Genomic DNA, 42,630 nt, shown 5'->3' with positions numbered 1-42,630 from the left:
CTGAAATACAAAACGCCCGATGCGGTGCATCGGGCGTTTTGAGGTCTGGCGCTTGGCCTGAAAGGTGTAAACCTATTTCAGGACTAGACATGCCGTTTCGCTCAGAGCGCCTTCTGCAGGTTCTGGCGCAGGGCGACGAGCTCCTCCTTCAATGTGCCGAGGTCGCCCAGGGTCATCTCGCTGGCAGCGAGGATGCAGCCGGGGATGCGCTGGGCCTCACGGTGCAGGGCGCGGCCCTTGTCGGTCAGGCGCAGTTCGACCACGCGCTCGTCGGCGCTGCTGCGGGTGCGGGTGATCAGGCCTTCGGCCTCAAGGCGCTTGAGCAGCGGGGTGAGGGAGCCGGGGTCGGTGAGCAGGCGGGCGCTGATTTCGCCGACGGTGATGCCATCGCCCTCCCAGAGCACCAGCATGGCCAGGTACTGCGGGTAGGTGAGGCCCAGCTCCTGCAGCAGGGGCTTGTAGACCTTGGTCATCAGCAGCGAGGTGGAATACAGGGCGAAACACAGCTGGTTATCCAGCTTGAGGGCTTCGCAGGGCTCGATGGGTTCGCTCATGGCCACCTCCGGTTTGGGCAAGGGCGCAATTTAGCGCACAAGCCTTTCGCGGGCAAAACAGCGTGCGGGCGGTTTTCAGTCCGGCGGGAAGCAGCCACACTTGGCGCTTTCCCACGTTCGCCAAGGAGTGCGAGATGACCTACCCGCAGAACAATCCCTACCAGGCACCCCAGGCTCCGCTCACCCAGGAAACCGTCGGCGGGCTGCCGCTGGCGCCCCGTGGCACCCGCCTGGGCGCTGCTGTTATCGACTTCGTTGTTCTCGCTCTCGCGTGCCTGCCCATCATCTTCATGCTTCATATCTACAACAGCATTACGACAGGCATACCGCCCGGCTTTGGTCGAAGGGTACTGGGCGCCGTGCTGGGGATCGCTGCCTTCCTCGCGGTCAACGGGGTGTTCCTCAGTCGCTACGGCCAGACCGTGGGCAAGCGCCTGCTGAAGATCGCCATCGTCGACCAGGACGGCCACAAGCCGGAGTGGATCCCGATGTACCTCAAGCGCTACCTGCTCTGGGGCCTGGTGGCCTACATCCCGCTGCTGGGTGGGTTGGTGCTGCTGGTGAACTACCTGTTCATCTTCCGCGGCGACCGCCGCTGCCTGCATGACCTGACCGCCGGCACCCGCGTGGTCCAGTTGCCGGCCTGAGTCAGCCGCGACCGAGGCCGCCCCGCAGGGCCAGGTCCCAGGGCGGTTCCGGACCGAAACGGTCCTTGAGGAACTCCAGCAACAGCCGGCTCCGCGAGCTGGCTTCCCCTTCCAGACGTAACGCGTAGATGCCGCTGGGCTCCGGCGGCGGCAGGCCGTCGTCGCAGAACAGCGGCACCAGTTCGCCGCGCACCAGGTAGTCGCTGATCAGCCAGGTGGGCAGGTGGGCCACGCCGAGCCCGGCCACGGCGGCGAACAGCAGGGTCTCGGCATTGTTGGCGGTCATCCGCATGCGCTTGGGACGGACGATCTGCAGCCGGCCGTCCAGCTCGAAGCGCCAGGCGTAGGGCGGTGCCAGGGCGTCCCAGTCGAGGCCTTCGTGTTCTTCCAGTTCACGAACGCTGCGGGGCACGCCGCGCCGCTTCAGGTACTCCGGGCTGGCGCAGAGGATGCGCACCATGGGCGCCAGCGGGGTGGCCACCAGGCGGGTGTCGGCCAGCGGGCCGATGCGCAATATCAGGTCGACCTCACCCAGGTGGGTGCCGTGCATGTCGACGAAGCTGTCGATCAGGCGCAGCTGCACGTCCAGTCCGGGGTAGGTGACCAGGAACTCGGCGATGGCCGGGGCCAGGTGGCGGCGGCCGAACGGGGCGGGGGCGTCGATGCGGATCAGGCCTTCCGGGGCGCTGCTCAGGGACACGGCCTCGGCCCGGGCCAGGCGCAGCTCGGCGAGGATGCGCTTTGCCCGTTCGGCAAAGGCCAGGCCGGCGGGCGTGGCGCGCACCGCGTGGGTGCTGCGGATGAACAGGGTGCTGCCCAGGGCCTTCTCCAGCCCGTCGATGCGGCGGGCCACGGCCGAGGGCGTCAGGGGGTGGCGGCGCGAGGCGGCGGAGAAGCTGCCGGCGTCGAGTACATCGAGGAACAGCGCCAGCTGTTCGGTGAGGGCGTCGGGGTACATGGGGTTGCCTGTGCGAATTGCGCAAAGCCATTGTGCGCCGCTGTGCGTTTCCCCACCAGCCAGGGCTGCGTAGCATGCGCGCCAATTCGGATGGGAGGCTCCATGGATCTGTTGTCGATTGCGATGTATGTGGCGCTGGGGGCCTGCCTGGGTACGGTGGGCGGTGTGTTCGGCATCGGCGGTGGGCTGATCGCCATCCCCGCGCTGGGGGTGCTGTTCGGCCTGGACCAGCAACTGGCCCAGGGTACGGCGCTGGTGATGGTGGTGCCCAACGTGCTGCTGGCGCTGTGGCGCTACCACCAGCGCAACCGCATCGACCCGCGCCACGCACTGCTGCTGGCGGCCTCCAGCGTCGGTTTCGCCTGGCTGGCCTCGCTGGTGGCGGTGCAGCTGGACGCCCACAGCATGCGCCTGGCGTTCGTGGTGTTCCTGCTGGCCCTGACGGCCTACAACTTCGCCCGCATGTTCATGGCCAAGGCCACGCCCAGCGCCGAGCTGCGCCACCCCTGGCCGTGGCTCGGCGTGCTGGGCGGCGTGGCGGGTGCCATGGGCGGGATGTTCGGCGTGGGCGGCGCGGTGATCGCCACGCCGGTGCTGACCAGCGTGTTCGGCACCACCCAGGTGGTGGCCCAGGGCCTGTCGCTGACCCTGGCGGCGCCGAGCACCGCCGTGACCCTGCTCACCTACGGCCTCAATCACCACGTCGACTGGGCCATGGGCGTGCCCCTGGCTCTGGGCGGCCTGCTCAGCATCAGCTGGGGCGTGCGCCTGGCCCATGCCCTGCCCGAGCGGGTGCTGCGCACGGCGTTCTGCGTGTTCCTGCTGGTGTGTGCCGTGTTGCTGGTGATCAAGTGATCGGGCCTACAGGGCGTCTCTAAAAACGTAGGCGAGGCAGTCAGCGCAAGGCAAAAACAGGCGAAAAAGCGCAGTTTACGCGCGGTAAATGAGCATTTTGATCGGACTCGCGCACGAGCCTGTTTTTAACGCAGCGATGACAACGCAGGCAGTTTTTAGAGGTGCCCTACAGGCGGAACCCCTCGATGATGTGTTCGGCCAGCGTATCGGTCACCGGCGAGGTGCTGCGGGGGTTGCGCATCAGCACGATGCTGCAGCTGGGCAGCAGGGGCAGGCCTTCCGCTTCGCCGAGGATGCGCATGTCGGCGGTGATCAGGCTCTGCAGCTGGGCCGTGACCGCCAGGCCGGCGCTGACCACGGCCATGATCGCCGACAGGCTGGGGCTGGTGTACGCCACGCGGTAGGCCCGGCCCAGGGTGTCCAGGGCGTTGCAGGCCCAGGCCCGGCAGAAGCAGTCGGTGTTGAACATCGCCAGCGGCATCTGCGCCTGCTCGTGGGGGCTGTGGCCAACGGCCTCGGCCCAGACGAAGCGCTCCTGGCGCAACAGCTCGCCGATCTCGGTGCCCGGCGCGCGGGTGAGGATGGTCAGGTCCAGGTCCTGGCGCTGCATGAGCTGCGAGGACGAGTCGCAATGCACCTCCACCTGCACCAGCGGGTAGGCCTGGGCGAAACGCGAGAGGATGCCGGGCAGGAAGCGCATCACGTAGTCATCCGGCGTGCCGATGCGCACGGCACCGACCATGTGCGGCTCGCGCAGGGTGGTCATCACCTCGCCATGCAGCTTGAGGATGCGCCGGGCATAGCTGAGCAGGATCTGCCCTTCGGCCGTCAGCCGCACATTGCGCCCCTCCCGCTCGAACACCGTGCGCTCCAGCACGTCCTCCTCCAGCCGCTTCATCTGCATGCTCACCGCCGACTGGGTGCGGTTGACGGCTTCCGCCGCGCGGGTGAAGCCGCCGTGGTCGGCAATGGCGACGAAGGTACGCAGCAGTTCCGTGTCGATGGCGGGGTAGCTCATTCATCAATTCCCAAGATGCGATGCATAAGAAACATTCGTTGGATTGATGTTAGCTGCAGCCGGAAACTGGCGCCAACCCACAAGGAGGGCCTCGCGATGAAAAGTCCAACCCTGCAAGTCGCCGTTTCGCTGCCGCACTCACCGCGCCTGTCGATGACGGGGCGTACGCTGCTGGCTCGCCTCCAGCGCTGGGCCCAGCTGTACCAGCAGCGCCGCGACCTGGCCCGGGCCAGCGATGCGATGCTCAAGGACCTGGGGCTGTCCCGCGCCGATGTCATGCGCGAATCCGAACGGCCTTTCTGGGATGATCCCCTGGCCAAGTAACCCACCGACGCACACGACCACCGAACAAGGAAGCCCCATGCACGTAGAAGTCAGGATCGTCAACGCCTTCACCGATGGCACGGTGGGCGGCAACCCGGCCGGCGTGGTGCTGGACGCCGACGCGCTCAGCACCGCCCAGAAACAGGCCATCGCGGCCCGTGTCGGTCTGTCCGAGACGGCCTTCGTCTCCGCCTCCGAGGTGGCGCCGTTCAAGCTGGAGTTCTTCACCCCCAACCGCCAGGTGGCCCATTGCGGCCACGCCACGGTGGCCACTTTCTCGTTGCTGAGGGAGCTGGGGCGGGTCGCTCCCGGTGCTTCGGCGAAGGAGACCATCGACGGCCGGCGCTCGGTGTTCGTGGAGCGCGAGCAGGTCTTCATGGAGCAGGCCGCGCCGCGTTACCAACTGCTGGATAACGGCCAGCAGGCGCAGCTGCTGCAGGCCCTGGGCCTCGTGCCGGCACAGCTGGTCGATGGCCTCCCGATGGAGCGGGTGAGCACCGGGCTGGGCTTCGTGATCGTGCCGCTGCGCAGCGAAGTCGACGTGGCCGGTATCCGCATCGACACGCCAGCCCTGGAGCTGCTCAGCGAAGCGCTGGACCTGGTGGGCGTGTACGCCTTCTCGCAGCAGACCCGCCAGCCGGACCGGCACGCCGGGGCGCGGATGTTCGCGCCGCGCTACGGCATTGCCGAGGAGTCGGCTACCGGCATGGCGGCCGGGCCGCTGGCCTGCTACCTGCACGACCGCGCCGGGCTGAAGCAGTCGGTGCTGCGCATCGAGCAGGGCCACCTGATGCAGCCGCCGTCGCCGAGCCTGATCACCGTTGAGTTCGACCGGGAGCGCGACGCCATCCTGCGGCTGATGGCTGGTGGCGCTGCCCAGGTCATGCAGACCCTGACCCTGGACCTGTGAGGACCCGCCCGTGACGCATCACCTGGCACAACTGAACATCGCCCGCATGAAAGCCCCGCTGGATTCGCCGGTGATGGCGGATTTCGTCGCCAACCTGGCCCGCATCAACGGCCTCGCGGAAGCTTCCCCCGGCTACCTCTGGCGGCTGCAGGACGAGTCGGGCGATGCCACCGCGCTGCGTCCGTTCGGCGATGACGTGGTGGTGAACCTCTCGCTCTGGCGGGATCTGGATTCGTTGAAGACCTTCACCTACCAGGGCGTCCACACCGAGATGCTCAAGCGCCGGGGTGAATGGTTCGACCGCCTCGGCGAGGCCCACCAGGTGCTCTGGTGGGTGCCGGCGGGTCACCGGCCGGACGTGCACGAAGCCGCCCGGCGCCTGGCCCGGCTGCAGGAGGAGGGCGCAGGGCCGGAGGCCTTCACCTTCCGTCACGCCTACCCTGCGCCGGCTGCCGCGAGCCCCGTGGCATGAGTGGAGCGACGCTGGCGCTGAGCGCGAGCGAGGCACGGCGCCTGGTGCTCGCGGCCCAGGGGTTCACCCGGGCGCCCCGTGGCGCGGTGCGGCCCCCGCACCTGGCGTCGCTGGCCGAGCGGCTGGGCGTGGTGCAGATCGATTCGGTGAACGCCCTGGTGCGTTCCCATTACCTGCCGTTCTTTTCCCGCCTCGGCGGCTACGACGCCTCGGCGCTGGATGCGCTGGCCTGGAGCGGCGGGCGTCAGCGGCGCTTCTTCGAGTACTGGGGGCACGAGGCGTCGCTGTTGCCGCTGTCCTTCTACCCGCTGATGCGCTGGCGCATGGCGCGCTCGGCCGCTGGGCAGGGCATCTACGCCATGCTGGCGCGTTTCGGCCGCGAGCGGCAGGACGTGATCCAGCGGGTGCTGCAAGCCATCCGCACGGACGGCGCAAGCGGAGCCGGTGCACTCAGCACCCGCACCGAGCGGGCCGGCCCCTGGTGGGACTGGAGCGATGAGAAGAACGCGCTGGAATGGCTGTTCGCCGCTGGCGAAGTGACAGTGGCCGGCCGGCGCGGTTTCGAGCGCCTGTACGACCTGCCGGAGCGGGTGATTCCCGCGCAATGGCTGAACACCCCGGAGCCGACGCCCGATGCGGCGATGCGCGCGCTGCTGCTGCACGCCGCACGCGCCCTGGGCGTGGCGACGGAGAAGGACCTGCGTGATTACTTCCGCCTGGAAGTGGTCGATGCCCGACGGGCCCTGGCGGAGCTGGTGGAGGCCGGCGAACTGCTGCCGACCCAGGTACGCGGCTGGACCCAGCCGGCTTATTGCGCCGGTGAGCCGGTCATCCCCCGCCGGGTTCGCGCAGCGGCGTTGCTGTCGCCCTTCGATTCGCTGATCTGGGAACGCAGCCGCACCGAGCGGCTGTTCGGCTTCCACTACCGGCTGGAGCTCTACACCCCGGCTGATCGCCGGCGCTATGGCTACTACGTGCTGCCGTTCCTGCTGGGGGATCGCCTGGTGGCGCGGGTCGACCTGCGTGCTGACCGGCAGGGCGGCAGCCTGAAGGTGCTGGCGGTGCATGAGGAGGCCGGCGGCCTGCCGGAACCGGCGCTGGCCGAGCTGGGGCGCTGCCTGGTGGAGATGGCGAGCTGGCTGGGGCTGGACAGGGTGGACCTGGCCTGCGTGAGGCCGGTTTCGCAAGGGCTGGGGCGCTGGTTGCAGGCATAGCGGGGGCCGCGTCGCGGCCCCCGCCAGGTCTCAGCGGACCTTGAGCACCAGCTTGCCGAAGTTGCCGCCGTCGAACAGCTTGGACAGGGTCTCAGGGAAGGTCTCCAGGCCTTCCACCACGTCTTCCTTGCTCTTCAGTTGGCCGCTGGCCATCCAGCCGCCCATTTCGCGGGCGGCATCGGCGAACTTCGCCGCGTGGTCCATCACCACGAAGCCTTCCATGCGGGCGCGGTTGACCAGCAGCGACAGGTAGTTGGCCGGGCCCTTGACCGCTTCCTTGTTGTTGTACTGGCTGATGGCGCCGCAGATGACGATGCGGGCCCTGGGGGCGAGGCGGGTCAGCACGGCGTCGAGGATGTCGCCGCCGACGTTGTCGAAGTACACGTCCACGCCCTTGGGGCACTCGCGCTTGAGCGCTTCGGCGACGTTCTCAGCCTTGTAGTCGATGGCCGCGTCGAAGCCCAGTTCGTCCACCAGGAAGCGGCACTTGTCGGCGCCACCGGCAATGCCGACCACGCGGCAGCCCTTGATGCGGGCGATCTGCCCGGCGACGCTGCCCACCGCACCGGCGGCGCCGGAGAGCACCACGGTCTCGCCGGCCTTGGGCGCGCCGACGTCCAGCAGGGCGAAGTAGGCGGTCATGCCGGTCATGCCCAGGGCGGAGAGGTACAGCGGCAGCGGCGCCTTGCTCGGGTCGACCTTGTAGAAGCCGCGCGGCTCGCCGAGGAAGTAGTCCTGCACACCCAGGGCGCCGTTGACGTGGTCGCCCACGGCGAAGTCCGGGTGGTTGGAGGCGATCACCTTGCCCACGCCGAGGGCGCGCATCACCTCGCCGATGCCCACCGGGGGGATGTAGGACTTGGCGTCGTTCATCCAGCCACGCATGGCCGGGTCGAGGGACAGGTAGAGGTTTTCCACCAGCACCTGGCCGGGTCCGGGTTCGCCAACGGCCGTCTCGACGAAGTTGAACGTGTCGCGGGTGGCGGGCCCCACGGGGCGCTTGGCGAGCAGGAACTGTCGGTTGATCAGGGACATGGCAGGGGACTCCGAATGGGTGAGACCCACCGGTTTAGTCGGGCAGGCCGGCCAGGGCAAGGTTCGTTGTCGCGAGGAATGCCACGGCATGAATCTGGATGATCCACGGGGGTGGCCTTAATCATCCGTCTGGATGCTGCCCTCTCCAGCGGCCTGATGATGCTGACGCCGTTCCGGTGCGACTGGCTAGACTCCGGGCGATTTCCACAGCATCCGAGGTTGCATCGATGAGCACGAGATTCTCCGGCCAGGTCGCCCTGGTCACCGGCGCCGGCAATGGCATCGGCCGCGCTACTGCACAGGCCTTTGCCGCTGAGCGCATCAAGGTGGTGGTGTCCGACGTGGACGTGGCCGGCGGCGAGACCACCGTGCAGCTGATCCGCGAGGCGGGTGGCGAGGCCACCTTCATCCGCTGCGACGTGACCCGGGATGCCGAGGTGAAGGCGCTGGTGGAGGGCACCGTCGCGACCTACGGCCGCCTCGACTACGCGTTCAACAACGCCGGCATCGAGATCGAGAAGGGCAAGCTGGCCGACGGCAACGAGGACGAGTTCGACGCGATCATGGGCGTCAACGTCAAGGGCGTGTGGCTGTGCATGAAGCACCAGATCCCGCAGATGCTGGCCCAGGGCGGCGGCGCCATCGTCAACACCGCTTCGGTGGCGGGCATTGGCGCGGCACCGAAGATGAGCATCTACGCCGCCTCCAAGCACGCGGTCATCGGCCTGACCAAGTCGGCCGCCGTGGAGTACGCGAAGAAGAAGGTGCGGGTGAACGCGGTTTGCCCGGCGGTGATCGACACCGACATGTTCCGCCGTGCCTACGAGGCGGACCCGAAGAAGGGCGAGTACGCCGCCGCCATGCACCCGGTGGGCCGTATCGGCAAGGTGGAGGAGATCGCCGGTGCGGTGCTCTACCTGTGCAGCGACGTGGCGGGCTTCACCACCGGGCATTCGCTGGTGGTGGACGGTGGCGCGACGGTGGTCTGAGCCGTCGAGCGGTCACACGAAAAAGGCGCCCTTGGGCGCCTTTTTCGTTTCGGGGCAGGTCAGTCCCGCCCGGTCCTGACGTTGAGGATCAGAAGGGTCAGGACGCCGGCCACCAGGCCCCAGAAGGCCGAGCCGATGGACAGCAGCGTCATGCCGGAGGCGGTGACCATGAAGGTCACCAGTGCGGCCTCGCGCTCCTTGGGCTCCTGCATGGCCACGGTGAGGCCGTTGCTGATGGAGCCGAACAGCGCCAGGGCCGCCACCGAGAGCACCAGTTCCTTGGGGAAGGCGGCGAAAAGGGCGGCCAGGGTGGCGGCGAAGGTGCCGGCGATGCCGTAGAAGACCCCGCACCACATGGCGGCGGTGTAGCGCTTGCTGCGGTCCTCGTGGGCGTGGGGGCCGGTGCAGATGGCAGCGCTGATGGCCGCCAGGTTGATGCCGTGGGAGCCGAAGGGCGCCAGCAGCAGCGAGGCGAAGCCGGTGGCCGAGACCAGGGGCGAGGCCGGTACCTGGTAGCCGTCGGCACGCAGCACGGCGATGCCGGGGATGTTCTGCGAGGCCATCGCCACGATGAACAGCGGCAGGCCGATGCTGATGATGGCGGTGAAGGAGAAGGTCGGGGTGGTCCACACCGGTTGCGCCAGGTGGAAGTGGAAGCCGCTGAAGTCCAGCAGGCCTAGGGCGCCGGCGGTGACGCAGCCCACCAGCAGCGCGGCGAGCACCGCATAGCGCGGCTGCAGGCGCTTGAACAGCAGGTAGCTGAAGAACATCGCCAGGACCAGGGCGGTGCGGTGCTGGGCGGCGATGAAGATCTCGCTGCCGATCTTGAACAGGATGCCGGCCAGCAGCGCAGCGGCTAGGGAGCCCGGCAGGCGCCGCATCAGCCGCTCGAAGCCGCCGGTGAGCCCCACCAGGGTCAGCAGGATGGCGCAGACGACGAAGGCGCCGATGGCGTCGGAATAGGGCACGCCGGGCAGGCTGGTGATCAGCAGTGCCGCGCCCGGGGTGGACCAGGCCACGGTGATCGGCGTGCGGTAGCGCAGCGAGAGGCCGATGCTGCAGATGGCCATGCCGATGGACAGAGCCCAGATCCACGAGGCGATCTGCCCGCTGGAGAGGCCGGCGGCCTGGCCGGCCTGGAACATCAGCACCAGGGAGCTGGTGTAGCCGGTGAGCATGGCGATGAAACCGGCCACCACCGCCGAAGGCGAGGAGTCGGCCAGCGGGCGCAGGCGGGGCAGGGCGGTGCCGGTGTCGGAGGCACGGGTCATCAGAGCGTTCCCTTGAAGTCGACGAGGATGGGGTAGAGCGAGGCCACCAGCAGGACGGCCATGCCGATATTGAACGCGCGGAGCACCCGTGGCGAGGACAGCCAGTGGCGCAGCAGGCTGCCGGCAACGGTCCAGAGGCCGACGCTGGGGCAGTTGATCAGCGCGAACAGGGCGGCGATCAGCAGGGCGTTGGTGACGAAGTTCTCCTGCGGGGTGTAGGTGGTGATGGCGCCGATCGCCATCACCCAGGCCTTGGGGTTGACCCACTGGAAGGCCGCCGCCTGAAGGAAGGTGAAGGGACGCGCCTCGCCCTTGGCGTCGTCGGGGGCGCCAGAGCCGGCGATTTTCCAGGCCAGGTAGACCAGGTAGGCCGCGCCGCCATAGCGCAGCAGGCTGTACAGCAGGGGAACCTGTTCGAAGACCTGGTGCAGTCCCAGGCCCACCGCAGCGACCATCACCATGAAGCCGATGCTGATGCCGAGCATGTGCGGCAGGCTGCGGCGGATGCCGAAGTTCACTCCGGAGGCGAGCAGCATCATGTTGTTGGGGCCGGGGGTGATGGAGGTGACGAGGGCAAACAGCGCAAAGGCGAGCAACAGTTCCAGGCTCATGGCAGGTCTCTCTTCTTGGAGGGAGAAAGCCTACGGCGTGGCGCTTCGCCGCGCCCCGTACAGCGATGTGCGCAAAAAGCGATACAGTCGCGTGACGTCGCCCGTGTGCACCGTTACTGTGCCGGTCAGTTGAATCAGGAGCCCCGTCATGGACGAGAACCCCTACGCACCCCCTCAGGTCGAACTGCTCCAGCCGGAGGCACCGCGCCCGTTGCCGGAATGGAGCGCTGGCCAGCTCAGGCTGTTGGGCTGGCTGTCCCTGGTCGGCTTCCTGGGCAACCTGGTGCTGTTGCTGGGTGTGGTGTCGATCGGCTGGTTCGGAATCGAGCTGCCGGTGGCCTACACCGACTGGTCGGGCCTTTCCCTGGTGCTGCTGGGCAGCTATGTCTCCCTGCGCTTCAAGGTCTTCGCCGAAGCGCGTTTTGCTGCCATCGGCCTGACTTGGCCCACCTGGGTCGTGGTGGTCACCAGCGTGCTGCTGCAGGTGATGCTGATGACGGTGGGCGACCAGCTGGGGAGCCTGGGGTGGGAGATGGCCCTTTACGGCTCCGGTCTGGTGCTGTGCGGGGCGGGGTGCATCTGGCTCGGCGTGCGCCTGGTGAAGGTGCCGGACACCTATGCCTCTTTCCGGGTCGTGGCCGGCGCCATCCTGGTGACGGGTGTGATGCTGGTTTCGCTGCTGCTGGCGGCGTTCAGTTCGTTGCCGGCGCTGGTGTCGGTGGTGGCCACGGCGCTGGTGTTCTTCCGGGGTGCGCGGGAGCTGGAGGGCGGGCGCTGAGACGCCTCAGGTGCCTTCCGGCTCGTCCTGGCGGGCGCCGCCCAGGGTCTGGTTGACCTTCAGCCAGCCTTCCACCGCATCGGCCCCGGCCTCGCCGAAGGCCCGCTCCAGCAGGCGGGCCTGCTCCCGGCGCAGGCTCTTCTCCAGCTTCGAGCCTTCTGCCGTCAGCCCCAGCTGGCGCTTGCGCTTGTCGTCATCAGCGGTGCTGCTCTGCACCAGGTCCATCTCCATCAGCTGGCGCAGCGGCGTGTTCAGCGCCTGCTTGCTCACGCCGAGGTAGCCGAGCATTTCCTTCACACTCAGCCCCGGGTACTTGGCGATGAAGAACAGGATGCGGTGGTGCACCCGCGACAGCCCGCGACGGGCGAGCATTTCGTCGGGCTTGCTGGTGAAGGCCTGGTAGCCGAAGAAGAAGGCTTCCATGGCGGCGTGCTGGACGGCGGGGTTTTTCAGGTCAAGCATATTGACGTATCCATCCCGGGCATCGTAGTTTCGGTCAAGCAGTTTGACTCAATTCTCACGCCTTCGCACCCGGTGACATCCATGGCCTTCTCCGAACGCATCGCCCGCCTGAAAAGCTCCCTGATCCGTGAAATCCTCGCTGCGGCGCAGCGCCCGGAAGTGATGTCCTTCGCCGGTGGCCTGCCGGCCGAGCCGATGCTGCCGAAGGTGGAGTGGGCGGACATGCCGGCGAGCATGGGCCAGTACGGCATGAGCGAGGGCGAGCCGGCCCTGCGTGAGGCGGTGGCTGCCGAGGCGCGCGCCCTGGGTGTGCCCTGCGATGCCAGCCAGGTGCTGATCGTCAGCGGTTCCCAGCAGACCCTGGATCTGGCGTCCAAGCTGTTCATCGACCCGGGCACCGAGGTGCTGCTGGAGGCGCCGACCTACCTGGCCGCGCTGCAGGCGTTCCAGCTGTTCGGTGCCGACTGCATCGCCGTGGCCCAGGAGGCCGACGGCCCCGAGCTGGCCTCCCTGCGCCAGCGCCTGGAGCAGCACAAGCCGGCCTTCGCCTACCTGATCCCGACCTTCCAGAACCCCTCGGCGGTGCGCTACAGCGAGGCCAAGCGCGACGCCGTGGCGGCGCTGCTGGACGAGTTCGGCGTGACCCTGATCGAGGACGAGCCGTACCGCGAACTGGTGTTCGACGGCGGCAGCGCCACCCCCATCGTCAGCCGCCTGAAGAAGGCCAGCTGGATCTACACCGGCACCGTCTCCAAGACCCTGCTGCCGGGCCTGCGCGTAGGCTTCCTGATCGCCAGTCCGGACCTGTTCCCCTACCTGCTGCGCCTGAAACAATCCGCCGACCTGCACACCAACCGCATCGGCCAGTGGCAGGCCCTGCAGTGGCTCGGTAGCGAGCAGTACCGGGGCCACCTGGCCGAGCTGCGTGACTTCTACCGCGTGCGCCGCGATGCCATGCAGGCGGCGCTGGAAGAACACTTCGGCGACCTGGCCACCTGGGAAGTGCCCCAGGGCGGGCTGTTCTTCTGGCTGGCCCTCAAGCAGCCGCTGGATACCCGCACCCTGCTGAAGCCGGCGCTGGACCAGAACGTTGCCTTCATGCCGGGCGAGCCGTTCTTCATCGATCCGGACAACCACCCCGGCTACCTGCGCCTGAACTTCAGCCACGTGGCGCCGGAGCGCCTGGGCGAGGGGCTGCGCCGTCTGGCCAGCGTGGTACGGGAAGCCCAGGCCGCCCAGGCCGTCTGATCGAGGAGCAGGCGATGTACAAGGTTTACGGTGATGTGATTTCCGGCAACTGCTACAAGGTCAAGCTGATCCTCGAGCTGCTCGGGCAGCCCTATCAGTGGGTGCCGGTGGACATCCTCAAGGGCGAGACCCAGAGCGAGGCCTTCCTGGCGCTCAACCCCAACGGCAAGATCCCGGTCCTGGAGCTGGAGGACGGCACCACCCTGTGGGAGTCCAACGCCATCCTCAACTTCCTGGCCGAGGGCAGCGACCTGCTGCCCAGCGAGCCGCGCCTGCGCACCCAGGTGCTGCAGTGGCAGTTCTTCGAGCAGTACAGCCATGAGCCCTATGTGGCGGTGGCGCGTTTCATCAAGCGTTACCAGGGCATGCCGGCCGAGCGCGCCGAGGAGTACCAGGTGTGCCTGGTGCGCGGCTACAAGGCCCTGCGGGTGATGGAGCAGCAGCTCTCCCGCACGCCGTACCTGGTGGGTGATACCTATTCCATCGCGGACATCGCCCTGTACGCCTACACCCACGTGGCGGAAGAGGGCGGCTTCGACCTCTCCGGCTTCCCCGCCATCCAGGCCTGGATGGCACGGGTGGCGGCTCATCCGCGTCACGTCAGCATCGGCTGAGGCGGCACGTCGCTGCCATGGCGCGCACGGCAGCCCTGGTCTAACGTCCTCCGGGTCCATTCCGGGCCTGGAGGCGTGCAGATGAAATACCGGGGAGGCTGCCATTGTGGCCGTATCGCGTTCGAGGTCGATGGCAGCCCCATCACCGAGGTGATGGCCTGCAACTGCTCGCTGTGCAGCAAGCGTGGCTACCTGTTGTGGTTCGTCCCGCGCGCCCAGCTGGTGCTGGAGACGCCCGAGGTCGACCTGTCCACCTATCGCTTCAATCGCATGCAGATCGCCCATCACTTCTGCGGCACCTGTGGCTGCGCGCCGTTCGGCGAGGCTTCCGATCCCCAGGGCAACGCCATGGCGGCGGTGAACGTGCGCTGCCTGGAGGGCGTCGATCCGGATGCGCTGCAGCTGCGCAAGGTGGATGGGCGCAGCTTCTAGCGGGTCGTCTTCCGGGGCGCCAAATAAAAAAAACCGGCCCTGGGCCGGTTTTTTCGTGGGCGATCCCTCAGCGGATCAGGTTGAGGAACTCGCTGCGGGTCGCGGCGTTGTTGCGGAATTCGCCGAGCATCACCGATGTGATCATCGAGGAGTTCTGCTTCTCCACGCCGCGCATCATCATGCACATGTGCTGGGCCTCGATCACCACGGCCACGCCCAGGGCGCCGGTGACCTGCTCCACTGCTTCGGCGATCTGCCGGCTCAGGTTCTCCTGGATCTGCAGGCGGCGGGCGAACATGTCGACGATGCGCGCCACCTTGGACAGGCCCAGCACCTTGCCGTTGGGCAGGTAGGCCACGTGGGCCTTGCCGATGAAGGGCAGCAGGTGGTGCTCGCACAGGGAGTAGAGCTCGATGTCCTTGACCAGCACCATCTCGCTGTTGTCGGAGGTGAACAGGGCGCCGTTGATCACCTCGTCCAGGGTCTGCTCGTAGCCGCGGCAGAGGTACTGCATGGCCTTGGCAGCGCGCTTGGGGGTGTCCAGCAGGCCTTCGCGGTTCACGTCCTCGCCCAGTTGGCCGAGGATCGCGGTGTAGTGGCTTGCCAGTTTGTCGGGGCTAGAGTCCATGGTGCTTCCAGAATCGAGTGGATGTAGGCGGACCATTGGCATGCCCATCGGGCCCGGTCGTTGCCGGGGCAGCCCTTACGGCTGCATCGCACGCGGTGGGGGCGGGACGCTCTGACGGCGGCTTCCGCACGGCCACCCGGCACATGGTCGCGTTTCGTTCGGCGGCGATTGTACTGCGCCTGCCCGTGCTTGCCGAACTTCTTTGGCCTCCCCGCCGTCTGATGGCAGTCGGCTATCGCGGCGATAGCAAGCTTCGATTGCCCATCGCTTCAGCCAATCCCTAGGCTGCCGATACCTGTGTCGTCTTTCTTATCCTCATGCCGTTTTCGAGGTCCTGCCCGATGTTCCAGTCATCCCTCAAGCGCGAACTGGCCGAGTGCCAAGCCCAGCTCACGCAGGCCCTGGCGCGCCGTAGCGCCGTCGATCGCTCCATGGCGGTCATCGAATTCCTGCCGGATGGCACCATCGTGTCCGCCAACGAGAATTTCCTGTCTGCGGTCGGTTACCGCCTGGAGGAGGTGCAGGGACGGCACCACCGGATGTTCTGTGATCCGGCCTATGCCAATAGTGCCGAGTACCGCCGCTTCTGGGAGCGCCTGGCGGCGGGCGAGTTCATCCGCGACCGCTTCCGTCGCCAGGACAAGCAAGGGCGCGAATTGTGGCTCGAGGCCAGCTACAACCCGGTGCGTGACACGGCTGGGCGGGTGGTCGGGGTGCTCAAGCTGGCCACCGACATCACCGCCCAGGTGGTGCGTGAACAACAGCAGGAAAGCCTGATCAGCGCCATCGACCGTTCCATGGCGGTGATCGAGTTCAACCTCAAGGGCGAGGTGCTCACCGCCAACGAGAATTTCCTCAGCCTGATGGGGTATCGCCTGGACGAGATCCGCGGGCGCCATCACCGGCAGCTGTGTACCCGCGAGGATGGCGCTTCGCCCGAGTACGCACAGTTCTGGGAGCGCCTGAACCGCGGTGAGTTCTTCTCCGGCCGCTTCAAGCGGGTCAACAAGCGCGGGGATGTGGTCTGGCTGCGTGCCACCTACAACCCGGTGTTTGACGCCAATGGCACCCTCTACAAGGTGGTGAAACTGGCCTCGGACGTGACTGAGCAGGTGCTGCACCAGCAGGCCGAGTCCGAAGCGGCGCACCTGGCCTACGAGATATCCCTGCAGACCGACGGTGGTGCGCAGCGTGGTGCTGAAGTGGTCCAGCGCACGGTGGACGTGGTGCAGGGCATCGCTGGCGAATTGAACCGGGCGGCCAGCGGCATTTCGGCCGTGAGCCAGCAGTCCGACCAGATCAGCAGCATCGTCCAGACCATCCGCGGCATTGCCGACCAGACCAACCTGCTGGCGCTGAATGCTGCCATCGAGGCGGCACGCGCCGGCGAACAGGGGCGCGGGTTCGCCGTGGTAGCCGAGGAGGTGCGCAACCTGGCGGCGCGCACGGCCCAGGCGACGGTGGAGATCGTCGACGTGGTAAGGCGCAACCATGAGCTGTCCCAGGAGGCGGTGCAGAGCATGGAAAGCAGCCGCGAGAAGGTGGAGCAGGGGGTGCAGCTGGCCAGCCAGGCGGGCCAGGCGATCCTGGAGATCCAGGAAGGTGCCCAGCGGGTGGTGGAAGCCATCCGCCAGTTCAGTTCCACGCTGGAACGTTGAATCAAGTGGCCGCCCGGTGCCGGGCGGCCCTGGTCACGGTTACTCGTCGCGGCCTTCGAGCATGGTGCGGCGCAGCATCACGTAGAGGGCGCCGGTGCCGCCGTGGCGCGGCAGGCAGGAAGTGAAGCCGAGCACCTGGGGATGCTGGCGCAGCCAGGTGTTGACGTGGCTCTTGATCAGCGGGCGCTTGCCATCCAGGCGTGCGGCCTTGCCATGGGTGATGCGCACGCAGCGGATTTCCAGCTTGGCGGCTTCGGCGAGGAAGTCCCAGAGTGTCTCGCGGGCCTTTTCCACGGTCATGCCGTGCAGGTCGAGGCTGCCCTCGAAGGCGATCTGGCCCTGCTTGAGCTTGCGCATCTGGCCTTCCTGGACGCCGTCGCGGGCCCAGTTCAGTTCATCCTCGGCACCCACATCGATCACGAAGAGGTCCGACAGGCCGTCCACTTTGGTGCTGGTGCCCGCCTGGGTGGCGTTCTGCCGGCGGCTGACGACCTGCTGGCGGTCGGCGCGCGGCTTGCCGACATCCGCGCGGTCGTGCTGGATACGTTTGACGCCACGCATCTGCTGGCTGAACAGGGAAAAATCGTCGTCTTGCATGAGGGCCTCCACAGCGGCCGCCCAGTTTACCCGCGAGGCGGGGCGACGTCAGTGGCGTTTCTTCATCAACCGGGGCGACAGGTCCAGGTTGCTGCGCCGGCGGAAGCGCCGCCGTGCATGGCGCCAGAGCCCAACGCCGAAGGCCAGTAGCAACAGGCCGCTGACCAGCAGCGTCAGCGCGGCGCCGGTGCTGTCGTTGAGCGTGCCGAGCGCCGGCGGACGGCCGAGCAGGGTGGCCGAGCCGGCCATCGCCAGGAGGATGCCCAGGGTGGCGATCAGTGCCGCACAGCCGGCCAGCAGCCGCCACCCCAGGTGCCGGGGCGCATGAGGGCGAAGGCGGCGGGCGTCGAATCCATCGGGTTGTCTCATCCGGTCTTCCTCGTCTTGATCGGGCGTATGACCGGAACCAGGGGGGTGGGGTTCCTGCCATTCGCCCGATAGGAGAGGGCCGGCTTTGCGGTGAGGCGTTGCCTCAGGCGAGGGCGCGTGCGTTGGGTACGACGCTGGCGAAGTTGTCGGCGAGGGCGATGACCTCGACGCGGTGCATCTCGTCGGCGCTGATCACGCCGCCGTCAGGGGTGGGCAGGTCACGGGTGGCACAGGCGGCGGCGACCAGGGTGCAGCGGTAGCCGTAGTCCTTGGCGGCGCGCACGGTGGTGCTGACGCTGGAATGGGTCATGAAGCCGCAGACGATCAGGTCCAGGTGGCCGATTTCCTGCAGGCGGTCGTGCAGGTCGGTGCCGGCAAAGGCGTTGGGCAGGCGCTTCTCGACGACCACCTCGCCAGGCAGCGGGGCGGCTTCGGGCATCTGCTGGCCACGTTCGCCCTGGGGGTCCAGCAGGCCACCCGGAACGCCCAGGTGCTTGACGTGTACGACAGGAGTGCCGGCTGCGCGAGCGGCGGCCAGCAGGGTCGCGATCTCCTCCAGTGCCGCGTCGAGGCCGGGCAGGGCCAGGACGCCGCTGCGGTACTCCTCCTGGACGTCGATGATGACCAGCGTGGCGTTGCTCAGGGTGGTCGGCGGGTAGCCCCGGCCGCTGAGTTGGAACATGGATTTGGGAGCAGACATGCGAATCTCCGGTACGACGTAGGCCGCTATTGTCCGCCGTGTGACGCGATAAGTGAACCATGTCGCGCAATCCTCTTGCGGGAACCTTCCCGCCCGGCGCACCATCGAAGCCCTTCGGATGGAGTCGAAGTCGCCGTGTGCAAGGAGTTGCCGCATGAATGGCCTGTCTGATCTTCCCCCTTCTTTCTGGTTGCTGTTCGCCTGCGCCGTGGCCATCGCCGTGTTGCGCGAATTGCGTCGTGAGCGCCGGGAAGACCCCTAGGTGCGTCGCAAGCCCTGAGCGGTCGGGTGTAGAATCCGCATCCCGTTCCAAGAGGTAGAGCGTCGTGTCCGAATCCCGCCTGCGCACCCTGCGCGACCACATCCGCTGGGCCGTTAGCCGTTTCCATGGGGAGAACCTGTTCTTCGGCCATGGCACCGACAACGCCTGGGATGAAGCCCGCCAGCTCGTCCTCGGCGCCCTGCACCTGCCCTACGAGATCGCCGACAGCTACCTGGACTGCAGCCTGGAGGACGACGAGCGCGAGCACGTCCAGGCCCTGCTGAAGCGCCGCATCCATGAGCGCGTACCGGCCGCCTACCTGCTGGGCGAGGCCTGGTTCTGCGGCCTGCCGTTCGTGGTCGACGAGCGCGTGCTGGTCCCCCGTTCGCCCATCGGCGAGCTGATCGAGCAGGGCTTCGAGCCCTGGCTGCCGAACATGCCGGCGCGCATCCTCGACCTCTGCACCGGCTCCGGCTGCATCGGCATTGCCGCCGCCCACGCCTTCCCCGAGGCAGAGGTGGTGCTGGCTGACCTGTCCTTCGACGCGCTGGAGGTGGCCAACCAGAACATCGAGCGCCACGAACTGGAAGACCGCGTCTATACCGTCCAGGGCGACGGCTTCGACGGCCTGCCCGGCCAGCGCTTCGACCTGATCCTGTCCAATCCGCCCTATGTCGATGCGGAAGACTTCGCCGACATGCCCGAGGAGTACCACCACGAACCAGCCATGGGCCTGGCCTGTGGCGACGATGGGCTGGACCTGGTGCGGCGCATGCTGGCCGAAGCCGCCGACCACCTGACCGAGCAGGGCACCCTGATCGTCGAGGTGGGCAACAGCCAGGTGCATGTGGAGGCGCTGTATCCGGAAGTGGACTTCACCTGGCTGGAGTTCGCCCGGGGCGGGCATGGCGTGTTCCTGCTCAGTGCCCGCCAGTGCCGCGAACACCAGGACCTGTTCCGCACCCGCCTGGCGGGCTGAAGAGGACCTCCCCGGTCAGGGCACCTCTGAAAATCGGGGCGTGCCCGTCAGTGGGTGGCGATCCAGATCAGCAGCCCGGCCTGGAACACGGCAAAGACCACCAGGCAGGTGATGGTGAAGCGCAGGCCGCTGTCGTCGCGCTTGAGTTCGGCGACGCGGTCCTCCAGCTTGCGGATCTGGATTTCCTGCTGGTGCAGGTTGTGGTCGGCCTGCTGCAGCATGTTGGCCGCGTCTAGCAGGCCGATGACCTGCACCTTCTCCTTGTTCCAGTCATCCAGCAGCTCGCTGACGCGACCGGCGCCATAGTGGGCGTGCAGTTGCAGAGGGTCCTGGTAGGTGACTTCGAATCCCTGGGCCTTGAGTACGTGGTCGCGGCGCTGGCGAATGTCTTCCGAGACGGCCAGCGTGTTCGGCAGTGCGCCGCCTTCGACCCGGTAGTGCGCCCACTGGCGTCGCGCCCAGTGGATGCCTCGGGCCAGCAGGAAGCGCCCCAGGCCACGGTTCTGGGGCTCCAGCCGCAGGCCGTCGTCGGGGCCGAAGCGGACCTCCTTGCTGCGGTGGTCGGCCCAGACCTCCAGGCGGTTCTGTTCCTTGCGCATGAGTTGCCCCGGCAGGTGCAGGCTGAGCACCAGCAGGCTGTGGTCGGGGCTGTGCCGTTCCACCTCGCCCAGCTCGATGAAGCGCAGCGGCCTGGGCCCCGTGGCAGCGTCGGCGGGCAACGGCGCCAGCCTCAGCAGCAGGTGGTCCTCCGGCGCCAGGTCGGCCCAGGGATGCGGTGGCACCACCACGGGCGTGGGGTCCAGGGCCTCGGGGGGCTGGGTGTCGGTGTCGCTCATCGGGCTTTCCTGTTACGGGCGCGGTGTGATCCGGTTATCGGCCGCCAGGCGGCGGGCTGGAGGGCAGGGCGGCGATGAACGCCAGCAGGTGCTGGCCCAGCTCGCGAGCCAGGGGCAGCTCGGCGGCATTATAGGAGCCCAGCTGCTCCTGGATACCGGCCGGCGTGATGCGCAGGATGTGGTTCATGCCGCCGATGACCGCCAGCTCGGCATCGGGCTTCGCGGCCTTCAGGGTCTCGGCATCGGCGACGCCGACCTGGATGTCGTGGCTGCCCTGCAGGATCAGTGCGGGGACTTTCACCGCCGCGAAGGCCTCGACCGGGTCGTGGGCCAGCAGCGAGATCAGGTAGGGCTGCACGCTGGGTCGAAACAGCACCATCAGCGGCGGCGGCACCTCGTCCACGGTCTGGCCGTTGCGCAGGGCCGCGAGGATCGCGGCGCTCCGTGCCAGGAGCGGAGGCGGCAGGCGCTGGCGTAGCTGTTCCACCAGCAACTGGTCGAAGGGCCGGCCGCTGCCGGCGATCACCACCAGGGCGGCGGCCTCGGTACGTGGCGCGGCCAGGCTGGCGATCAGCGCCCCTTCGCTGTGTCCGATCAGGATCAGCCTGGAAAACCGGGGGTCGGCCCTGAGCTGGCGTGCCCAGGCGACGGCGTCGTCCACGTAGCCGTCCAGGCTCAGCTGGCGTTCGTCCGGCCCGGCGTCGTGGCTGGCGGCAATGCCACGCTTGTCGAAGCGCAGGCTGGCGATGCCGTTGCGGGCCAGCAGCTCGGCGAGCTTCTTCAGGCTGTCGTTGCGCCCGCCCATGGGGTTGTTGCCGTTGCGGTCGGTAGGGCCGGAGCCGGCCACCAGCAACGCGACGGGGGCCGGCCCCTCGCCACCGGGCAGCAGCAGGGTGCCGTGGAGCACGCCGGTGCCGGTGTCCAGGTCCATGGGGCGCTGCAACACGGTCTGGGCGGCGAAGCCGGTGGCGGGTGGGAGCAGGCTGCAGAGCAGCGGGGCGAGCAGGGTGTACAGCAGTCGGGGCATGGGGGAATCCGTGTGGGAGTGCCAGGCTTGGATGCCGGCACCGGCGCAAGGTTCGTGGGTGAACTGGTCGGGCGCCGCAGGTATACTCCTCGGCCTTTCTTCGAGGCCCATTTCAGCGGAGCACTGTGCATGTCCGGCAACACCTACGGCAAGCTGTTCACCGTCACCACGGCTGGCGAAAGCCACGGCCCGGCGCTGGTCGCCATCGTCGACGGCTGCCCGCCCGGGCTGGAGCTTTCCCTGGAGGACCTGCAGCGTGACCTTGACCGCCGCAAGCCGGGCACCAGCCGCCACACCACCCAGCGCCAGGAGGCCGACGAGGTGGAAATCCTCTCCGGCGTCTTCGAAGGCCGCACCACCGGCTGCTCCATCGGCCTGCTGATCCGCAACACCGACCAGAAGTCCAAGGACTACTCGGCGATCAAGGACCTGTTCCGCCCGGCCCACGCCGACTACACCTACCACCACAAGTACGGCGTCCGCGACTACCGCGGCGGCGGCCGTTCCTCGGCGCGCGAGACCGCCATGCGCGTCGCCGCCGGCGCCATCGCCAAGAAGTGGCTGGCCGGGCAGGGCATCCGCATCCGCGGCTACATGAGCCAGCTCGGCCCGATCGAGATCCCCTTCAAGACCTGGGACTCGGTGGAGCAGAACGCCTTCTTCAGCCCCGATCCGGACAAGGTGCCGGAGCTGGAGGCCTACATGGACCAGCTGCGCCGTGACCAGGATTCCGTCGGCGCCAAGATCACCGTCGTCGCCGAAGGCGTGCCGCCGGGCCTGGGCGAGCCGATCTTCGACCGCCTGGACGCGGAGCTCGCCCACGCGCTGATGAGCATCAATGCGGTGAAGGGCGTGGAAATCGGCGCCGGCTTCGCGTGCGTCGCCCAGCGCGGCACCGAGCACCGCGACGAGCTGACCCCGGAAGGCTTCCTCAGCAACAACGCCGGCGGCATCCTCGGCGGCCTTTCCTCGGGCCAGCCGATCGTCGCCCACCTGGCACTCAAGCCCACCTCCAGCATCACCACCCCGGGTCGCTCCATCGACGTCGACGGCAACCCGGTGGACGTGATCACCAAGGGCCGCCACGACCCCTGCGTCGGCATCCGCGCCACGCCCATCGCCGAAGCCATGATGGCCATCGTGCTGATGGACCACCTGCTGCGCCACCGCGGGCAGAACGCCGATGTGCGTGTCACCACTCCGGTGCTCGGCCAACTGTGACCGGCGGCGCGCTGCCGTACTGGCGGCTGTCCGGTTTCTACCTGTTCTACTTCGCCCTGCTGGGCGCCACGGCGCCCTTCCTCGGGCTCTACTTCGCCCACCTGGGCTTTTCCGCCGCGCGCATCGGCGAGCTGGTGGCCATCCCCATGCTGATGCGCTGCGTGGCGCCCAATCTCTGGGGCTGGCTGGGCGACCGCAGCGGTCGGCGCCTGGCCATCGTTCGGTTGGGCGCGTTCTGCACCCTGTGCACCTTCGCGCTGATCTTCGTCGACAAGAGCTACGCCTGGCTGGCGATGATCATGGCCCTGCACGCTTTCTTCTGGCACGCGGTGCTGCCGCAGTTCGAGGTGATCACCCTGGCCCATCTCAGGGAGCAGGCCGCGCGCTACAGCCAGATCCGCCTGTGGGGCTCCATCGGCTTCATCCTCACCGTGGTCGGCCTGGGCAAGGCGTTCGAGGTGTTCAGCCTGGACGTCTACCCGATGGCGCTGGTGGTCATCATGGCCGGCATCGTGCTCAGCAGCTGGTGGGTGCCCAATGCCACGCCGGTGGCCCGGGAGGGAGGCGCCCGCGGCGGCTTCCTCGACCAACTGCGGCAACCCGGCGTGCTGGCGTTCTACCTGTGCGTCGGGTTGATGCAGCTGTCCCACGGCCCGTACTACACCTTCCAGACCATCTACCTGCAAAGCCTCGGTTACCCGCGCGGCTTCATCGGCCAGCTGTGGGCGCTGGGCGTGGTGGCGGAGGTCTTGATGTTCCTGGTGATGGCGCGCATCCTCTCGCGCTTCCCGGTTCGCCAGGTGCTGGCCGCGAGCTTCCTGCTCGCGGCGTTGCGCTGGCTGCTGCTGGGGCATCTCGCCGACAACCTCGCGGTGCTGCTGTTCGCCCAGGTGCTCCATGCGGCGACCTTCGGCAGCTTCCATGCGGCGGCCATCCATTTCGTGCAACGCCGGTTCGGCCCGCAGCAGCAAGGCCAGGGCCAGGCGCTCTACGCAGCACTCGCCGGCACCGGCGGCGCGCTCGGGGCCCTGTACTCCGGTTACAGCTGGAACAGCCTGGGCGCTTCCTGGACCTTCGTCATCGCCAGCCTGGCCGCCATGGCTGCTGCCGTTATCATTGCCACTCAATTGAAAGAGGAGCGGGCATGAACCGCGAAACACTCACCCGTGAAATCATCGAGGCCGGCCGCTTCCTCTATGGTCGCGGCTGGTCCCCGGCCACCAGCAGCAACTACTCGGCGCGGCTGTCGGCCGACCAGGCGCTGCTGACCGTTTCCGGCAAGCACAAGGGCCAGCTCGGCGAGGACGACGTGCTGGCCACCGACCTCGACGGCATCAGCCTGGAGCCGGGCAAGAAACCCTCCGCCGAGACCCTGCTGCACACCCAGCTGTACCGCTGGCAGCCCGGGATCGGTGCCGTGCTGCACACCCACTCGGTGAACGCCACCGTCCTCTCGCGGCTGACCCTTAGCGACTCGCTGGTGTTCGCCGACTACGAACTGCAGAAGGCCTTCAGCGGCGTGACTACCCATGAAAGCCAGGTGGAAGTGCCGATCTTCGACAACGACCAGGACATCGCCCGCCTGGCAGCCAAGGTCCAGCCCTGGCTGGACGCGCACCCCGAGTGCGTCGGCTACCTGATCCGTGGCCACGGCCTCTACACCTGGGGCCCGCGCATGAGCGACGCCCTGCGCCAGGTCGAAGCCTTCGAATTCCTGTTCGAGTGCGAGCTGAAGGTTCGCGCCCTGCAGGCCCGCTGACGCCACCCTCCGCCGAGGGAGCCTTGACCCAGACCGCCCGTGCAACCGGCCAGCAGAGCCGGAGCCGGCGACCAGGAGTACACCGATGAGCAGCCTTTCCGTTTACCACGAGTCCAGCCCCGACCTGCCGAACAAGGTGCTGACCCATGTCGACGACATCGCCTCCACCCTTGCGGCCGTGGGCGTGCGCTTCGAGCGCTGGCAGGCCAGCGCGCCGCTGACCCCGGGGGCGAGCCAGGACGAGGTGATCGCCGCCTACCGCCCGCAGATCGACGCGTTGATGAAGGAGCGCGGCTACGTGACGGTGGACGTGGTCAGCCTCGATCGCAGCCACCCGCAGAAGGCCGAGCTGCGTGCCAAGTTCCTCGACGAGCACCGCCACGCCGAGGACGAGGTGCGCTTCTTCGTCGCCGGGCGCGGCCTGTTCACCCTGCACATCGACGACTACGTCTACGCCGTGCGGTGCGAGAAGAACGACCTGATCTCGGTGCCTGCCGGCACCCGCCACTGGTTCGACATGGGCGAGGAGCCGCACTTCGTCGCCATCCGCCTGTTCAACAACCCCGAGGGCTGGGTGGCCCAGTTCACCGGGGACGACATCGCCAGGCGCTTTCCGCAGTTGGAGGATTGAGGCCATAGACGGGGCAGGGAGCGTGGTGGGCTGAAGCCCACCCTACGCCCACCCGGTATACCCGCCTGATACGCCTGTCTGCGTCCATCCATCCCTGCGATTGCGCCGGGTCCTGTGAATATCGAAATACCGGAGTCTGCATGCCCATCAAGGCCATCCTCACCGACATCGAAGGCACCACCAGTGCCGTGAGCTTCGTCTTCGAGGTGCTGTTCCCCTATGCCGCCCGCCACCTGCCGGGCTTCGTCAGCGAGCACGCCACCGAGCCGGCCGTAGCGGAGCAGGTGGAAGCGGTACGTCGCGAGAGCGGCGAGCCCGAGGCCAGCGTCGAGCGTGTGGTGGCGATCTTGCTGGAATGGATTGCCGAAGACCGCAAGGCCACGCCGCTCAAGGCGCTGCAAGGCATGGTCTGGGAGCAGGGCTACCGGGCCGGGCAGCTCAAGGGCCATGTCTACCCGGATGCGGTCGAGGCGCTGCGCCGCTGGCGCGCCGAGGGCTATCGGCTGTACGTCTACTCCTCGGGTTCGATCCAGGCGCAGAAGCTGATCTTCGGCTGTTCCGAAGCGGGTGACCTGAGCCCGCTGTTCTCCGGCTACTTCGACACCACCAGCGGCCCCAAGCGGGAGGCCGGGTCCTACCGCCGTATCGTCGAGGCCATCGGGCTGCCGGCGGAGGAGGTGCTGTTCCTCTCCGACGTGGTGCAGGAACTGGACGCGGCGCGCGAAGCCGGCCTGCCCACCATCGGCCTGGCCCGCGAGGGCGGCGAGCTGGCCGGGCATCCGACCGTGGCCAGCTTTGCGGTGATCGACCCGGCACACACCTGAGTCGACCCTCTCGTCAGTAGTCCAGCCACACCGCGCGGTGGTCGGAGCCTTGCCAGGGCAGGGCGCCCACCGCCTTCACCGTGCGGTCGCTGCGCAGCAGGATCAGGTCCACGCCCAGCAGCCCCGGCCACCAGGTGGGGCGCACGCGCTGGGCGGTGAGGCGCAGGCCGGCATCGGCCAGGAAGTCCTGCAGGCGCGGTGAGAACGCCGTGCTGTTGAAGTCCCCCATCACCACCACTTCACGACCTTCCAGGGCGATCTGCTCGGCCAGCTGGCGCAGGCTTTCGTCCCGGGCTGCCGCCAGTTCCGGCCCCAGGGGCGGCGGCGGGTGGATGCCGTAGAGCACGGTGCCGTCATCCAGTTCGGCGCGGATGTAGGGGTAGGCAGCCAGGCCGCGTGGCTCCAGCACCTGGCAGCGGCGCACCGGTTGGCGGGTGAACAGCGCCAGGCCGAACGGGCCGTCCTGGTAGCGGGCGCAGGCTTCCCGGGCTTTCAGTGGGGCCAGGCGTTCGCCCCAGGCGGGGGTGGCTTCGGTGAGGAACAGGGCATCGGCCGGCAGCGCGTTGAGCCAGGCGGCCTCAGCGTCGGCGCGGGGGTTGTCCAGGCGCAGGTTGTAGGCCATCACCCGGCGCTCCTGGCCGGTACTGCCCGGCGCGTCGTGCGGCCAGGGGGTGAGGCCCCAGCCGATCACCCCGGCGCCCGCGAGGACGAACAGCAGTGACGAGGCATTGCGCGGGTTGGCAAAGGCCCCTACCAGCATCAGGCCGGCCTGCAGCGGGGCGAAATGGCTGAACAGCTCCAGCACCCAGTGGAAGCGACCGAACTGGCCGAGCACGATGGTGACCAGGCCAAGCCAGGCAAGCTGGTTGAGGTGGAAGCGCAGGGCCTTGAGCACGGAAACATCCTGATGGCGGCGGGTGGGAGATTGTAGGGCATCCGCCGATGGACGGAACCTTGTCCGCCGCCATCTGCCCAACCAGCTGTTCACCTGAGGCGGCAGGGGCGCGATGCCCCCGTCACAATCCTGTGCATGGGAGGACGCCATGAGCGGAGCGGCAATTGCTTTCTACGGCGGGCTGGGCGCACTTTACCTGCTGCTGACGGCCTGGGCGCTGTACAACGTGGTGACCAGCAACGTACCGCGCCAGCTGCGCTGGCTGTGGGTGGCGCTGCTGGTGCTGTTCCCCGTGCTCGGGCTGTTCAACTGGGCCTGGATGGGCCCGCGCAGGCGGCGCCCGGGCGCTGCCTGATCCGTCTTTCCCCCCAACAGGAGCGTTGTCATGGGTTCGCTGCTCAACAGCCTGGCCGGTCTGGTCATCCTGGCCCTGGATATCTGGGCCATCCTCAATGTCATCAAGAGCAATGCCGAGATCGGCATGAAGGTGCTGTGGATCCTGCTGATCGTGCTGCTGCCGGTGCTCGGCCTGATCATCTGGGCCATCGCCGGCCCTCGTGGCGATGTGCGCTTGTGAGCCGCGGGCTACGCGCCTGGGTGGGCGCCCTGCTGGCCCTGGGCTGCCTGGCGGCCCAGGCCGAACCCCAGGATGACGCCTGGGCAGCGCTGCGCAGCGGCCAGGCCGCCCTGTTGCTGCGCAATGCCAATGCGCCGGGCGCGGGCGATCCGGCGGGCTTCCAGCTGCAGGACTGCCGGACCCAGCGCAACCTCGATGCCCAGGGCCGGCGCGAGGCCCAGCAATGGGGCCAGCTGCTGCGCCGCCATTGGATCGAGGGGCCGCGCATCTATGCCGGGCGCTGGTGCCGCACCCAGGAGACGGCCCTGGAGCTGGGGCTTGGCGCGGTGGAGACCCTGGACGCGCTGGATTACTTCGACGGTGACCTGGCCGCTGCGAAGCGCTTGCGCCAGCGTGTCAGCCAACTGCCACGGGGCCTGCCGCTGGTGCTGGTGACCCACGGGGTGAACATCGGCGCGCTGGCCGGCATCACGCCGGTTCCGGGCGAGGCGGTGATCGTGGCGATGCCGATCGGCGAGCCGCCTCGGGTGCTGGCGCGGGTGCCCGCGCCGCACTGAGTCAGATGAGTTGCAGCTGGTCCTGGGCCGGCTGCAGCTGGGCGCCTTCGAGACGCAGCAGGATGGCCTTGCGCTCCAGTCCGCCGGCAAAGCCGGTGAGGCTGCCGTCGCGGCCGATCACCCGATGGCACGGAATGATGATGGCGATGGGGTTGGCGCCATTGGCGGCGCCAACGGCGCGCACGGCCCGGGGGCGGCCGATCTCCTGGGCGAGGGCGGCGTAGTGGGTGGTCTGGCCGTGGGGGATCGCCTGCAGGGCACGCCACACGTCCTGCTGGAAGGGTGTGCCGCGTGGCGCCAGCTTCAGTTCGAAGCGCGTGCGCTTGCCGGCGAAGTAGGCGTCCAGCTGCCGGCAGGCGTCGTCCAGCTCGCGCGTCGCGGGCTGCCAGGTCGGGTCCAGTGTCCAGGGCGTGGCGCTGTCCATGTGCAGCATGCGCAGCCCTTCCTCGTCGCCGGCCAGCAGCAGGGTTCCGATGGGGCTGGGGTGGTGGCGGAAGTACACGTCAGGTCTCCGTTGCGTAGCTGTGCCAGAGGTACACGGCAGCATAGGCGCGCCACGGTCGCCAGCGCTCGGCGCGTTCGGCGAGCTGGCGTGGGCTGATGCCGCCGGCACCCCAGAGGGGGGATTTGAGCAGGCCCAGGTCGGCCGTGGGGAAGGCATCCGCGTCGCCGAAGGCCCGCAGGGCAATGTACTGGGCCGTCCAGGGGCCGATGCCGGGCAGGGCACAGAGCCGCGCCTGGAAGGCTTCGACGCCGTCCGCCAGGCTCAGTTCCAGCTCGCCCGATGCCACGGCGGCGGCCAGTCGGCGCAGGGTCTCGACCCGCTTGCCGGGCATGCCGATGCCGGGGAGGGCGTCTTCGGCGATGGCCGCCGGGGTGGGGAACAGGCGCAGGCCTTCGGGGCTTTCGGGCAGGGGCGCGCCCAGGCGCTCCACCAGGCGGCCGGCGATGGTCACCGCAGCCTTCACCGTCACTTGCTGGCCGATGATGGTGCGCACCGCCTGTTCGAACGGGTCGAAGGCGACCGGCAGGCGCAGCCCGGTGTGTCGCTCCAGGAGCGGCTTCAGCACCTCGTCCTGCGCCAGGGTGGCGGCAACGGCGAGGGGGTCGCAGTCCAGGTCGAACATCCGCCGCACCCGCAGGGCGATGTCCGCCTGGACCGCTGCGGCCTCGTGCGGCAGTTCCAGCAACAGGGCATCGGGCGTGGGCGTGACGCGGAACCAGCTGTGCAGCTCACCCAGGCGGATGCTGCGGGTGTAGCCGTGTTCATCCACCCGTTCGACGCCGGGCAGGCGACGCAGGCTGAAGTGGGCGTGGAACTGGTGCCAGTGCCAGGGCGGCTGGAACGGCAGCGTCTGGCGCAGGAGAGGGGCGGGTGTCTGCATGGCGCGACGATACCCGCTGAGAGCGTGACCTGTCGCGGGAAAATCGGCCGTCGCCACGGTTCGACCTGACACGGTGAGCGTCGTAGAATGCGCGCCTTTCTCCGGGCGGGCCGCTGTTCCGTCCTTCTGCAGCCACTACGGGAGACCGCTCATGAGCGATTACCAGGAAACTCTCTATGACGGCTACGGCCAGCGTTTTCGCATGGACAAGCTGCTTCACGAGGTCCGCACCGAGCACCAGCACCTGGTGATCTTCGAGAACGCGCGCATGGGCCGCGTGATGGCGCTGGACGGTGTGATCCAGACCACCGAGGCGGACGAGTTCATCTACCACGAGATGCTCACCCACGTGCCGATCCTGGCCCATGGCGCTGCCCGCCGCGTGCTGATCATCGGCGGTGGCGACGGCGGCATGCTGCGCGAGGTGCGCAAGCACAAGGCGGTCGAGAGCATCACCATGGTGGAGATCGACGGCACCGTGGTGGACATGTGCAAGGAGTTCCTGCCCAACCACTCCAAGGGCGCCTATGACGACCCGCGCCTGAACCTGGTGATCGACGACGGCATGCGCTTCGTGGCGACCACGGAGGAGAAGTTCGACGTGATCATCTCCGACTCCACCGATCCCATCGGGCCGGGCGAGGTGCTGTTCTCCGAGAACTTCTACCAGGCCTGCCGCCGCTGCCTGAACGATGGCGGCATCCTGGTGACCCAGAACGGCACGCCCTTCATGCAGCTGGCCGAAGTGCAGACCACTGCGTCGCGCATGAACGGCCTCTTCGCCGACTGGCACTTCTACCAGGCGGCGGTGCCCACCTACATCGGCGGGGCCATGACCTTCGCCTGGGGCGCGACCCAGGGCGATACCCGCAAGGTCTCCCTGGAGGTGCTGCGCCAGCGCTTCGCCGGCAGCGGCATCGTGACCCGCTACTACAACCCCGAGGTTCACCTGGGCGCCTTCGCGCTGCCGCAGTACGTGCTGCAGGCCGTGGGCAAGCCCAGCAACGACTGAGGTGCCCGGTCTCCTTTCCGGGGGCTGGCTGAATGAAAAAACCGCTGCCGGAGCGATCCGGCAGCGGTTTTTTCATGGCGGTGTGCTTCAGCCGAAGCGGTAGATGTCCATGCCCAGTGCACCGAGGGTGAAGCCGCTGTGGGCCAGGCTGAATGCGCCGCCGGCTCCGCGTGCGAAGTACAGCGGCAGCAGGTGCTCGTCGCTGGGGTGGCTGCGCACTGCATTGGGCGCCTGGGTGCGGTAGTGGTGCAGGGCGTCTTCGTCATCGCGGGCCAGGTGCTCGACCATCCAATCGCGGAAGACCTGGGCCCAGTCGGAGCCGTGGTCGTCCTGCGCGTGCCAGTCCAGCTCCCGCAGGTTGTGGGTGATGCTGCCGGAGCCGATGAGCAGCACGCCTTGGTCGCGCAGGGCGGCCAGGGCACGGCCGACCCGGGTCTGGAAGGCCGGGCCGAGGCGGCTGGGCAGGGACAGTTGCAGCACCGGGATGTCCGCTTCCGGGTACATCAGCGACAGCGGCACCCAGGCGCCATGGTCGAGGGAGCGCTGGTCATCGATGGCGGCGTCCAGGCCGGCGGCCTTCAGCAGCCCCTGGACTTCGCGCGCCAGCTCGGGTGCGCCGGGGGCGGGGTACTGGACGGCGTAGAGCGCCGGCGGGAAGCCGTAGAAGTCGTGCCAGGTCTCGGGGTGGGCGGCGCCAGTCAGGCTCAGGCCCTGGCTCTCCCAGTGCGCGGACACCACCAAGATGGCGCGCGGGCGCGGCAGCTCGGCCGCCAGGCGGGCGAGGGCGGGGCCGCTGGCGCCGGGTTCCAGCGCGAGCATGGGGGAACCGTGGGAGATGAACAGGGTGGGTAGCATCCGGGGCGTCCTCCGTTAGGATGGGCGCCATGTTCTGCGCTGGACGTATCGACTTCCAGCATAAAATTCTGCGCGTATCTATCGAATCATCAGGAGGATCAGGTGGAAGAGTCATTCTGGCAGGCACGTTGGCACAGCAATCAGATCGGGTTCCATCTCGATGAGGTCAACCCCTGGCTGCTGCGGCATTGGCACGCCCTGGCGCTCCCTGCCGATGCGCAGGTGCTGGTGCCACTCTGCGGCAAGAGCCTGGACCTGCTGTGGCTCGCTGACCAAGGCCATCGGGTGCTGGGCGTGGAGCTGGCAGAGAAGGCGGTGCTGGATTTCTTCGCCGAATGGGGCGTGGAGCCGGAGGTGAGCGAGGTCGGCGCGTTGCGCCGTTTCAGTTCGGGGCGGGTAGAGATCCTCCAGGGGGACTTCTTCGCCCTGACGCCCGAGGACACCCGGGATTGCGTGGCGCTGTATGACCGGGCAGCGATCATCGCCTTGCCGCCGGCCATGCGCGAAGCCTATGTCGCGCACCTCGCTCGCCTGCTGGCGCCGGGTTGCCGGGGGCTGATGGTGACCCTGGAGTACGAGCAGTCGCGGCTCGATGGCCCGCCGTTCTCGGTGCCGGAGGAGGAGGTGCGCGCGCGCCTGGAGTCGGATTGGTGCGTGGAGCTGCTGGAGCGGGAAGACGTGCTGGAGAAGAACTGGAAGTTTGCTTCGCGCGGCCTGGACGCCTTGCACGAGCCGGTGTTCCGCTTGCAGCGCAAGGGCTGAGGCTCGGCGATGACGAATGAAAAAGGGCAGCCAGTGGCTGCCCTTTTCGTTGGCTTCGGTTGGATCAACCGCGGCGGCGCAGGGCCTCGATGCGGTCTTCCAGGGGCGGGTGGCTCATCAGCAGGCCGGCCAGGCCGTTCTTCAGGCCACCGTTGATGCCGAAGGCGGTCAGGCTGTCGGGCATCTGCACCGGTACGCCTTGCTCGGCGCGCAGGCGCTGCAGGGCGCCGATCATGGCGTTGGTGCCGGCCAGCTGTGCGCCGGCTTCGTCGGCGCGGTACTCACGTTTGCGCGAGAACCACATGACGATGATGCTGGCGAGGATGCCCAGGACCAGCTCGGCGAAGATGGTGGCGATGAAGTAGCCGATGCCGGGGCCTTCTTCGTTCTTCAGGATCACCTTGTCGACGAAGTTGCCGAAGATGCGCGCGAAGAACATCACGAAGGTGTTCACCACGCCCTGGATCAGGGACAGGGTGACCATGTCGCCGTTGGCCACGTGGCCGATCTCGTGGGCCAGCACCGCCTTCACCTCATCGGGCGAGAAGCGCTCCAGCAGGCCCTGGCTGACGGCGACGAGGGCGTCGTTGCGGTTCCAGCCGGTGGCGAAGGCGTTGGCCTCGTAGGCCGGGAAGATACCCACCTCGGGCATCTTGATGCCGGCCTGGCGGGACAGCTCCTCGACGGTCTGCAGCAGCCACTGCTCGTGACGGGTACGGGGCTGGGTGATGATCTCGGTACCGGTGCTCATCTTCGCCATCCATTTGGAGATGAACAGCGAGACCAGGGAGCCGGCGAAGCCGAACACGGCACAGAACACCAGCAGGCTGCCGTAGTTCTGGCCGGTGAAGCGATCTACCCCCAGCAGTTTCAGCGTGATGCTGGCAATCACCAGGACTGCAAGGTTGGTGGCCAGGAACAACAGAATTCGCATCATGATTGGGGCGGTCTCCTCACGGCGGAAAGCGGTTTGATATGCGGGGGTATATAAGGTTCGGGCGAGGGCGATTCAACCGAACCCTTATTTCAAACTGTGTCGCCTGCCGCGCCGTCGGGGCCGCAGAACAGCAGGCGTGACAGCCGCGCGATGCGTTCGCTGTTGCGGCTGGCCAGTGCTTCGCGCAGCTGGTGGGCGAGGGTGCCGTGCACCCGGCGCACGCTCGGCGGCAGGGCGCCTTCGTCGCCGACCGCATGGGGAATGCTGCGTGACAGGCGCAGGAAGCCCTTCTCCGTGAGCACGGCCTGGTCCAGCGCTTCGTAGCGGATGGTGCTCTCGTAGCGGATGTAGCCTTCCTCGGCCAACCAGATCAGGGCGCCCAGGCAGCCCTGGTGGCGTTTGCTGGGCAGGCCGAACTCGTCCGGCTCCTCGTGGCCGATCAGATCCTCCACGTACAGCGCGGATTTGCGGGGGAAGGCGAGGTAGAGCGTCAGCATGCCGGCTGCGCAATCCTTGTAGAAGTCGTCGATCTGCAGGTCCATGGTCAGAGTGCTCGCGCCAGCAGCGCGTTGGGGAGCAGCGGCAGTAGGCGGCCGATCAGCGCCCAGGGCCAGCCGGGCACGTAGGCGCGGCGTGTCTGGCGCTCGATGTGCTGGGCGATCAGCCGGGCGCCGCGCTCCACGTCGATGAGGAAGGGGCGCGGCCCTGCTCCCTGGTTGATGGGGGTGTCGATGTAGCCGGGCAGCAGCAGGGTGGTGCGCAGGGGGCTGCGGTACAGCTCCAGTTCGAGGGCTTCCATGTAGCTGATCAGCCCGGCCTTGCTCGCCGAATAACCGGCGGTTGCCGGCAGGCCGCGCTTGCCGGCAACCGAGGCCACGGCCACCAGGTGGCCATGGCCTTGCTCGCGGAACAGCTGGGCAGCGGCGTCGAGGCAGGCGACGGTGCCGATCAGGTTGGTCTCCAGGGTCTGCTGGAAGCGCTCGAAACGGCCCGTGCCGACCTTGCCCGCCAGGCCGATGCCGGCGTTGGCGATGAGCCCGTCGAGCCCGCCCAGGGCGTTCTTCGCCAGGCCCACGGCGTCCTGGCAGGCGGCGTAGTCGGTGACGTCGAGGGGCAGCACGGCGATGTTCCGACCGTGGTGCGCGCGCAGCTCTTCGGCGAGTTGCTGGAGGGTTTCCTCCCGGCGTGCCGCCAGGGCCAGGTCATGTCCTCGTGCAGCCAGCTCGCGGGCCAGGGCCATGCCGATGCCGGAACTGGCGCCGGTGAGCAGGTAGCGGCGGGGCTGGCCCATGGCGGTGCTCCTTTTACTGGCGGTAGGTCTTGAGGAAGTTGCCGATGCGACCGATGGCCTGCTCGAGGTCGTCGACGCGGGGCAGGGTGACCACGCGGAAGTGGTCCGGCCACGGCCAGTTGAAGGCAGTGCCCTGGACGATCAGCAGCTTCTCGGAGAGCAGCAGGTCGAGTACGAATTTCTCGTCGTTGTGGATCGGGCAGACCTTCGGATCGATGCGCGGGAAGGCATAGAGCGCGCCCATGGGCTTGACGCAGCTGACGCCAGGGATGTCGTTGAGCAGTTCCCAGGCGCGGTTGCGCTGCTCCAGCAGGCGGCCGCCGGGCAGGACCAGGTCGTTGATGCTCTGGTAGCCGCCGAGTGCGGTCTGGATGGCGTGCTGGCTCGGCACGTTGGCGCACAGGCGCATGTTGGCCAGGATGTCGAGGCCTTCGATGTAGCTCTGGGCGCGGTGCTTGGGCCCGGAGATGGCGATCCAGCCGGAGCGGAAGCCGGCCACGCGGTAGGACTTGGACAGCCCGTTGAAGGTCAGGCAGAGCACGTCCGGCGCCAGGGAGGCGGTGGAGATGTGCTGGGCTTCGTCATAGAGGATCTTGTCGTAGATCTCGTCGGAGAAGATCACCAGGTTGTGCTGGCGGGCCAGCTCGACGATCTCCAGTAGCAGCTCGCGGGAGTACACGGCGCCGGTGGGGTTGTTGGGGTTGATCAGCACCAGGGCCTTGGTGTTGGAGGTGATCTTCGCCTTCATGTCGGCAATGTCCGGGAACCAGCCGGCCTGCTCGTCGCACAGGTAGTGCACCGGCTTGCCGCCACCCAGGGCCACGGAGGCGGTCCAGAGCGGGTAGTCGGGGGCCGGGATCAGCACCTCGTCGCCATTGTTCAGCAGGGCCTGCAGGGCCATCACGATCAGCTCGGAGACGCCGTTGCCCAGGTAGATGTCCTCGATGCCGACGCCTTCCACCTGCTTCTGCTGGTAGTACTGCATGACGGCCTTGCGGGCGCTGAACAGGCCCTTGGAGTCGCTGTAGCCCTGGGCGGTGGGCAGGTTGCGGATGACGTCCTGGAGGATTTCCTCCGGCGCTTCGAAGCCGAAGGGGGCCGGGTTGCCGATGTTCAGCTTGAGGATGCGTTGGCCTTCCTCTTCCAGACGCTTGGCGTGCTTGAGCACCGGCCCGCGAATGTCGTAGCAGACGTTGGCGAGCTTGTTGGATTTGCTGAACTGCATGGTTCTGAGGGTCCCGAATGTGTTGATGCGCCGGGGGCGGCCGCTGGGGCAGTGGAAGGGGCGGATACCTTGGCAGCCGGCAGCGCCGCTGCCAGACTGGCGCCCGAAGGCACGCATGATACGTGCGGCCCGATGGCCGGAAAAGGTACGGGTCGGGCTTTTTTCCGCAACGAGGTGACCCTATGGAAAAGCTGGACAAACCCCTTGAAGCCTGGCGCGAAGAGCTGACCGACGCGCAGTTCCACGTCTGCCGCCTGGGGGGTACCGAACGGCCCTTCACCGGCGAATACAACGGCACCAAGACACCCGGCATCTACCATTGCGCCTGCTGCGGTGCGGCGCTGTTCGATTCCGATGCCAAGTACGACTCCGGCAGCGGCTGGCCCAGCTACTTCCAGCCGGTGAACGACCAGGCCATCGCCGAGCTGGAGGACTTCAGCCACGGCATGCACCGCGTCGAGGTGCGCTGTGCCCGTTGCGAGGCGCACCTGGGGCATGTCTTCCCCGATGGACCCAGGCCGACCGGCCTGCGCTACTGCATCAATTCCGTGGCGCTGAAGCTCGTGCCTCGGGACTGAATGCCAAAGCCCGCCGCTGGCGGGCTTTATTTTTGCTCGATTGAATTGCGTGCAATTTAGTTGAGCGCTATTTTTGTCGCGGCTTTCCCTTCCCGACCTTCATTAACTGAGGCACGCACCATGAGCGATCGGCTTCTCGACATTCCCGTCACCACCATCAAGGGCGAACAGAAGACCCTGGCGGACTTCGGCGGCAAGGCGCTGCTGGTGGTCAACACCGCCAGCAAGTGCGGCTTCACCCCCCAGTACAAGGGGCTGGAGGCGATCTGGCAGCAATACCGCGACAAGGGCCTAGTGGTGCTGGGCTTCCCCTGCAACCAGTTCGGCAAGCAGGAGCCGGGTGACGAAGGGGCGATCTCGGAGTTCTGCGAGCTGAACTTCGGCGTGACCTTCCCGCTGTTCCGCAAGATCGAAGTCAACGGCGCGGGGGCCCACCCGCTCTACGTCGCGCTGAAGAAGCGGGCTCCGGGCCTGCTGGGCAGCCAGGGCATCAAATGGAACTTCACCAAGTTCCTGATCGACGGCGAGGGTCGTGAGGTCAAGCGCTTCGCGCCCACCACCAAGCCCGAGGAACTCACCGCCGAGATCGAAGCGCTGCTGAAATGAAGCCGTTGTCGTCACCGTCCGAGGCGGACCTGCTGCTGGAGAACCAGCTCTGCTTCAAGCTCTATGCCGCCTCCCGCCTGGTGATCCGGGGCTACCGGCCGTTGCTGGAACGCCTGGGACTGACCTACCCGCAGTACCTGGCGATGCTGGTGCTCTGGGAGTGGCAGGCACGGCCGCCCGAGCAGCCCACGGTGAAGGCCCTGGGAGAGCGGCTGATGCTGGATTCCGGCACCCTGACGCCCTTGCTCAAGCGCCTGGAGCAGCTGGGTCATGTGCAGCGGCGCCGGGCGGCCCAGGACGAGCGCGAGGTGCACCTGGCGCTCACCCCCTCGGGGCTGGCCCTGCGTGACGAGACGGCGGCGCTGCGCGCGCAACTGATCTGCGACAGCGGGCTGGACCTGGACGAGATGGTCGAGCTGCGCGCGCGGCTCTCCGAGCTGCTGGAGCGCTTCAGCGGGTTGGCTGGGTAGCCGGCAGCCAGTTGTCCAGCAGGGTCACCAGGTCTTCCCGGCGGAACGGCTTGGCCAGGTAGTCGTCCATGCCGGCGGCGCGGCAGCGTTCGCGCTCGTCCGGCAGGGCGTTGGCCGTCAGCGCGACGATGGGCAGGCCGGGCCACTGGCCGCTCTGGCGAATGCGCCGGGTGGCTTCGTAGCCGTCCATGATCGGCATGTTGCAGTCCATCAGCACCAACTCCACCGGCTCCCTCGCCAGCACTTCCAGCGCTTCGCCGCCGTGGCTGGCCACCAGCACCTCGCAGCCGAGCTTGCTGAGCATGCCCTTGGCTACCAACTGATTCACCGCGTTGTCTTCCACCAGCAGCACGCGCGCAGAGTGGTGCGGGCGCGGCCGTTGCTCGCTGCTGGGTTGGGCGGTGTGCTCTTGGGGGTGCAGGCTGCGATGCAGGGCCTGGTACAGGGTGGAGCGCGAGATCGGACGGGCCAACTGCTGCAGCGGGGCCAGCGGCGCGGCGCGCTCGGCGGGCAGGAAGCTGCCGTAGCCGGTGACCAGCAGGATCGGCGTCGGACCGGCCTCGCGCAGGCGGGGCAACTGCTCGGGGGCGTCGGTGATCACCTGGTCCCACGGGCCGTCGTCCAAGGAAGCGTCGGTGTTGCGTCGCTCATAGTGGATGCCCCAGATCGGCAGCCAGACCTTGAGCAGGTCCGACAGGCCGCTGCCGGCAGAGCACAGGGCCAGGACGCGTCCCTTGAGGGGAGGCGGCAGCATGGCGGGGGTGTCCGTGAACAGGGGCAGTTCTGCGCTGAACTGGCTGCCGAGGCCTTCTTCGGAATGCACCTGGAGGCGGCCCTCCATGGCTTCGCAGAGGCGGCGGGTGAGCGCCAGCCCGAGGCCGGTGCCACCGAATTGCCGGGCGATCCCCGCGCCGCCCTGGGCGAAGGGTTGGAACAGCTTCGGCAGGGCTTCGGCGGAGATGCCGATGCCGGTGTCCCGCACGCTGATCACCACACCCTGGTCGCCAGCCGGCGTGACCCGCAGGTCCACCCGGCCGACACGGGTGAACTTGAGGGCGTTGGATAGCAGGTTGCTGACGATCTGCCGCACACGCGTCGGGTCGCCCATCACCAGGGAGGGCAAGCGCGGGTCCACCAGGCAGCTCAGTTCCACGCCGGGCGCGGCGTTCTGCGAGAGCAGGCTGGCGGTGTCCTCCACCAGCACGCCGAGGTCGAAGGGGATGGCCTCCAGCTCCAGCTGGCCGGCTTCGAACTTGGACAGGTCGAGGATGTCGTTGAGCAACTCCACCAGCACGCTGCCGGAGTCGTGGGCGATGGTCAGCTGCTGGCGTTGCTCGGGGCTCAGGGGGCCGTCGAGGGTGAGCGAGAGCATGCCCAGCAGGCCGTTGAGCGGGGTGCGGATCTCGTGGCTCATGTTGGCCAGGAAGGCGGCGCGGGCCTGGGCGGTCTCCAGGGCGCTGGCGCGGGCCATTTCCAGCTCGGCGTTGGACTGGCTGAGGCGGCGGTTGGTGGCCTTCAGCTCGGCGGTACGGGCCGAGACGATGTTCTCCAGTTCGGCCAGGTACTGCGTGAGGCGGTCCTCTGCGTCCCGGCGCTGGCCCATCTCGGCCATCAGGCTGGCCAACTGGCGGTTGATCACATCCACCAGCACACCGATCTCGTCATGCTCGTGGCCGGGTGGGTAGGGCAGGCGGTTCTCGCCGGGGGAGCGGGTATCCCGCTCGCTGAGCCCACGGATCAGCCCCACCAGGGGCTTGGTCAGCATGCTGTAGAACAGCACCAGCAGGATCAGCGACAGCAACAGGCTGCGCACGAAGCCGGACACCAGGGTCAGCATGGAGCGCCGCAGGAAGTGATTGCCGAAGGCGAAGGTGTCCACCTCCAGGCGCAGCAGGCCCAGCGCTTCCTCGGGGGCGTGGGTGATGAACAGCGGGTCCTGGAATTCGCGGCGGGCGCCAAAGAGGAAGTCGCTGAACACCCGGTAGTCGCTGCGCGCAGCGGGGCGAGCGACGCTGGCCAGCACGGTGCCGCTGTTGTCGATGATCTCGGCGCGGATCACCGCTGGCGAGCGCAGCAGCCCGGCCACCAGCTCCTGGGCCAGTTCGGCGTCGATGTTGTAGGCGATGCGGGCAGCAGGGTTGTGGCTGATTTCCAGCAGGGCGCGGATTTCCCTGTCCAGCGAGGCGTTCTCGCTGGCGTAGTCGATGCCGACCTGGATGATGCTGAGCAGTGTTCCGAGGATGAAGGCCACCAGCACGGTGAGGCTGGCCTGCTTGAACGACAGGCGTTGGGTCAGCGGGATATCCATTGGGGGTGATTCGGCCTTGTTCCGTGGGCTTGCCAAGCATAGCCTATCCCACCTTTCGGCCATCCGGCTGTGCCTTATTACAAGGAGTTGGAACGTGGATTCCCGATTGCTCGACTTCCTCGAACGCGCCGACGCGGTGCTGGCCCGCCTGGAGCCGCTGCTGCCGGCGGAGCGCCCGGTCATCGACTGGGAACGTTGCCTGGCGGCGCGCTGGCACCGCGACGGGCGCAGCGGCTTCCTGCAGCCGCTGGAGGTGAGCCTGGACCTGGATCTCGACGACCTGATCGGCGTGGACCCGCAGCGGGACACCCTGGCGCGCAACACCCGCCAGTTCGTCGACGGCCTGCCGGCCAACCATGCCCTGTTGTGGGGCGCGCGGGGCACGGGCAAGTCTTCGCTGGTCCGGGCGCTGCTCGCCGCTCATGCCGGGGAAGGGCTGCGCCTGGTGGAGATCGAACGTGACCACCTGGCCGACCTGCCCCGTGTGGTGGAGCTGCTTGCCGGGCTGCCGCAACGCTTCGTACTGTTCTGCGACGACCTCTCGTTCGAGGCGGGCGAGGGCGACTACCGGGTGCTCAAGAGCGTGCTCGATGGCTCCCTGGAACGGGCGCCGGACAATGTGCTGCTCTATGCCACGTCCAACCGCCGCCACCTGGTGCCGGAGAAGCAGAGCGACAACGAGAACTGGAAGATGGTGGACGGCGAACTCCACCCCAACGAAGCGGTGGAGGACAAGATCGCGCTGTCCGACCGCTTCGGCCTCTGGCTCTCCTTCTATCCCTTTACCCAGGAACACTTCCTGGCGGTGGTGCGCCACTGGATCAGCTCCCTGGCCGCTACCGCCGGGCTGGAGTGGACCTGGGATGAAACCCTGGAGAAGGAAGCCATCCGCTGGGCCCTCGGGCGCGGCAACCGTAACGGCCGTTGTGCCTATCAATTCGCCCGCCAATGGGTTGGCCGGGCGCTGCTGGAGACTGCTTGATGATCGATCTGAAAACCGCCGGTGCCGGCCTCGACGGCTACGCGCTGCTGGCGGCGCAACTGGAATCCCTGCTGGCCGACGAGCGTGATTTCATCGCCAATGCCTCGCAGTTCGCGGCGTTCCTGTTCAATGAGCTGCCCGACCTGAACTGGGCCGGCTTCTACCTCAACAAGAATGAGCAACTGGTGCTCGGGCCGTTCCAGGGCAAGGTCGCCTGCGTACGGATTCCCTTCGACAAGGGCGTTTGCGGGGCGGCTGCCCGCACTCGCGCGACCCAGCGTGTGGAAGATGTGCATGCCTTCCCCGGCCATATCGCCTGCGACAGTGCCTCCAACAGCGAGCTGGTGGTTCCGCTGGTGAAGAACGGCGTGCTGATCGGGGTGCTGGATCTGGACAGCCCGAGCGTCGGGCGTTTCAGCGAGGCGGACCAGGCGGGCATCGAGAACCTGGCGTCGATCTTCCTGCGGTTGACCGACTGCTGAGGGAACATCCCGGCACCATGGCGGTGCCGGGATCGGTGGGGCTGGGATCAGGCCTTGCCGGAGAGCTTGTCGATCATGCGTTGCTCACCCGGCAGCACGGCCTGGACCGACTCCCGGGCGCGGATGCGCTGGTAGTGGGCAGCCAGCGCCGGCCAGCGACTGGCGTCGATGGTTTCGCCGCCGTGTTCCATGTTGATCAGTTGGCAGCACAGGGCCAGGTCCGCCATGGTCGGGCCTTCGCCTACGAAGTAGTCCGCATTGCCCAGGGTCTTTTCCAGGTAGTCGAAGTGCGGCGGCAGCTTGTCCAGGAGCGCTGCCTTTATCGCTTCCTCGTCCGACGGTTTGCCCATGGTGGGCTTGAGCACCCGGTTGCGGAACACCGTGAAGGTGGTGAGCGGGGCGAGCTCGTAGTCGGCGTACTTCTCCAGCCAGCGGATGCGCGCGCTCTGCTGCGCATCGGTGCCGTAGAGCGGCATAAGCTCCGGATGTTTCTCTTCCAGGTACTGGCCGATCACGCTGGAGTCGGCGAGGGTGAAGTCGCCATCACGCAGCGCGGGAATGCGGCCCAGCGGGTTCAGTTCCCGGTACCAGGCCGGTTGGCCGAACGGGGTGATGATCTCCAGCTGGTAGTCCAGCGCCTTCTCCAGCAGGCACAGGCGAACCTTGCGCACGAAAGGGGACAGGGGTGCGCCGTACAGGGTGATGCTCATCGTTGTTGTCCTCGTCTGAGCAGGGCGGGGTGCGGATCAGTCGTAGATGTTCTTCTTCTTCCACATGTCCTCGTCGTCCAGCTGGTCGAGGCCGGCGGTGAGTTCGCTTGGCTCTTCGGGGGCAGGCTTCTTGTCGAGGGAGAGGGCATCGGCACGGGCCAGCTGCGCTTGCAGGGCCTGCAGCTGGGTCTTGTAGCGGGCCGGATCGGGCTGCTTCTGCAGGTACTGCACGCCGCGCTCGAAGGCCAGGCGGGCCTGGCGCGGCTGGCCGTCATGCAGGGCCTGGGCGCCGATATTGGTGAAGAACTCGATGTGCAGCTGAACCAGCATGCCGCGGATGTCGTTGACCCAGCGCTTGGCATCGGCCACCGGCAGGTAGCCGTCCTTCGCCGAGCGGGTGAGCTGGCCGTGCAGGGACTCCAGCTGGAAGCGTACTTCCTTGGCCTGGGCTTCGTTGAGCACCTTGATCGGCGCATTGCGGATCGGCATGCCTTCGCCCAGGTTCACCAGGCCGCGCAGCTCTTCTATCTGCACCTTCAGTTGTGCATTGCCTTTATCCAGGGGTAGAAGGCGTTCGCAGAACAGCAATTGCAGGCGGGTGAGGGTGAGCTTCAGCTCGGGCGTCATGAACTGGCCGGGCAGGGATTCGGACAGGTCGGCGCAGCGGCGCAAGCGGTCCTGGAGGTCGGCGCGCTGGCGGGCCTTCTCCAGCTTGCTGTTTTCCACCACATGGTTGGCATAGCCGATGACCAGCAGCAGAACGATGCCGGCTATTACCACCAGGGTGATCAGGAGTGGGGACATCTTCTTACAGCTCCCGTGGATTGAGCGTTTCGCCGGAGTGTAGTGGCTTGGCTTGTCCCCTCATAGCTCTGCGTCATGTTTTGGCCTGAAGTCTTTGATTTTGAAAAGTTTTTGATAGAGGGTTGACGGCTGTCGAATGGCTCCCTAGAATGCGCGCCACTTCGACGCGATGCCCGAAAGGCAAAGCGAAAGAAGCCGGAAGAAAGCGTCAAAGCTGTTGTAAGTTCCGGGCCGCGTCCCCTTCGTCTAGTGGCCTAGGACACCGCCCTTTCACGGCGGTAACAGGGGTTCGAGTCCCCTAGGGGACGCCA

General features: G+C 67.6%; 52 protein-coding genes and 1 tRNA gene. 29 read left to right on the top strand and 24 right to left on the bottom strand.

Annotated features, from left to right (window positions below):
• Window positions 1-101 precede the first annotated feature (101 nt).
• Window positions 102-554 (bottom strand): MarR family winged helix-turn-helix transcriptional regulator, encoded by a 453-nt coding sequence (locus tag BM198_RS27650; RefSeq protein ID WP_044399831.1) that lies wholly within the window; start codon window positions 552-554, stop codon window positions 102-104.
• Between the two features lie 134 nt (window positions 555-688).
• Here BM198_RS27650 and BM198_RS27645 point away from each other — a divergent pair, with 134 nt between their 5' ends.
• Window positions 689-1,201, top strand: coding sequence for an RDD family protein (locus BM198_RS27645; protein ID WP_074973970.1), 513 nt, complete (start codon window positions 689-691; stop codon window positions 1,199-1,201).
• Window position 1,202: 1 nt separating this feature from the next.
• On the opposite strand, the gene BM198_RS27640 is transcribed toward BM198_RS27645, so the two are convergent.
• Window positions 1,203-2,159: a LysR family transcriptional regulator gene (locus tag BM198_RS27640; RefSeq protein WP_074973968.1), complete on the bottom strand. Its 957-nt coding sequence runs from the start codon at window positions 2,157-2,159 to the stop codon at window positions 1,203-1,205.
• 102 nt (window positions 2,160-2,261) lie between these two features.
• Here BM198_RS27640 and BM198_RS27635 point away from each other — a divergent pair, with 102 nt between their 5' ends.
• Complete coding sequence (locus BM198_RS27635) at window positions 2,262-3,014, top strand: sulfite exporter TauE/SafE family protein (RefSeq protein ID WP_208610387.1); 753 nt, start codon at window positions 2,262-2,264, stop codon at window positions 3,012-3,014.
• Window positions 3,015-3,180: 166 nt separating this feature from the next.
• Here BM198_RS27635 and BM198_RS27630 read toward each other — a convergent pair whose 3' ends face one another.
• Complete coding sequence (locus BM198_RS27630; RefSeq protein ID WP_044399821.1) at window positions 3,181-4,032, bottom strand: LysR substrate-binding domain-containing protein; 852 nt, start codon at window positions 4,030-4,032, stop codon at window positions 3,181-3,183.
• Between the two features lie 153 nt (window positions 4,033-4,185).
• Here BM198_RS27630 and BM198_RS30600 point away from each other — a divergent pair, with 153 nt between their 5' ends.
• From BM198_RS30600 to BM198_RS27610, 4 genes are read left to right on the top strand one after another with little or no spacing between them, the layout of a single operon-like run.
• Window positions 4,186-4,356 carry a DUF1127 domain-containing protein gene (locus BM198_RS30600; RefSeq protein ID WP_074973976.1) on the top strand — a complete coding sequence of 57 codons (171 nt, stop codon included), beginning with the start codon at window positions 4,186-4,188 and terminating at the stop codon, window positions 4,354-4,356.
• 37 nt (window positions 4,357-4,393) lie between these two features.
• Window positions 4,394-5,266, top strand: coding sequence for a PhzF family phenazine biosynthesis protein (locus BM198_RS27620; RefSeq protein ID WP_074973966.1), 873 nt, complete (start codon window positions 4,394-4,396; stop codon window positions 5,264-5,266).
• Window positions 5,267-5,276: 10 nt separating this feature from the next.
• Window positions 5,277-5,738 (top strand): DUF3291 domain-containing protein, encoded by a 462-nt coding sequence (locus BM198_RS27615; RefSeq protein WP_074973965.1) that lies wholly within the window; start codon window positions 5,277-5,279, stop codon window positions 5,736-5,738.
• Window positions 5,735-6,952 (top strand): winged helix-turn-helix domain-containing protein, encoded by a 1,218-nt coding sequence (locus tag BM198_RS27610; protein ID WP_074973963.1) that lies wholly within the window; start codon window positions 5,735-5,737, stop codon window positions 6,950-6,952. Before BM198_RS27615 ends, BM198_RS27610 begins: the two co-directional genes overlap by 4 nt.
• Window positions 6,953-6,982: 30 nt before the next feature.
• On the opposite strand, the gene BM198_RS27605 is transcribed toward BM198_RS27610, so the two are convergent.
• Entirely contained in the window at window positions 6,983-7,987 is a 1,005-nt protein-coding gene (locus BM198_RS27605; RefSeq protein ID WP_074973961.1) for an NADP-dependent oxidoreductase, read from the bottom strand.
• A 227-nt stretch (window positions 7,988-8,214) separates the two neighbouring features.
• On the opposite strand from BM198_RS27605, the gene BM198_RS27600 reads away from it, so the two are divergent.
• Window positions 8,215-8,976 (top strand): SDR family oxidoreductase, encoded by a 762-nt coding sequence (locus BM198_RS27600; RefSeq protein WP_074973959.1) that lies wholly within the window; start codon window positions 8,215-8,217, stop codon window positions 8,974-8,976.
• A gap of 59 nt (window positions 8,977-9,035) precedes the next feature.
• On the opposite strand, the gene BM198_RS27595 is transcribed toward BM198_RS27600, so the two are convergent.
• Both BM198_RS27595 and BM198_RS27590 read right to left on the bottom strand, forming a co-directional pair.
• Window positions 9,036-10,247 carry a benzoate/H(+) symporter BenE family transporter gene (locus BM198_RS27595; RefSeq protein WP_074973957.1) on the bottom strand — a complete coding sequence of 404 codons (1,212 nt, stop codon included), beginning with the start codon at window positions 10,245-10,247 and terminating at the stop codon, window positions 9,036-9,038.
• On the bottom strand, window positions 10,247-10,858 hold the full coding sequence (locus BM198_RS27590) for a LysE family translocator (protein ID WP_074973955.1): 612 nt from the start codon (window positions 10,856-10,858) through the stop codon (window positions 10,247-10,249). Before BM198_RS27590 ends, BM198_RS27595 begins: the two co-directional genes overlap by 1 nt.
• 148 nt (window positions 10,859-11,006) lie before the next feature.
• Here BM198_RS27590 and BM198_RS27585 point away from each other — a divergent pair, with 148 nt between their 5' ends.
• Window positions 11,007-11,636 (top strand): hypothetical protein, encoded by a 630-nt coding sequence (locus BM198_RS27585; protein WP_083422494.1) that lies wholly within the window; start codon window positions 11,007-11,009, stop codon window positions 11,634-11,636.
• Between the two features lie 6 nt (window positions 11,637-11,642).
• Here the strand turns inward: BM198_RS27585 and BM198_RS27580 are convergent, their stop codons facing one another.
• On the bottom strand, window positions 11,643-12,098 hold the full coding sequence (locus tag BM198_RS27580; RefSeq protein WP_044399797.1) for a MarR family winged helix-turn-helix transcriptional regulator: 456 nt from the start codon (window positions 12,096-12,098) through the stop codon (window positions 11,643-11,645).
• An 81-nt stretch (window positions 12,099-12,179) separates the two neighbouring features.
• Between BM198_RS27580 and BM198_RS27575 the strand changes: the two genes are divergently transcribed.
• The 3 genes from BM198_RS27575 (at window position 12,180) to BM198_RS27565 (ending at window position 14,392) form a co-directional block, all read left to right on the top strand.
• Entirely contained in the window at window positions 12,180-13,346 is a 1,167-nt protein-coding gene (locus BM198_RS27575; protein WP_044399794.1) for an aminotransferase-like domain-containing protein, read from the top strand.
• 14 nt (window positions 13,347-13,360) lie between these two features.
• Complete coding sequence (locus tag BM198_RS27570; RefSeq protein ID WP_074973951.1) at window positions 13,361-13,960, top strand: glutathione S-transferase family protein; 600 nt, start codon at window positions 13,361-13,363, stop codon at window positions 13,958-13,960.
• Window positions 13,961-14,041: 81 nt separating this feature from the next.
• On the top strand, window positions 14,042-14,392 hold the full coding sequence (locus BM198_RS27565; RefSeq protein ID WP_074973949.1) for a GFA family protein: 351 nt from the start codon (window positions 14,042-14,044) through the stop codon (window positions 14,390-14,392).
• A gap of 67 nt (window positions 14,393-14,459) precedes the next feature.
• Here the strand turns inward: BM198_RS27565 and folE are convergent, their stop codons facing one another.
• Window positions 14,460-15,020, bottom strand: coding sequence for a GTP cyclohydrolase I FolE (gene folE, locus BM198_RS27560; RefSeq protein WP_044399785.1), 561 nt, complete (start codon window positions 15,018-15,020; stop codon window positions 14,460-14,462).
• 341 nt (window positions 15,021-15,361) lie between these two features.
• Between folE and BM198_RS27555 the strand changes: the two genes are divergently transcribed.
• Window positions 15,362-16,678, top strand: coding sequence for a methyl-accepting chemotaxis protein (locus BM198_RS27555; RefSeq protein WP_074973947.1), 1,317 nt, complete (start codon window positions 15,362-15,364; stop codon window positions 16,676-16,678).
• Window positions 16,679-16,717: 39 nt separating this feature from the next.
• Here the strand turns inward: BM198_RS27555 and BM198_RS27550 are convergent, their stop codons facing one another.
• The 3 genes from BM198_RS27550 to BM198_RS27540 form a co-directional block, all read right to left on the bottom strand.
• Window positions 16,718-17,275 (bottom strand): Smr/MutS family protein, encoded by a 558-nt coding sequence (locus tag BM198_RS27550; RefSeq protein ID WP_074973945.1) that lies wholly within the window; start codon window positions 17,273-17,275, stop codon window positions 16,718-16,720.
• Between the two features lie 48 nt (window positions 17,276-17,323).
• Window positions 17,324-17,644, bottom strand: a complete 321-nt coding sequence (locus BM198_RS27545) for a hypothetical protein (protein WP_074973943.1) — start codon at window positions 17,642-17,644, stop codon at window positions 17,324-17,326.
• A 103-nt stretch (window positions 17,645-17,747) separates the two neighbouring features.
• On the bottom strand, window positions 17,748-18,344 hold the full coding sequence (locus BM198_RS27540) for a cysteine hydrolase family protein (protein ID WP_044399773.1): 597 nt from the start codon (window positions 18,342-18,344) through the stop codon (window positions 17,748-17,750).
• A 326-nt stretch (window positions 18,345-18,670) separates the two neighbouring features.
• On the opposite strand from BM198_RS27540, the gene prmB reads away from it, so the two are divergent.
• Window positions 18,671-19,585 (top strand): 50S ribosomal protein L3 N(5)-glutamine methyltransferase, encoded by a 915-nt coding sequence (gene prmB, locus BM198_RS27535; RefSeq protein WP_074973941.1) that lies wholly within the window; start codon window positions 18,671-18,673, stop codon window positions 19,583-19,585.
• A 47-nt stretch (window positions 19,586-19,632) separates the two neighbouring features.
• Here the strand turns inward: prmB and BM198_RS27530 are convergent, their stop codons facing one another.
• Window positions 19,633-20,421, bottom strand: a complete 789-nt coding sequence (locus BM198_RS27530) for a hypothetical protein (protein ID WP_074973939.1) — start codon at window positions 20,419-20,421, stop codon at window positions 19,633-19,635.
• A 34-nt stretch (window positions 20,422-20,455) separates the two neighbouring features.
• A complete protein-coding gene (locus BM198_RS27525; protein WP_083422493.1) occupies window positions 20,456-21,448 on the bottom strand; it encodes an alpha/beta hydrolase in 993 nt (330 codons plus the stop codon).
• A gap of 129 nt (window positions 21,449-21,577) precedes the next feature.
• On the opposite strand from BM198_RS27525, the gene aroC reads away from it, so the two are divergent.
• The 5 genes from aroC to mtnC all read left to right on the top strand — a co-directional run bounded on the left by aroC (window position 21,578) and on the right by mtnC (window position 25,883).
• Complete coding sequence (gene aroC, locus BM198_RS27520; protein WP_074973937.1) at window positions 21,578-22,669, top strand: chorismate synthase; 1,092 nt, start codon at window positions 21,578-21,580, stop codon at window positions 22,667-22,669.
• On the top strand, window positions 22,666-23,817 hold the full coding sequence (locus BM198_RS27515; protein ID WP_074973935.1) for an MFS transporter: 1,152 nt from the start codon (window positions 22,666-22,668) through the stop codon (window positions 23,815-23,817). The genes aroC and BM198_RS27515 overlap by 4 nt, the downstream gene beginning before the upstream one ends.
• Window positions 23,814-24,428: a methylthioribulose 1-phosphate dehydratase gene (locus tag BM198_RS27510; protein ID WP_069565757.1), complete on the top strand. Its 615-nt coding sequence runs from the start codon at window positions 23,814-23,816 to the stop codon at window positions 24,426-24,428. Before BM198_RS27515 ends, BM198_RS27510 begins: the two co-directional genes overlap by 4 nt.
• A gap of 85 nt (window positions 24,429-24,513) precedes the next feature.
• Window positions 24,514-25,059 (top strand): 1,2-dihydroxy-3-keto-5-methylthiopentene dioxygenase, encoded by a 546-nt coding sequence (locus BM198_RS27505; protein WP_044399754.1) that lies wholly within the window; start codon window positions 24,514-24,516, stop codon window positions 25,057-25,059.
• Between the two features lie 140 nt (window positions 25,060-25,199).
• Window positions 25,200-25,883, top strand: coding sequence for an acireductone synthase (gene mtnC / locus BM198_RS27500; protein ID WP_074973932.1), 684 nt, complete (start codon window positions 25,200-25,202; stop codon window positions 25,881-25,883).
• A 13-nt stretch (window positions 25,884-25,896) separates the two neighbouring features.
• On the opposite strand, the gene BM198_RS27495 is transcribed toward mtnC, so the two are convergent.
• The gene (locus tag BM198_RS27495) at window positions 25,897-26,778 is read right to left on the bottom strand and encodes an endonuclease/exonuclease/phosphatase family protein (protein WP_074973930.1); all 882 of its coding nucleotides are present in this window, start codon (window positions 26,776-26,778) and stop codon (window positions 25,897-25,899) included.
• Between the two features lie 148 nt (window positions 26,779-26,926).
• Here BM198_RS27495 and BM198_RS27490 point away from each other — a divergent pair, with 148 nt between their 5' ends.
• Genes BM198_RS27490 through BM198_RS27480 form a run of 3 tightly spaced genes read left to right on the top strand, consistent with a single transcriptional unit; the run spans window position 26,927 to window position 27,912 of the window.
• Entirely contained in the window at window positions 26,927-27,133 is a 207-nt protein-coding gene (locus tag BM198_RS27490; protein ID WP_044399745.1) for a PLDc N-terminal domain-containing protein, read from the top strand.
• A gap of 30 nt (window positions 27,134-27,163) precedes the next feature.
• Entirely contained in the window at window positions 27,164-27,355 is a 192-nt protein-coding gene (locus BM198_RS27485) for a PLDc N-terminal domain-containing protein (RefSeq protein ID WP_044399742.1), read from the top strand.
• A complete protein-coding gene (locus BM198_RS27480; RefSeq protein ID WP_074973928.1) occupies window positions 27,352-27,912 on the top strand; it encodes a histidine phosphatase family protein in 561 nt (186 codons plus the stop codon). The genes BM198_RS27485 and BM198_RS27480 overlap by 4 nt, the downstream gene beginning before the upstream one ends.
• Window position 27,913: 1 nt before the next feature.
• Here the strand turns inward: BM198_RS27480 and BM198_RS27475 are convergent, their stop codons facing one another.
• Together BM198_RS27475 and BM198_RS27470 are read right to left on the bottom strand one after the other, a co-directional pair.
• Window positions 27,914-28,459 carry a methylated-DNA--[protein]-cysteine S-methyltransferase gene (locus tag BM198_RS27475; RefSeq protein WP_202119710.1) on the bottom strand — a complete coding sequence of 182 codons (546 nt, stop codon included), beginning with the start codon at window positions 28,457-28,459 and terminating at the stop codon, window positions 27,914-27,916.
• Window positions 28,416-29,297, bottom strand: coding sequence for a DNA-3-methyladenine glycosylase family protein (locus tag BM198_RS27470; protein ID WP_074973924.1), 882 nt, complete (start codon window positions 29,295-29,297; stop codon window positions 28,416-28,418). Before BM198_RS27470 ends, BM198_RS27475 begins: the two co-directional genes overlap by 44 nt.
• A 151-nt stretch (window positions 29,298-29,448) precedes the next feature.
• Here BM198_RS27470 and speE point away from each other — a divergent pair, with 151 nt between their 5' ends.
• The gene (gene speE, locus BM198_RS27465; RefSeq protein WP_044399733.1) at window positions 29,449-30,309 is read left to right on the top strand and encodes a polyamine aminopropyltransferase; all 861 of its coding nucleotides are present in this window, start codon (window positions 29,449-29,451) and stop codon (window positions 30,307-30,309) included.
• Window positions 30,310-30,396: 87 nt separating this feature from the next.
• Here the strand turns inward: speE and BM198_RS27460 are convergent, their stop codons facing one another.
• Window positions 30,397-31,164, bottom strand: a complete 768-nt coding sequence (locus BM198_RS27460) for a DODA-type extradiol aromatic ring-opening family dioxygenase (RefSeq protein WP_074973922.1) — start codon at window positions 31,162-31,164, stop codon at window positions 30,397-30,399.
• A 102-nt stretch (window positions 31,165-31,266) separates the two neighbouring features.
• On the opposite strand from BM198_RS27460, the gene BM198_RS27455 reads away from it, so the two are divergent.
• On the top strand, window positions 31,267-31,926 hold the full coding sequence (locus tag BM198_RS27455; protein ID WP_074973920.1) for a thiopurine S-methyltransferase: 660 nt from the start codon (window positions 31,267-31,269) through the stop codon (window positions 31,924-31,926).
• 64 nt (window positions 31,927-31,990) lie between these two features.
• Here the strand turns inward: BM198_RS27455 and htpX are convergent, their stop codons facing one another.
• The 4 genes from htpX to BM198_RS27435 all read right to left on the bottom strand — a co-directional run bounded on the left by htpX (window position 31,991) and on the right by BM198_RS27435 (window position 35,379).
• Window positions 31,991-32,863: a protease HtpX gene (gene htpX / locus BM198_RS27450; RefSeq protein ID WP_044399725.1), complete on the bottom strand. Its 873-nt coding sequence runs from the start codon at window positions 32,861-32,863 to the stop codon at window positions 31,991-31,993.
• 89 nt (window positions 32,864-32,952) lie between these two features.
• A complete protein-coding gene (locus BM198_RS27445; RefSeq protein ID WP_074973918.1) occupies window positions 32,953-33,405 on the bottom strand; it encodes a hypothetical protein in 453 nt (150 codons plus the stop codon).
• A gap of 2 nt (window positions 33,406-33,407) precedes the next feature.
• Window positions 33,408-34,154, bottom strand: a complete 747-nt coding sequence (locus BM198_RS27440) for an SDR family NAD(P)-dependent oxidoreductase (RefSeq protein WP_074973916.1) — start codon at window positions 34,152-34,154, stop codon at window positions 33,408-33,410.
• Between the two features lie 13 nt (window positions 34,155-34,167).
• Complete coding sequence (locus tag BM198_RS27435; protein ID WP_074973914.1) at window positions 34,168-35,379, bottom strand: pyridoxal phosphate-dependent aminotransferase; 1,212 nt, start codon at window positions 35,377-35,379, stop codon at window positions 34,168-34,170.
• 182 nt (window positions 35,380-35,561) lie between these two features.
• Between BM198_RS27435 and msrB the strand changes: the two genes are divergently transcribed.
• The 3 genes from msrB (at window position 35,562) to BM198_RS27420 (ending at window position 37,033) form a co-directional block, all read left to right on the top strand.
• Entirely contained in the window at window positions 35,562-35,957 is a 396-nt protein-coding gene (msrB, locus tag BM198_RS27430; RefSeq protein ID WP_074973912.1) for a peptide-methionine (R)-S-oxide reductase MsrB, read from the top strand.
• Window positions 35,958-36,077: 120 nt separating this feature from the next.
• Entirely contained in the window at window positions 36,078-36,563 is a 486-nt protein-coding gene (locus BM198_RS27425) for a glutathione peroxidase (protein ID WP_044399714.1), read from the top strand.
• Window positions 36,560-37,033, top strand: a complete 474-nt coding sequence (locus tag BM198_RS27420; protein ID WP_074973910.1) for a MarR family winged helix-turn-helix transcriptional regulator — start codon at window positions 36,560-36,562, stop codon at window positions 37,031-37,033. Before BM198_RS27425 ends, BM198_RS27420 begins: the two co-directional genes overlap by 4 nt.
• Here BM198_RS27420 and BM198_RS27415 read toward each other — a convergent pair.
• Window positions 37,014-39,341, bottom strand: a complete 2,328-nt coding sequence (locus BM198_RS27415) for an ATP-binding protein (RefSeq protein ID WP_074973908.1) — start codon at window positions 39,339-39,341, stop codon at window positions 37,014-37,016. The genes BM198_RS27420 and BM198_RS27415 overlap by 20 nt on opposite strands.
• A 94-nt stretch (window positions 39,342-39,435) precedes the next feature.
• Between BM198_RS27415 and BM198_RS27410 the strand changes: the two genes are divergently transcribed.
• Both BM198_RS27410 and BM198_RS27405 read left to right on the top strand, forming a co-directional pair.
• Window positions 39,436-40,323 (top strand): ATP-binding protein, encoded by an 888-nt coding sequence (locus tag BM198_RS27410; RefSeq protein ID WP_074973906.1) that lies wholly within the window; start codon window positions 39,436-39,438, stop codon window positions 40,321-40,323.
• Window positions 40,323-40,805, top strand: coding sequence for a GAF domain-containing protein (locus BM198_RS27405; protein WP_074973904.1), 483 nt, complete (start codon window positions 40,323-40,325; stop codon window positions 40,803-40,805). Before BM198_RS27410 ends, BM198_RS27405 begins: the two co-directional genes overlap by 1 nt.
• 47 nt (window positions 40,806-40,852) lie before the next feature.
• Here the strand turns inward: BM198_RS27405 and BM198_RS27400 are convergent, their stop codons facing one another.
• Together BM198_RS27400 and BM198_RS27395 are read right to left on the bottom strand one after the other, a co-directional pair.
• Window positions 40,853-41,515 carry a glutathione S-transferase family protein gene (locus tag BM198_RS27400; RefSeq protein ID WP_074973902.1) on the bottom strand — a complete coding sequence of 221 codons (663 nt, stop codon included), beginning with the start codon at window positions 41,513-41,515 and terminating at the stop codon, window positions 40,853-40,855.
• 36 nt (window positions 41,516-41,551) lie between these two features.
• A complete protein-coding gene (locus tag BM198_RS27395; protein ID WP_044399696.1) occupies window positions 41,552-42,319 on the bottom strand; it encodes a hypothetical protein in 768 nt (255 codons plus the stop codon).
• A 235-nt stretch (window positions 42,320-42,554) separates the two neighbouring features.
• On the opposite strand from BM198_RS27395, the gene BM198_RS27390 reads away from it, so the two are divergent.
• A tRNA-Glu gene (locus tag BM198_RS27390) sits at window positions 42,555-42,630 on the top strand.

Origin of the sequence: Metapseudomonas otitidis (genome assembly GCF_900111835.1) — a bacterium.
GTDB classification, from domain to species: Bacteria; Pseudomonadota; Gammaproteobacteria; order Pseudomonadales; family Pseudomonadaceae; genus Metapseudomonas; species Metapseudomonas otitidis.
Note: the sequence above shows the minus strand (reverse complement) of the source record. Positions and strands in the feature narration are given on the sequence as shown.

Excerpts from the sequence above, each read along its gene's own strand:
- BM198_RS27650 (WP_044399831.1), bottom strand. The coding sequence starts at position 554 with ATGAGCGAACCCATCGAGCCCTGCGAAGCCCTCAAGCTGGATAACCAG.
- BM198_RS27645 (WP_074973970.1), top strand. The coding sequence starts at position 689 with ATGACCTACCCGCAGAACAATCCCTACCAGGCACCCCAGGCTCCGCTC.
- BM198_RS27640 (WP_074973968.1), bottom strand. The coding sequence starts at position 2,159 with ATGTACCCCGACGCCCTCACCGAACAGCTGGCGCTGTTCCTCGATGTA.
- BM198_RS27635 (WP_208610387.1), top strand. The coding sequence starts at position 2,262 with ATGGATCTGTTGTCGATTGCGATGTATGTGGCGCTGGGGGCCTGCCTG.
- BM198_RS27630 (WP_044399821.1), bottom strand. The coding sequence starts at position 4,032 with ATGAGCTACCCCGCCATCGACACGGAACTGCTGCGTACCTTCGTCGCC.
- BM198_RS30600 (WP_074973976.1), top strand. The coding sequence starts at position 4,186 with ATGACGGGGCGTACGCTGCTGGCTCGCCTCCAGCGCTGGGCCCAGCTG.
- BM198_RS27620 (WP_074973966.1), top strand. The coding sequence starts at position 4,394 with ATGCACGTAGAAGTCAGGATCGTCAACGCCTTCACCGATGGCACGGTG.
- BM198_RS27610 (WP_074973963.1), top strand. The coding sequence starts at position 5,735 with ATGAGTGGAGCGACGCTGGCGCTGAGCGCGAGCGAGGCACGGCGCCTG.
- BM198_RS27605 (WP_074973961.1), bottom strand. The coding sequence starts at position 7,987 with ATGTCCCTGATCAACCGACAGTTCCTGCTCGCCAAGCGCCCCGTGGGG.
- BM198_RS27600 (WP_074973959.1), top strand. The coding sequence starts at position 8,215 with ATGAGCACGAGATTCTCCGGCCAGGTCGCCCTGGTCACCGGCGCCGGC.
- BM198_RS27595 (WP_074973957.1), bottom strand. The coding sequence starts at position 10,247 with ATGACCCGTGCCTCCGACACCGGCACCGCCCTGCCCCGCCTGCGCCCG.
- BM198_RS27590 (WP_074973955.1), bottom strand. The coding sequence starts at position 10,858 with ATGAGCCTGGAACTGTTGCTCGCCTTTGCGCTGTTTGCCCTCGTCACC.
- BM198_RS27585 (WP_083422494.1), top strand. The coding sequence starts at position 11,007 with ATGGACGAGAACCCCTACGCACCCCCTCAGGTCGAACTGCTCCAGCCG.
- BM198_RS27580 (WP_044399797.1), bottom strand. The coding sequence starts at position 12,098 with ATGCTTGACCTGAAAAACCCCGCCGTCCAGCACGCCGCCATGGAAGCC.
- BM198_RS27575 (WP_044399794.1), top strand. The coding sequence starts at position 12,180 with ATGGCCTTCTCCGAACGCATCGCCCGCCTGAAAAGCTCCCTGATCCGT.
- BM198_RS27570 (WP_074973951.1), top strand. The coding sequence starts at position 13,361 with ATGTACAAGGTTTACGGTGATGTGATTTCCGGCAACTGCTACAAGGTC.
- BM198_RS27565 (WP_074973949.1), top strand. The coding sequence starts at position 14,042 with ATGAAATACCGGGGAGGCTGCCATTGTGGCCGTATCGCGTTCGAGGTC.
- folE (WP_044399785.1), bottom strand. The coding sequence starts at position 15,020 with ATGGACTCTAGCCCCGACAAACTGGCAAGCCACTACACCGCGATCCTC.
- BM198_RS27555 (WP_074973947.1), top strand. The coding sequence starts at position 15,362 with ATGTTCCAGTCATCCCTCAAGCGCGAACTGGCCGAGTGCCAAGCCCAG.
- BM198_RS27550 (WP_074973945.1), bottom strand. The coding sequence starts at position 17,275 with ATGCAAGACGACGATTTTTCCCTGTTCAGCCAGCAGATGCGTGGCGTC.
- BM198_RS27545 (WP_074973943.1), bottom strand. The coding sequence starts at position 17,644 with ATGAGACAACCCGATGGATTCGACGCCCGCCGCCTTCGCCCTCATGCG.
- BM198_RS27540 (WP_044399773.1), bottom strand. The coding sequence starts at position 18,344 with ATGTCTGCTCCCAAATCCATGTTCCAACTCAGCGGCCGGGGCTACCCG.
- BM198_RS27530 (WP_074973939.1), bottom strand. The coding sequence starts at position 20,421 with ATGAGCGACACCGACACCCAGCCCCCCGAGGCCCTGGACCCCACGCCC.
- BM198_RS27525 (WP_083422493.1), bottom strand. The coding sequence starts at position 21,448 with ATGCCCCGACTGCTGTACACCCTGCTCGCCCCGCTGCTCTGCAGCCTG.
- aroC (WP_074973937.1), top strand. The coding sequence starts at position 21,578 with ATGTCCGGCAACACCTACGGCAAGCTGTTCACCGTCACCACGGCTGGC.
- BM198_RS27510 (WP_069565757.1), top strand. The coding sequence starts at position 23,814 with ATGAACCGCGAAACACTCACCCGTGAAATCATCGAGGCCGGCCGCTTC.
- BM198_RS27505 (WP_044399754.1), top strand. The coding sequence starts at position 24,514 with ATGAGCAGCCTTTCCGTTTACCACGAGTCCAGCCCCGACCTGCCGAAC.
- mtnC (WP_074973932.1), top strand. The coding sequence starts at position 25,200 with ATGCCCATCAAGGCCATCCTCACCGACATCGAAGGCACCACCAGTGCC.
- BM198_RS27490 (WP_044399745.1), top strand. The coding sequence starts at position 26,927 with ATGAGCGGAGCGGCAATTGCTTTCTACGGCGGGCTGGGCGCACTTTAC.
- BM198_RS27485 (WP_044399742.1), top strand. The coding sequence starts at position 27,164 with ATGGGTTCGCTGCTCAACAGCCTGGCCGGTCTGGTCATCCTGGCCCTG.
- BM198_RS27475 (WP_202119710.1), bottom strand. The coding sequence starts at position 28,459 with ATGCTGCCGTGTACCTCTGGCACAGCTACGCAACGGAGACCTGACGTG.
- BM198_RS27470 (WP_074973924.1), bottom strand. The coding sequence starts at position 29,297 with ATGCAGACACCCGCCCCTCTCCTGCGCCAGACGCTGCCGTTCCAGCCG.
- speE (WP_044399733.1), top strand. The coding sequence starts at position 29,449 with ATGAGCGATTACCAGGAAACTCTCTATGACGGCTACGGCCAGCGTTTT.
- BM198_RS27460 (WP_074973922.1), bottom strand. The coding sequence starts at position 31,164 with ATGCTACCCACCCTGTTCATCTCCCACGGTTCCCCCATGCTCGCGCTG.
- htpX (WP_044399725.1), bottom strand. The coding sequence starts at position 32,863 with ATGATGCGAATTCTGTTGTTCCTGGCCACCAACCTTGCAGTCCTGGTG.
- BM198_RS27445 (WP_074973918.1), bottom strand. The coding sequence starts at position 33,405 with ATGGACCTGCAGATCGACGACTTCTACAAGGATTGCGCAGCCGGCATG.
- BM198_RS27440 (WP_074973916.1), bottom strand. The coding sequence starts at position 34,154 with ATGGGCCAGCCCCGCCGCTACCTGCTCACCGGCGCCAGTTCCGGCATC.
- BM198_RS27435 (WP_074973914.1), bottom strand. The coding sequence starts at position 35,379 with ATGCAGTTCAGCAAATCCAACAAGCTCGCCAACGTCTGCTACGACATT.
- msrB (WP_074973912.1), top strand. The coding sequence starts at position 35,562 with ATGGAAAAGCTGGACAAACCCCTTGAAGCCTGGCGCGAAGAGCTGACC.
- BM198_RS27425 (WP_044399714.1), top strand. The coding sequence starts at position 36,078 with ATGAGCGATCGGCTTCTCGACATTCCCGTCACCACCATCAAGGGCGAA.
- BM198_RS27420 (WP_074973910.1), top strand. The coding sequence starts at position 36,560 with ATGAAGCCGTTGTCGTCACCGTCCGAGGCGGACCTGCTGCTGGAGAAC.
- BM198_RS27415 (WP_074973908.1), bottom strand. The coding sequence starts at position 39,341 with ATGGATATCCCGCTGACCCAACGCCTGTCGTTCAAGCAGGCCAGCCTC.
- BM198_RS27405 (WP_074973904.1), top strand. The coding sequence starts at position 40,323 with ATGATCGATCTGAAAACCGCCGGTGCCGGCCTCGACGGCTACGCGCTG.
- BM198_RS27400 (WP_074973902.1), bottom strand. The coding sequence starts at position 41,515 with ATGAGCATCACCCTGTACGGCGCACCCCTGTCCCCTTTCGTGCGCAAG.
- BM198_RS27395 (WP_044399696.1), bottom strand. The coding sequence starts at position 42,319 with ATGTCCCCACTCCTGATCACCCTGGTGGTAATAGCCGGCATCGTTCTG.